Source organism: Arenimonas maotaiensis (assembly GCF_014638745.1).
GTDB lineage: Bacteria > Pseudomonadota > Gammaproteobacteria > Xanthomonadales > Xanthomonadaceae > Arenimonas > Arenimonas maotaiensis.
In genome coordinates, this window is the sequence record NZ_BMFO01000005.1 from 1 (window position 1) to 56709 (window position 56709).

At 66.8% G+C, this 56709-nt stretch carries 52 protein-coding genes, 1 tRNA gene, 1 pseudogene and 1 riboswitch (1 of these 55 only partly in view); of the genes and pseudogenes, 25 read left to right on the forward strand and 29 right to left on the reverse strand.

Going from position 1 to position 56709, the window contains the following annotated elements:
- Positions 1–166: 166 nt before the first annotated feature.
- Both IEV56_RS09805 and IEV56_RS09810 read right to left on the reverse strand, forming a co-directional pair.
- Positions 167–1387 carry a tyrosine-type recombinase/integrase gene (locus IEV56_RS09805; protein ID WP_188450187.1) on the reverse strand — a complete coding sequence of 407 codons (1221 nt, stop codon included), beginning with the start codon at positions 1385–1387 and terminating at the stop codon, positions 167–169.
- A 187-nt stretch (positions 1388–1574) separates the two neighbouring features.
- Positions 1575–1651, reverse strand: a tRNA-Met gene (locus tag IEV56_RS09810).
- A gap of 148 nt (positions 1652–1799) precedes the next feature.
- Here IEV56_RS09810 and ppk2 point away from each other — a divergent pair.
- Complete coding sequence (ppk2, locus tag IEV56_RS09815) at positions 1800–2849, forward strand: polyphosphate kinase 2 (RefSeq protein ID WP_188450188.1); 1050 nt, start codon at positions 1800–1802, stop codon at positions 2847–2849.
- An 80-nt stretch (positions 2850–2929) separates the two neighbouring features.
- Positions 2930–3460: pseudogene (locus IEV56_RS09820) on the forward strand (RNA pyrophosphohydrolase); the annotation flags it as partial.
- Between the two features lie 60 nt (positions 3461–3520).
- Here the strand turns inward: IEV56_RS09820 and IEV56_RS09825 are convergent.
- Positions 3521–5869 (reverse strand): ATP-binding protein, encoded by a 2349-nt coding sequence (locus IEV56_RS09825; RefSeq protein WP_188450190.1) that lies wholly within the window; start codon positions 5867–5869, stop codon positions 3521–3523.
- Entirely contained in the window at positions 5870–8425 is a 2556-nt protein-coding gene (locus IEV56_RS09830; RefSeq protein WP_188450191.1) for an EAL domain-containing protein, read from the reverse strand.
- A 178-nt stretch (positions 8426–8603) separates the two neighbouring features.
- Here IEV56_RS09830 and IEV56_RS09835 point away from each other — a divergent pair, with 178 nt between their 5' ends.
- From IEV56_RS09835 to IEV56_RS09860, 6 genes are read left to right on the forward strand one after another with little or no spacing between them, the layout of a single operon-like run.
- Positions 8604–9347 (forward strand): DUF6776 family protein, encoded by a 744-nt coding sequence (locus tag IEV56_RS09835; protein WP_188450192.1) that lies wholly within the window; start codon positions 8604–8606, stop codon positions 9345–9347.
- Positions 9348–9384: 37 nt separating this feature from the next.
- Positions 9385–9759 (forward strand): bactofilin family protein, encoded by a 375-nt coding sequence (locus tag IEV56_RS09840; protein WP_425488576.1) that lies wholly within the window; start codon positions 9385–9387, stop codon positions 9757–9759.
- Between the two features lie 20 nt (positions 9760–9779).
- Entirely contained in the window at positions 9780–10136 is a 357-nt protein-coding gene (gene erpA, locus IEV56_RS09845) for an iron-sulfur cluster insertion protein ErpA (RefSeq protein ID WP_188450194.1), read from the forward strand.
- A complete protein-coding gene (gene nudC, locus IEV56_RS09850) occupies positions 10136–11029 on the forward strand; it encodes an NAD(+) diphosphatase (protein ID WP_188450195.1) in 894 nt (297 codons plus the stop codon). The genes erpA and nudC overlap by 1 nt, the downstream gene beginning before the upstream one ends.
- 18 nt (positions 11030–11047) lie before the next feature.
- The gene (locus IEV56_RS09855; RefSeq protein WP_188450196.1) at positions 11048–11932 is read left to right on the forward strand and encodes a hypothetical protein; all 885 of its coding nucleotides are present in this window, start codon (positions 11048–11050) and stop codon (positions 11930–11932) included.
- Positions 11933–11936: 4 nt separating this feature from the next.
- Positions 11937–12560: a hypothetical protein gene (locus IEV56_RS09860; protein ID WP_188450197.1), complete on the forward strand. Its 624-nt coding sequence runs from the start codon at positions 11937–11939 to the stop codon at positions 12558–12560.
- Between the two features lie 4 nt (positions 12561–12564).
- Here IEV56_RS09860 and IEV56_RS09865 read toward each other — a convergent pair whose 3' ends face one another.
- From IEV56_RS09865 to IEV56_RS09915, 11 genes are all read right to left on the reverse strand, one after another.
- Positions 12565–14448, reverse strand: a complete 1884-nt coding sequence (locus tag IEV56_RS09865) for an MFS transporter (RefSeq protein ID WP_188450198.1) — start codon at positions 14446–14448, stop codon at positions 12565–12567.
- 39 nt (positions 14449–14487) lie between these two features.
- On the reverse strand, positions 14488–15774 hold the full coding sequence (purD, locus tag IEV56_RS09870) for a phosphoribosylamine--glycine ligase (RefSeq protein WP_188450199.1): 1287 nt from the start codon (positions 15772–15774) through the stop codon (positions 14488–14490).
- A 10-nt stretch (positions 15775–15784) separates the two neighbouring features.
- A complete protein-coding gene (purH, locus tag IEV56_RS09875) occupies positions 15785–17356 on the reverse strand; it encodes a bifunctional phosphoribosylaminoimidazolecarboxamide formyltransferase/IMP cyclohydrolase (RefSeq protein ID WP_188450200.1) in 1572 nt (523 codons plus the stop codon).
- A 56-nt stretch (positions 17357–17412) separates the two neighbouring features.
- Positions 17413–17691, reverse strand: coding sequence for a helix-turn-helix domain-containing protein (locus IEV56_RS10645; RefSeq protein WP_229730246.1), 279 nt, complete (start codon positions 17689–17691; stop codon positions 17413–17415).
- A 70-nt stretch (positions 17692–17761) separates the two neighbouring features.
- The gene (locus IEV56_RS09885; RefSeq protein WP_188450201.1) at positions 17762–18235 is read right to left on the reverse strand and encodes a DUF3426 domain-containing protein; all 474 of its coding nucleotides are present in this window, start codon (positions 18233–18235) and stop codon (positions 17762–17764) included.
- On the reverse strand, positions 18216–19115 hold the full coding sequence (prmA, locus tag IEV56_RS09890) for a 50S ribosomal protein L11 methyltransferase (RefSeq protein WP_188450202.1): 900 nt from the start codon (positions 19113–19115) through the stop codon (positions 18216–18218). Before prmA ends, IEV56_RS09885 begins: the two co-directional genes overlap by 20 nt.
- A complete protein-coding gene (accC, locus tag IEV56_RS09895) occupies positions 19115–20482 on the reverse strand; it encodes an acetyl-CoA carboxylase biotin carboxylase subunit (protein WP_188450203.1) in 1368 nt (455 codons plus the stop codon). The genes prmA and accC overlap by 1 nt, the downstream gene beginning before the upstream one ends.
- A gap of 13 nt (positions 20483–20495) precedes the next feature.
- The gene (gene accB / locus IEV56_RS09900; RefSeq protein WP_188450204.1) at positions 20496–20972 is read right to left on the reverse strand and encodes an acetyl-CoA carboxylase biotin carboxyl carrier protein; all 477 of its coding nucleotides are present in this window, start codon (positions 20970–20972) and stop codon (positions 20496–20498) included.
- Positions 20973–20991: 19 nt separating this feature from the next.
- The gene (gene aroQ, locus IEV56_RS09905; RefSeq protein WP_188450205.1) at positions 20992–21450 is read right to left on the reverse strand and encodes a type II 3-dehydroquinate dehydratase; all 459 of its coding nucleotides are present in this window, start codon (positions 21448–21450) and stop codon (positions 20992–20994) included.
- 114 nt (positions 21451–21564) lie between these two features.
- Positions 21565–22152, reverse strand: a complete 588-nt coding sequence (locus tag IEV56_RS09910; protein WP_188450206.1) for a TlpA family protein disulfide reductase — start codon at positions 22150–22152, stop codon at positions 21565–21567.
- On the reverse strand, positions 22149–24263 hold the full coding sequence (locus tag IEV56_RS09915) for a protein-disulfide reductase DsbD family protein (protein ID WP_188450207.1): 2115 nt from the start codon (positions 24261–24263) through the stop codon (positions 22149–22151). Before IEV56_RS09915 ends, IEV56_RS09910 begins: the two co-directional genes overlap by 4 nt.
- 272 nt (positions 24264–24535) lie before the next feature.
- Here IEV56_RS09915 and groES point away from each other — a divergent pair, with 272 nt between their 5' ends.
- Positions 24536–24823 carry a co-chaperone GroES gene (gene groES / locus IEV56_RS09920; RefSeq protein WP_188450208.1) on the forward strand — a complete coding sequence of 96 codons (288 nt, stop codon included), beginning with the start codon at positions 24536–24538 and terminating at the stop codon, positions 24821–24823.
- Between the two features lie 56 nt (positions 24824–24879).
- Positions 24880–26520 carry a chaperonin GroEL gene (groL, locus tag IEV56_RS09925; RefSeq protein WP_188450209.1) on the forward strand — a complete coding sequence of 547 codons (1641 nt, stop codon included), beginning with the start codon at positions 24880–24882 and terminating at the stop codon, positions 26518–26520.
- 64 nt (positions 26521–26584) lie between these two features.
- Here the strand turns inward: groL and scpC are convergent, their stop codons facing one another.
- A complete protein-coding gene (gene scpC, locus IEV56_RS09930; RefSeq protein WP_188450210.1) occupies positions 26585–28099 on the reverse strand; it encodes a succinyl-CoA:acetate CoA-transferase ScpC in 1515 nt (504 codons plus the stop codon).
- 155 nt (positions 28100–28254) lie between these two features.
- On the opposite strand from scpC, the gene IEV56_RS09935 reads away from it, so the two are divergent.
- From IEV56_RS09935 to IEV56_RS09960, 6 genes are all read left to right on the forward strand, one after another.
- Complete coding sequence (locus tag IEV56_RS09935; RefSeq protein ID WP_188450211.1) at positions 28255–29271, forward strand: TraB/GumN family protein; 1017 nt, start codon at positions 28255–28257, stop codon at positions 29269–29271.
- Positions 29272–29297: 26 nt separating this feature from the next.
- Complete coding sequence (locus IEV56_RS09940; RefSeq protein ID WP_188450212.1) at positions 29298–30521, forward strand: magnesium transporter; 1224 nt, start codon at positions 29298–29300, stop codon at positions 30519–30521.
- A 37-nt stretch (positions 30522–30558) separates the two neighbouring features.
- On the forward strand, positions 30559–33234 hold the full coding sequence (glnE, locus tag IEV56_RS09945; RefSeq protein ID WP_188450213.1) for a bifunctional [glutamate--ammonia ligase]-adenylyl-L-tyrosine phosphorylase/[glutamate--ammonia-ligase] adenylyltransferase: 2676 nt from the start codon (positions 30559–30561) through the stop codon (positions 33232–33234).
- Positions 33235–33354: 120 nt separating this feature from the next.
- Positions 33355–33945, forward strand: coding sequence for a malonic semialdehyde reductase (locus IEV56_RS09950; RefSeq protein WP_188450214.1), 591 nt, complete (start codon positions 33355–33357; stop codon positions 33943–33945).
- A gap of 31 nt (positions 33946–33976) precedes the next feature.
- Entirely contained in the window at positions 33977–34549 is a 573-nt protein-coding gene (locus IEV56_RS09955; protein ID WP_188450215.1) for a YceI family protein, read from the forward strand.
- 110 nt (positions 34550–34659) lie between these two features.
- Positions 34660–34848 carry a zinc-finger domain-containing protein gene (locus tag IEV56_RS09960; RefSeq protein WP_188450216.1) on the forward strand — a complete coding sequence of 63 codons (189 nt, stop codon included), beginning with the start codon at positions 34660–34662 and terminating at the stop codon, positions 34846–34848.
- A gap of 1 nt (position 34849) precedes the next feature.
- Here the strand turns inward: IEV56_RS09960 and IEV56_RS09965 are convergent, their stop codons facing one another.
- Entirely contained in the window at positions 34850–35752 is a 903-nt protein-coding gene (locus tag IEV56_RS09965) for an LpxL/LpxP family acyltransferase (RefSeq protein WP_188450217.1), read from the reverse strand.
- 31 nt (positions 35753–35783) lie between these two features.
- Between IEV56_RS09965 and IEV56_RS09970 the strand changes: the two genes are divergently transcribed.
- Positions 35784–37058, forward strand: coding sequence for a 3-deoxy-D-manno-octulosonic acid transferase (locus IEV56_RS09970; protein WP_188450218.1), 1275 nt, complete (start codon positions 35784–35786; stop codon positions 37056–37058).
- Positions 37059–37070: 12 nt separating this feature from the next.
- Here the strand turns inward: IEV56_RS09970 and IEV56_RS09975 are convergent, their stop codons facing one another.
- From IEV56_RS09975 to IEV56_RS09985, 3 genes are all read right to left on the reverse strand, one after another.
- Positions 37071–38423: a TolC family outer membrane protein gene (locus IEV56_RS09975; RefSeq protein WP_229730247.1), complete on the reverse strand. Its 1353-nt coding sequence runs from the start codon at positions 38421–38423 to the stop codon at positions 37071–37073.
- Between the two features lie 14 nt (positions 38424–38437).
- Entirely contained in the window at positions 38438–39091 is a 654-nt protein-coding gene (locus tag IEV56_RS09980) for a protein-L-isoaspartate O-methyltransferase family protein (protein WP_188450219.1), read from the reverse strand.
- 95 nt (positions 39092–39186) lie between these two features.
- On the reverse strand, positions 39187–39834 hold the full coding sequence (locus tag IEV56_RS09985; RefSeq protein ID WP_188450220.1) for a TetR/AcrR family transcriptional regulator: 648 nt from the start codon (positions 39832–39834) through the stop codon (positions 39187–39189).
- A gap of 91 nt (positions 39835–39925) precedes the next feature.
- Here IEV56_RS09985 and IEV56_RS09990 point away from each other — a divergent pair, with 91 nt between their 5' ends.
- The 6 genes from IEV56_RS09990 (at position 39926) to thiC (ending at position 48380) form a co-directional block, all read left to right on the forward strand.
- A complete protein-coding gene (locus IEV56_RS09990) occupies positions 39926–41026 on the forward strand; it encodes an efflux RND transporter periplasmic adaptor subunit (RefSeq protein WP_188450221.1) in 1101 nt (366 codons plus the stop codon).
- Between the two features lie 53 nt (positions 41027–41079).
- Positions 41080–44169 carry an efflux RND transporter permease subunit gene (locus IEV56_RS09995; RefSeq protein ID WP_425488577.1) on the forward strand — a complete coding sequence of 1030 codons (3090 nt, stop codon included), beginning with the start codon at positions 41080–41082 and terminating at the stop codon, positions 44167–44169.
- Positions 44170–44171: 2 nt separating this feature from the next.
- Positions 44172–45032 (forward strand): alpha/beta hydrolase family protein, encoded by an 861-nt coding sequence (locus IEV56_RS10000; RefSeq protein ID WP_188450223.1) that lies wholly within the window; start codon positions 44172–44174, stop codon positions 45030–45032.
- 91 nt (positions 45033–45123) lie between these two features.
- Positions 45124–45456, forward strand: coding sequence for a magnetosome magnetite crystal formation protein family (locus tag IEV56_RS10005; RefSeq protein WP_188450224.1), 333 nt, complete (start codon positions 45124–45126; stop codon positions 45454–45456).
- Positions 45457–45528: 72 nt separating this feature from the next.
- Positions 45529–46236 carry an SIMPL domain-containing protein gene (locus IEV56_RS10010; RefSeq protein ID WP_188450225.1) on the forward strand — a complete coding sequence of 236 codons (708 nt, stop codon included), beginning with the start codon at positions 45529–45531 and terminating at the stop codon, positions 46234–46236.
- A gap of 161 nt (positions 46237–46397) precedes the next feature.
- Positions 46398–46486, forward strand: a riboswitch (TPP riboswitch).
- 34 nt (positions 46487–46520) lie between these two features.
- Positions 46521–48380 carry a phosphomethylpyrimidine synthase ThiC gene (gene thiC / locus IEV56_RS10015; protein WP_188450226.1) on the forward strand — a complete coding sequence of 620 codons (1860 nt, stop codon included), beginning with the start codon at positions 46521–46523 and terminating at the stop codon, positions 48378–48380.
- 75 nt (positions 48381–48455) lie between these two features.
- Here thiC and IEV56_RS10020 read toward each other — a convergent pair whose 3' ends face one another.
- The 5 genes from IEV56_RS10020 to ppa form a co-directional block, all read right to left on the reverse strand.
- The gene (locus IEV56_RS10020; RefSeq protein WP_188450227.1) at positions 48456–48866 is read right to left on the reverse strand and encodes a bacteriohemerythrin; all 411 of its coding nucleotides are present in this window, start codon (positions 48864–48866) and stop codon (positions 48456–48458) included.
- Positions 48867–48876: 10 nt separating this feature from the next.
- On the reverse strand, positions 48877–49347 hold the full coding sequence (locus IEV56_RS10025; protein WP_188450228.1) for a bacteriohemerythrin: 471 nt from the start codon (positions 49345–49347) through the stop codon (positions 48877–48879).
- Between the two features lie 118 nt (positions 49348–49465).
- Positions 49466–49885 carry an NUDIX hydrolase gene (locus tag IEV56_RS10030; RefSeq protein ID WP_188450229.1) on the reverse strand — a complete coding sequence of 140 codons (420 nt, stop codon included), beginning with the start codon at positions 49883–49885 and terminating at the stop codon, positions 49466–49468.
- Between the two features lie 85 nt (positions 49886–49970).
- A complete protein-coding gene (locus IEV56_RS10035) occupies positions 49971–50309 on the reverse strand; it encodes a DUF4870 domain-containing protein (protein WP_229730248.1) in 339 nt (112 codons plus the stop codon).
- Positions 50310–50529: 220 nt separating this feature from the next.
- The gene (gene ppa, locus IEV56_RS10040) at positions 50530–51078 is read right to left on the reverse strand and encodes an inorganic diphosphatase (protein WP_188450231.1); all 549 of its coding nucleotides are present in this window, start codon (positions 51076–51078) and stop codon (positions 50530–50532) included.
- A gap of 209 nt (positions 51079–51287) precedes the next feature.
- Between ppa and IEV56_RS10045 the strand changes: the two genes are divergently transcribed.
- Positions 51288–51533 (forward strand): HP1242/YdcH family protein, encoded by a 246-nt coding sequence (locus IEV56_RS10045; protein WP_229730249.1) that lies wholly within the window; start codon positions 51288–51290, stop codon positions 51531–51533.
- 70 nt (positions 51534–51603) lie between these two features.
- On the opposite strand, the gene IEV56_RS10050 is transcribed toward IEV56_RS10045, so the two are convergent.
- From IEV56_RS10050 to IEV56_RS10065, 4 genes are all read right to left on the reverse strand, one after another.
- Positions 51604–51975: a VOC family protein gene (locus tag IEV56_RS10050; RefSeq protein ID WP_188450232.1), complete on the reverse strand. Its 372-nt coding sequence runs from the start codon at positions 51973–51975 to the stop codon at positions 51604–51606.
- A 55-nt stretch (positions 51976–52030) separates the two neighbouring features.
- Complete coding sequence (locus IEV56_RS10055) at positions 52031–52684, reverse strand: exopolysaccharide biosynthesis protein (protein WP_188450233.1); 654 nt, start codon at positions 52682–52684, stop codon at positions 52031–52033.
- Positions 52685–52778: 94 nt separating this feature from the next.
- A complete protein-coding gene (locus IEV56_RS10060; RefSeq protein WP_188450234.1) occupies positions 52779–54818 on the reverse strand; it encodes a sodium-translocating pyrophosphatase in 2040 nt (679 codons plus the stop codon).
- A gap of 144 nt (positions 54819–54962) precedes the next feature.
- Positions 54963–56219: a 6-phosphofructokinase gene (locus IEV56_RS10065; RefSeq protein WP_188450235.1), complete on the reverse strand. Its 1257-nt coding sequence runs from the start codon at positions 56217–56219 to the stop codon at positions 54963–54965.
- 128 nt (positions 56220–56347) lie between these two features.
- Between IEV56_RS10065 and IEV56_RS10070 the strand changes: the two genes are divergently transcribed.
- Positions 56348–56709, forward strand: partial view of an adenylate kinase gene (locus tag IEV56_RS10070; protein WP_188450236.1) — the 5' portion only. It continues 217 nt past the right edge of the window; the window shows 362 of its 579 coding nt (coding positions 1–362); its start codon is at positions 56348–56350; its stop codon lies off the right edge, out of view.

Genomic DNA, 56709 nt, shown 5'->3' on the forward strand with positions numbered 1-56709 from the left:
CTGACGTATCAAATTAACCGCTTCGCGTTTAAACTCTTCGCTGTACTTCTTTCGTTTTGCCATGACACTCCTCCTGCCCCATTTTGAGGCTTTTTTGAAGTGTCCGCATTAACGGGGTAGAACCCCGTCCATCAAAGGCCACTCAGTTTAAGTTATTGAATTTGAACTATTTGTTCACAAAGGTCATTGGGATTACATTCCCGCCGTCCTTGAGCGCATCGAGGTAGTCGGCCCAAGTTTGCAGCATATGATGACGCTCCTGAAGATGCGCCGTTCGATTGTATGCCCGTCCGTTTGTGTCTTTCACTGCATGGGATAATTGGTGATCGATGTAATCGACCCGAATGTGCAATACCTCATCGAGCACGGTCCTGGCCATCGCACGGAAGCCATGTCCACACATTTCGTCCTTGCCATAACCCATCCGCCTAAGCGCTGAGAGTACGGCGTTATTGCTCATAGGGCGGCTCCTGTCATGGGCTCCAGGGAATACATATTTGCCCCCTCCCGTTAATTGATGCAATTCGCTCAGGACTTCGATTGCCTGACTGCATAAGGGAACTATGTGCGGCTCACGGCTTTTCATTTTGGCGGCAGGGATTGTCCAGCGCTTTGTTTCAAAGTCGATGTCTTTCCATTCGGCTGACCTCAGTTCACCAGGGCGAACAAAGGTAAGGGGAGCAATCCTCAGCGCACATTTGGTTACAAAAGATCCTTGGTAACTGTCTATCGATCTCATCAGGCCGCCAATCTGCCTGATATCGGTAATAGCTGCCCTGTGCTTTGTTTCATGGCTCGGAAGGGCGCTTGAGATGTTCAGGGCGGGATTCCGATCCGCAATTTCTTCATTGATGGCAAAGTCGAAAACTTGCCTGATGTTGAAGCCGACCCGCCTAGCGGTTTCAATCGCATTGCGGTCAAGAATACGATTCAGGGTGGCTATCACTTCGGGGCGGGTGATGGTCTTAATGGGCTTCTTGCCTAGCCATGGGAAGACATCACGCTCAAGGCGACTCATGATCTTGGCAGTGTGGCTTTGCGCCCACTTGGTGGACTTCAGAGCCATCCATTTCCGAGCCACGGCCTCAAATGTATTGGCGCTCAAATCGAGCGCAGAGGCTTTCTGGGCCTTTTTATGCTCCCCAGGGTCAATTCCGTTCGCCAACAGCTTTCTGGCCTCATCACGGCGCTCCCTAGCGTCTTTTAGGCTGATTTCTGGGTATGCCCCTAGCGCTAGACGCTTTTCCTTGCCAGCAAAGCGGTATTTGAAGCGCCACAGTTTGCCTCCAGCCGGGGAGATCTCGATGTAAAGTCCTTGAGAGTCCGTGATTCTGTGAGGCTTTGCGCGGGGCTTTGCCCCCCGGATAGCTGAGTCGCTGAGTGCCATTTCCTTCCCCCATCCAAGGTAAATGGGGGCATAGAATCCTCCGGCATTCCCCCATGCCCCCAACTATGCCCCTTGGTAGGGGCAGATTGCAACTGACGAGATAGGATGATATCGGGCAAAGAAAAGGCCGAACCCTATGATTTGAATAGGTAATTCGGCCTGAATCGGATGATAAAAAACGGTATTTTGGTGGCTATGGGTGGACTCGAACCACCGACCCCGGCATTATGAGTGCCGTGCTCTAACCGGCTGAGCTACATAGCCGAAACGTGACAAGGGCGGTATTTTCGCGTTTTTCCGGCCGGGTGTCAATGAATGCGGGCCGCCGGCGATAGGTCAGGTGCTTGAGCCAAGTCAAAACCGGCGGCCGTAAAAGGCGCAAACTGGTCGGGTAGCCCTCCGGAGACCGCCGATGACCGCCCGCCGCCCCGCACCGAAAACCGCCGCCCGCAAGGCCGCCGTCGCCAAGAAAGCTGTGCGCGCCAAATCCGGCGCGCGCACCACCACGGCTCTGGCGGCCGCCTTGGCGCAGGCCGATGCCGAGAAACGGGCCGCCGGCAATGCGCCGGCGCCTTTGCCGCCACTGGGCGTGTCGCCGGGCGATCTGGGCGTGTCGGAGGATTCGGCGCGGCGCATGGCGCAGTTGCCGAAAACCGGCGAGGACAGCGCCGCCGCGCCCTTGCCGGACAGCTATCCGTACCGGATCCGGATGCAACGCAAGGAATACGAGGCCGAGAAGAAGAAGCTGCAGATCGAGCTGCTGAAGGTGCAGAGTTGGGTCAAGGATACCGGCCAACGCATCGTGCTGCTGTTCGAGGGCCGCGATGCGGCCGGCAAGGGCGGCGCCATCAAGCGCTTCACCGAACACCTGAATCCGCGCGGTGCGCGCGTGGTGGCGCTGGAGAAGCCGACCCAGCAGGAAGTGGGGCAGTGGTATCTGCAGCGCTACACCCAGCATCTGCCGACCTACGGCGAGCTGGTGTTCTTCGACCGCAGCTGGTACAACCGCGCCGGCGTCGAGCGGGTGATGGGCTTCTGTTCGTCCGCCGAGTACCTGGAATTCCTGCGCGAGGCGCCGGAGTTCGAGCGCATGCTGGTGCGCAGCGGCATCCGGCTGTACAAGTTCTGGTTCTCGGTCAGCCGCGACGAGCAGCTGCGACGCTTCAATTCGCGCCGCAGCGACCCGCTCAAGCACTGGAAGCTGTCGCCGATCGACATCCAGTCGCTCGACAAGTGGGACGCCTACACCGAAGCCAAGGAGGCGATGTTCTTCCACACCGACACCGCCGACTCGCCGTGGATCGTGGTCAAGTCCGACGACAAGAAGCGCGCCCGCATCAACGTGATGCGGCACTTCTTAAGCACGCTGTCGTATCCGGACAAGGATCCGGCAGTGGCCTGTCCGGCCGATCCGCGCATCGTCGGAACCGCCGCCGACGTGCTCGCCAACAGCGGCCAATAGCCCTTGTGCACGGCCGCGCTTGTGCGCGGCCGGTGCCTGTGGCAGTCTTATGGGCAGTAGAATTTTCTGGAGTTCCGGCCGTGATAGATCCGGACGGTTACCGCCCCAACGTCGGCATCATCCTGATGCGCGACGACGGCTCGGTGTTTTGGGCCCGCCGCATCAGCCGTGACGGTTGGCAGTTCCCGCAGGGCGGGATGAACACCGACGAAACGCCGATCGAGGCCATGTACCGCGAGCTGGCCGAGGAGACCGGCCTGCAGTCGCATCACGTCGAGGTGCTGGGCGCTACGCCCGGCTGGTTGCGCTACCGGTTGCCCGCGCGCAGCGTGCGCAGCCATACCAAGCCGGTGTGCATCGGCCAGAAGCAGGTCTGGTTCCTGCTGCAGCTCAAGACCGACGACAGCGCCGTACGCCTGGACGCCACCGATTCGCCCGAATTCGACGCGTTCCGCTGGGTCGATTTCTGGTATCCCGGCGAAAACGTGGTGCATTTCAAGCGCGAGGTGTATGTGCGCGCGCTGCAGCTGCTGTCGCCGATGGCGCGCAGCCTGGCCGGCGAGTCCAAGGTGCCGGCGCATGTCGGCGAACAGCTGGTGCGGCGCCTGGATGAACGCCGGCGCGAACAGGGCGGCCCGCGCCGGTCGCGTCAGGACCGCAAGCCGGCCTGATCAGGCCAGCAAGCCGGCGAGCGCCGCCTGCACGCGGTCGAACTCGGCCGTCAGGGCGTCGACTTCGGCAGCCGGTCCGGCCAGCTCGCCGGAGCGTGCGCTCTTCTCCATGCGCTTGGCGATGTCCGAGACCTGCAAGGCGCCCAGGTTGGCGCTCGAGGACTTCAGCGTGTGCGCCGGGGTGACCAGCGCCGCGCTGTCTTCCGCGGAAATCGCGGATCGGATCTGCGTGAGCAGTTTCGGGCTGTCTTCCAGATAGATGCGGATCAGCTCCCGGTAGCCGCTGCCCATCATTTCCTGCAGGTCCTGCACGATCTCCATGTCCAGCGCCGGCTTGCCGCGGTCGGCGCCATCCTGCCGCGCGGGCTCCGGGGCCGCCGCCGCGGCTGCCGGCAGGCGCGCTTCGGATACCTCCGCGCCGCCGCCGGCGTCGCGCGCGCGATCCAGCCACTTCAGCATGGTCTGCAGCAGCAGCTTGCGGTCGACCGGTTTCGAGAGGTAATCGTCCATGCCCGAATCGAGGCATTTCTGCCGGTCTTCGGCCATGGCGTTGGCGGTCATCGCGATGATCGGCAGGCGCGGCAGTCCGCGCTCGGCTTCGATCGCGCGCCAGGCCCGGGTGGCGAGGTAGCCGTCCATCACCGGCATCTGGCAGTCCATCAGCACCAGGTCGAAGCGTTGCTGGCGCAACAGCTCGAGCGCCGCCTCGCCGTTCTCGGCGCTGGTGCAGTCGAAGTTGGACAGTTGGATCAGGCGTTGCGCCACCAGCAGATTGACCGGATTGTCCTCGACCAGCAGCACCATGCCGTGCGATTTGCCGGCGGTGAACAGCCGGTCCGGCGCCAGGATGTTCACGCTCGGCTCCGACTCCCGTCCGGCCCCGCCGCGCAGCTCGCCGGCGGTGGCCGCCAGCAGTCTGTTGAACTCGCCGAGCAGGCTGGCGATGTCGGCGTTGCGCGCGATCACGCGCCGGCGCGGATCCTTGCCCAGCTCCAACGGCGCCGCCTCCGGGTTGTGCAGCATGGCCACGCGCAGACGCTCGAATTCCGGGTTGGCCAGCATCGCCTTCTGCAGCTGGATCGCGCTCTGCCGTCCGGAGTTGACGTCGACCACCAGCAGGTCGATGTCGGATTCGCCGCCGGGCGCCACCGATTCCTTCAGCAGGCGCTGGGCTTCGAACACCGTGCTGGCGACGGTCAGCACCGCGCCGCCGGCGCCGCCGGCCTTCTCGAAACGGTTGGCTAGGATCGGGTCGCTGGAGAACAGCAGGATGCGCGCGTTCTTCAGGTCGGATGCCATGCCGTGGCTGTCGCCGACCGCTTTCAGCATCGGCACCTCGAACCAGAAGGTCGAACCGTGGCCGGGCTGCGAATCGACCCCGATCTGGCCCGACATCAGGTCGATGATGCGCTTGCAGATCACCAGACCCAGGCCGGTGCCGCCGTACAGGCGCGTGGTCGAGGCGTCGGCCTGGCTGAAGGCCTTGAACAGGCCGCCGGCGTTCTCCGGTGCGATGCCGATGCCGGTGTCCTTGACCTCGAAACGCAGCACATGGTGCTGGCGGGTTTCCGATTTCGGCTTGACCGAAAGCGTCACCGAGCCTTTGGCGGTGAATTTTATGGCGTTGCCGAGCAGGTTGCTGAGCACCTGCCGCAACCGGACCGGATCGCCGCGCAGGGCCAGGCGCAGGCCCGGGTCAAGGTTGACGTGGATGGCGATGCGCTTGGCCTCGGCCTGGCTCTGGAACATCTGCACCACCGAGTTGACCACGTCGCGGATGTTCAGGCCGGTGGTCTCCAGTTGCAGCTTGTTGGCTTCCAGCTTGGAGTAATCGAGGATGTCGTCGACGATGCGCTTCATCTGGTCGGCCGAGCTGCGCGCGGTGGCCAGGATGTCGGCCTGGTCCTTTTCCAGCCGGGAGTTGGCCAACAGGTCGAGCATCGGGATGATGCCGTTCAGCGGCGTGCGGATTTCATGGCTCATGGTGGCCAGGAACTCGCTCTTGGCCATCGCCGCCGATTCCGCGGCCAGCTTCGACTTCTTCAGCTCGATTTCCAGGCTCTTCTGCTTCTCCAGCTCGGAGCGCAACCCGGACACTTCCTGGATGTGGCGCTGCACGCTGGCCTCGCTCTGCACCGGTTCGCGGTTGCGGTCGATGCGATGCCAGAGCGCGGCGATGCAGGATACGGCCAGCAGCGAGGACACGATCGAGACGTTCAGCCAGATCGCGTTGTTGAGCCACAGGCTGATGCCGGACGTGAGGGCGGCGCCGCTGGCGGAAGCCAGCGCCAGCCAGCGCACCAGCACGTTCTGTTTCGGCATCGCGCCGTCCTCCCCCTCGCGCAGCACTCAGAGCACCGACTGGTCGAAGCCGAATTCAAGGCTGGCACTGGCCGAGTGCACCAGATTGCCCTGGATGAAGTCGATGCCGCTCATCCACAGCGTGGCCGCGCTCTGCGCGTCTTCGATGCAGTGGCCGATGACCTCGACGCCGCGGCGGTGGGCGCCGTCGGCCAACGCCTTGATCTGGTCGCGGACTTCCTGGCGGGCCAGGTCCGAGGTCAGGCGGTCGGCCAGTTTGACGTAGCTGATCGGCAGGCTTTCGAGCAGGTCGGCATCGTCGTTGCGCGGGTTGTAGCGGCTCAGGCAGAACTGCACGCCGTCGTAGATCAGGCCCTGGCAGAACTCGCGGATCGACTGCTGGTTGAGCAGGGCGTCGTTGTGGTTGATCTCGATCACCAGGCTGTTCTGCGGGATGCTGTGCGCCTTCAGCAGGTTCTTCAGCCAGGCCGACTGGCCCTCGTCGAGCAGGGTGACGCTGGATTGGTTGACGAACAGCTTGATCGGATCGCCGCCGGCCTGGCGTTCGGCCAGGGTCGACACCGCTTTGGCCAGAGACCAGCGGTCGACGGTCACGATCAGGTCGCTGCGCTCGGCGATCGGAATGAATTCCGCCGCCGGCACCAGGTTGCCCTCGTCGTCGCGCATGCGCAGCAGGGTCTGAAACTGCTTCTCGGAACCGCCGGCCACGGCCACGATCGGCTGGTAGATGTGTGACAGGCAGTCGTTGTGGCCGGCATCGGCCATCAGCCGGATCAGCGCTTCCTCGCGCAGCACCTCGGAGCTCGACTGCGGGGTGAACACGGCCACGCCGGACGGCTCGCCGCGGGCCTGGCGCGCGATGCGCTCGCCGGCGTTGATCAGGATGCCGGTGCTGCCTTTGGCATGCGACAGGCGGCAGACGCCGATCTGCAGGCGGAACTCCACGCTCTGGCCCTTGATCTCGAACTTCTGCGCCATCACGCGCCGGCGCAGGTCCTCGGCGTAGGCGGTCAGCGCCGCGTCGCCGCAGTCGCCCTGGTACAGCAGGGTATAGGAGGCGTCGCCGAAGCGCGCCACCGGCCGCGGATCGCAGGCTTGGGCCAGGAACGCGGAGAACTCCTGCATCAGGCTCTCCAGCTCGCTCAGGCCGAGGCGGTCCTTCAGCAGGTTCATGCCGTTGATCTCGATGAACAGCAGGGCCTGGTCCTCGGCGCCGATGCGGGCCTCGAGCAGCTTCAGCATGTCGCTTCGGCGGATCAGGCCGCTGTCGTGCGGCGCCTGCTCGCCGCCGCCCTGCAGGGCGCGGTGGCGCTTGATGCGGTTCTGAACGGCCGCGATCAGGCGCCGCGGGCGGATCGGCTTCTCCAGGAAGTCGTCGCCGCCGGCCTCGAGCGCGTCCATCTGGCGGTCCTCGTCGGACTCGCCCGACAGGAACACGATCGGGATGTTGCGGAATTCACTGGATTGCCGCAGCAGTCCGGTCAGCTCGATGCCGCTGGCGCCCGGCATGTTCAGGTCCATCAGGATCAGGTCGGGTTTGAACGACTTGACGGTCGGCAGCAGGTTCACCGCGTCCAGCAGCACCTTGGTGCCGATTTCGGCGTTGCGCAGGATGCCTTCGGCGAACATCGCCTGCGAGCGGTCGTCCTCGACGATCAGCACGCGGTAGCGGTCGCTCTTGCCGAAACGCAGGATCTGGTCGATGCGGGCGATGATGCCGCGCGCGTCGGCGCTGCCGCTGATCAGCGCGTCCATCATCGCGAAGCGCTCGGTGGCGGTTCCGGCGTCGATGTCGGCCGGGAGGATCTGCACCGCGGTCAGGTATTTCGGATTCTGCCGCCGGTAGCCGGCGATCAGCGTGCCGATCTTGTCGATGCGGTCGGCGAATTCGGCGTCGACCAGCAGCAGGTCGGCCGGCAGCGCCTGCAACAGCTCGGCCAGGTCGTCCTCGTTGTCGAGCAACTCCAGGTTCAGGCCGGCTTGGTCCAGCAGTTGATCCACTTCCAGCGACAGCGGGCCGTTGCCGGTCAGGTGGTAGATGCGCTGGTATTGGAATCGGGCTTCGCCGTCGCCGTTGCCCGGCTTGCGGCTGGAGGTATCGTTCATGCGGGCCATCCTTGCTGGCGGTTCGTTCTGGATCGGGTCCGGCGCAGGGCCGGGTCCGGCGGGAAGTGCGGGGGCTTCGGCGCCGTCCGACCATCGACGCCAGTAGGCCAGTGGCGGGGTTTCGAAGCGTTGCTCGGCGCTGGCCTGCAACGGAGCGGCCTGTACCAGGCCGTCGACGGCATCGGGCGCCGCCGGCGCGTCGGCCGACCGGTGCAACACCACGCGTCCGGCCAGATCCTGCAGTTCGTCGCGCTCGTCCGGCCCGGGCAGCCGGTTGCCGGCCACGCAACCGTCGAGCACGGCCTCGATGGCGCCCAATGCGCCCAGGCCGGCGGCATCGGACGCGCCGGCCGCCATCGCCGCGCGCACGTCGTGGCGCAGCTGCCAGACCGCGTTGATGTCCCAGTGCGACCCGCAATAGCCGGTGATGCGCGCGGCAAGGCCGCGCATATCCGGATTGTCTCGGGCGGTGGGCACTGCATTCATCGGATGTTCGCCATGTCCTCGTGTTCCGTTCGGCGCCGTGTGTCCGATGCCGTTGCGGGCGCGTCCGGATTAGCGGCTATTATGCACCCAAGCCGTGGGCCTGTCAGCCGGCGGTGGCCGCGGCGAACCGGCTATAATGAGGCTCAAGCCTGCGCCCGGAGAACCTGCCATGGCTGTGCAGAACAGAGACCTGCCCCGCTTCGCGATCGTCAGCCACAAGCCCTACCTCAAGCGCGCGCTGTTGGCGGCGGCGGTGCTGTGGCTGGTGTTGGCGGCGGCCTGGGTCTGGCTGTTCTGGCGCGGGCAGCATACCGATGCCGGACGCCTGCGCACCGAGTTGGGCGCGGCGCGCGGCCAGCTCGCCGAGGCCCGAGACGACATCGAAACGCTGAAGCAGAGGCTGGCCAACGCCGAACGCGCCGAGTTCATCTCGCGCAGCGCCAATAACCAGGTGCAGGACAGCCTGGCCGAGAAGGAAGAGCAGATCGCCGGGCTGAAGGCCGATCTCGATTTCTACGAGCGCCTGGTCGGCGCCGGAGGCCGCCGACACGGCCTGAGCGTGCACAACGCCGAATTCGAGGCCACCGCCGCCGGTGCCTGGCGCTACACGGTCACCCTGACCCAGAACATCAACCGCGGCGGCATCACCAGCGGATTGATGCGCTTCAGCATCGAAGGCGTGCAGGCCGGCAAGCTCAAGCGCCTGGATTGGGGCGCCCTGGTCAACAGTCCGGGATCGACCGGGCAGAAATTCGCCTTCCGCTACTTCCAGCAGCTGGAAGGCACCATCCTGCTGCCGGCCGGCTTCACGCCGCAGCGGGTCAAGGTCAGCGTCAACGGCAGTGCCGGCGCGCGCGAGCAGGCCTTCGACTGGAATCCGGTCAAGCCGCCCGCCGCCCTGCCTGTGCAATGATCCACACGCAATCCATTCAGGGGAATACGACACGATGTTGGGAAGCAAGAAAAACAAACTCTCGGCCAACGGCACGGACCGGATCGAAACGCTGATCGGGCCGCAGGTGGTCATCCGCGGCGACCTGCAGTTTTCCGGCGGCCTGTACATCGAGGGCAAGGTGTACGGCAAGGTCATCGCCGGCGAAGGCGCCGATTCGCTGCTGACGCTGGCGCCCGGCGGCCTGATCGAGGGCGCCATCCAGGCCCCGAAGGCGGTCATCTCCGGCCAGCTGTTGGGCGATCTGCACAGTAGCGAACGGGTTGAATTGACCGAAACCGCCCGCATCCAGGGTAATGTGCACTACCGTCTGCTGGAGATCACCGCCGGCGCCGCCGTCAGCGGCCAGTTGATCCACGATCAGGCGGTCTGAACCCGACCCGAGACCATGCCATGAGCGAACCGACCTACCAGACCGTTGCCGCCCCGCTGAACCTGACCGCCGCCGCCGCGGCCAAGGTCGCCGGCTTGATCGCCGACGAAGGCAATCCGGCGCTGAAGCTGCGCGTGTACATCACCGGCGGCGGCTGCTCCGGCTTCCAGTACGGCTTCAGCTTCGACGAACAGCGCGAGGACGACGATCTGGCGGTCGAGCGCGACGGCGTCACGCTGATCGTCGATCCGCTCAGCCTGCAGTACCTGAACGGCGCCGAGGTCGACTACCGCGAGAGCCTGCAGGGCGCGCAGTTCGTCATCCGCAACCCGAACGCCAAGACCACCTGCGGCTGCGGCAGCAGTTTCTCGGCCTGATGGACCTGTTCGCCTTCCGCCACCCCGGCGTCGACCGCGCCGAGCCCGAACGCGGCGATCCGGCCGTGCTCGACCGGCGTTGGCAGGACGCGCGCGTGTTGGTGCTGAACGAGAAGGGCGAGGCCTGTCGGCATCTCGGCGACGACATCCTGTATCCGGCCGCGCGGGTGTCGTTGCGCCGGCCGGAAGCCGCCACCTATCTCGGCCATCACGAGCAGCAGGCGTATTTCGCGCTGCCGTTGGATCTGGCCGGCTTCACCCCGGCCGAAACGGTCAGCGTGCGCACCGCCGCGGTCGATTGGCCGGCTTGGCAGGCCAGCCTGTTCGCGCAGGCCAAGGCCCTGCTGCACTGGCAGTCGCAGGCCAAGTACTGCGGCCGCTGCGGCGGCTTCACCGACCTCAAGAACGGCGGCTACAGCGCCGCCTGCGGCGCCTGCGGGCTGATCGTGTATCCGCAGACGCACCCGGCCACCATCATGTGCGTCAGCGACGGCGAGCATCTGCTGCTCGGCCGCCAGGCGGCGTGGCCGGAGAAACGCTGGTCGCTGCTGGCCGGCTTCGTCGAGCCCGGCGAAAGCCCGGAGCAGACCGCGTTGCGCGAGGTCTGGGAGGAATCCGGCGTGCGCGGCGAACGCACCCGTTATGTGGCCTCGCAACCCTGGCCGATGCCGATGGCGCTGATGCTCGGTTACGACGTGTATGCGCCGATGCAGCCGATTCAAATCAGTGATGAGCTGCAGGCCGCGCGCTGGTTGTCGCGCGCCGAACTGCGCGCGCTGATCGACGCCGGCGAACTGCAGCTGCCGGATACGTTGTCGATTTCCCGCTACCTGATCGAGCGCTGGCTCGAGGCCGGGCCCGGGATACGGGATTTTTGGCATACTAAGCCCTGATTCCGGAGGGGACGACCCATGACCTGGACCGTGATGGCGGTGGTGGCGGCTTTGCTGATCGGCCACGCCGTGCCGCAGGTGAGCCGTTGGCGGGATTTCGGCTGGTTCGAGCGTTGGCTGGAGTTCGTCTGCCAGCAGGACGCGGTCAAGTCCGCCCGCAAGGGCTACCTCGGCCTGCTGCTCGGCATCGCGCTGCCGGCCCTGGTGCTCGGTCTTTCGGTATTTTTGCTATCGAAGGTGTCCGGCCTGTTCGCGTTCCTGATCGCGCTCGCCGCCCTGCTGTACACCTGGGGTCCGCGCGACCTCGATCTCGACGTCAACGCCGTGCTCGACGCCGCCGACCTGGATGCCAAGGAGCAGGCGGCCAAAGCCCTGTACGAAGAAGGCCAAGCGGTTTCGCTGGATGGTCCGGTGGCGGTGGCCGCGGTGTTCGAGAACGCGTTGACGCGCTGGTTCGCGGTGCTGTTCTGGTTCCTGCTGCTCGGCCCGGCCGGCGCGCTGGCGTACCGCCTGCTGTATCTGTTGGTGCACCACAAACACGAGATGCTGTTGCCCGACGCCGTGCGCGATGCGGCCGGCAAGACCCTGAACGCCGTGCATTGCCCGCCGGCGCATCTGATGGCGTTCTCGATGGCGCTGGCCGCCAACTTCGACAAGGTCGTGCAGGTCTGGCGCGAATGGTACGCCAACGGCGGCCTGCGCGCCGATTACGCGTTCCTGGCCGCCGCCGCCAACGCCAGCGTGGCCTCGGAATTGGCCGACGAGGAAGCCGATGCCGTCGACGGGCCGTCTTCCGGTCCGGCCTTGCTCGAGCTGCGCGACGCGGTGAGTCTGGCTTGGCGCATGCTGCTGCTATGGCTGGCGCTGCTGGCGGTGTTCGTGCTGGCCGGTTTGGTCAACTGAGCACATGGACCGGCGTCGGCTGAAGGAGGCACAACGCCGCTTCCTGCTGCGTTATCCCGCCGGCTTCCCCGATCCGGAGCTGCGCACGATCGGCATGAAGCATTCGGTGGCCAAACGCAGCGCGTTCGCGCAGGAGGCCTTCGCCGAAGCGCGGTTCGCCCGCCCGCAGCAGATCGTCGACAGCGCGGTCACCCTGATCGGCCAGTCGTCGGTGGTGTCGTTGTTCGAGAAACCGGCGTTCCGCAATTATCTGCGCGCGCTCGACAGCGACGGCCGGCAGGCCTTCGCCGATGCCCTGCACGCCTTGCTGCACGGCGACCAGGCCGCCGGCTTCGAAGACCTGGTGCGCCTGTTGGCGCGCGGCAAGATCGCGAAGTGGCCGATCATCACCGCGCTGCTGCTGTACTACCGTCCGCAGGACGAGGTGTTCATCAAGCCGACCACCGCCAAGCGCGTGATCGCCTATTTCGGACTGACCGGTTTGGATTACCGGCCGCGGCCGGATTTCGCGTTCTACGCCCGCTACCGCGACTGCCTACGTGAAATACGGGCGCTGCTGCCGCCTGAGCTGGCGCCGGACAACGCGGCGCTGTCCGGTTTCCTGATGATGAGCCTGCCGGAAGCCTGAGCGTTCAGGCCCACTCGCCGCGCATCGCCTTCACTTTCTCTTCCAGTTCCGTGGCCGTGGCCATGGCGCCGGCCACCGGCGGCTCGGCCAGGATGGTGACGTGCGCGCGCAGGCGGCTGGGCAGGCGCAGGGTGTTCAGCAGGCCGCTACGGCTGAAGATGCTGGCCCACATGCCGCGGATCGCCATCGGCACCACCGGTACCGGCCGCGCGGCCAGGATGCGCTCCATGCCGGGCTTGAACGGGCCGATCTCGCCGTCCGGCGTCAGCCGGCCTTCGGGGAATATGCAGACCAGCTCGCCGTCGGCCAGGGCTTGCTCGGCTTCAGCGAAGGCGCGCTCCATGATTTCCGGATCCTCGTGCCGGCCAGCGATGGGGATGGCTTTGGCGGCCTTGAACGCCCAGCGCGCGAACGGCGTGTTGAAGATGCGGTAGTACATCACGAAGCGGATCGGACGCGGCACCGCGCTCGACAGCAGCAGGGCGTCCATGTAGCTGACGTGGTTGCAGACCAGCAGCGCCGGGCCCTCGTCCGGCACGTGCCGTTCCACGCCGTGCACTTCCACGCGGTACATGACGCGGATGTAGATCCAGGCCAGGAAGCGCAGGAAGAACTCCGGCACCAGCACCAGCAGATAGGCCAGCGCGGCCAGGTTGAGAACGGCCAGCAGCAGGAAGATCTGCGGGATGTTGAAGCCGGCGAAGCGCTGCAGCGCGATGCCGGTGACCGCCGCGCAGACGATGAACGCGGCGTTCTGGATGTTCATGCCGGCAATCACGCGCGACAGGTGGTGCTTCTCGGTGCGGCTCTGGATCAACGCGAACAGCGGCACGATGAAGAAGCCGGCGAACAGGCCGATCAGGGTCAGGTCGGCCATGATGCGGAAGCTGCCGGCCTGCTGCCAGAACTGCGCCAGGGTGATGCCGGTCTCCGGCGCCAGACCCGGCCGCGCGAAGTACAGGTCGGCGCAGAACACGCTCATGCCGAGCGCGCCGAACGGCACCAGGCCGATTTCGACCGTGCGCTGCGAGAGCTTTTCGCACCAGAGCGAGCCCACGCCGGTGCCGACCGAGAACAGCGCCAGCGCCAGCAGGTTGAGCGACTCGGCGCCGCCCAGATGCAGCTTGGCGTAGTTCGGCAGCTGCGCGCTGAGCAGGGTGCCGACGAACCAGAACCAGCTGACGCCGAATACCGCGCGCCGCACGGTGTTGTCGTGGCGCACCATGCGCAGCACGTGCAGCGATTCGGCCAGGATGTTCGGATTGATCCGCAGTGTTGGCGCGATGGCCGGCGCCGCCGGGATGGCGCGGCTGACCAGATGGCCGGCGATCGCCAGGCCGATCATCGCCGCAGCCGCGGTCTGCGGGCCGTAACCGGGAATCATCAGCAGCGACATGCCGGCGATCATGCCGATCAAAATGGAAATCGACGTGCCCATCTCGACCAGGCCGTTGCCGCCGGTCAGCTCTTCCGGCGCCAGTACCTGCGGCAGGATGGCGTACTTCACCGGGCCGAACAGGGTCGACTGCACGCCGGTCAGGAACAGGCAGAACAGCAGCAGGTTCGGCAGGCCGTACACGAAGCCGAACGCCGCCAGGCTCATGATGCCGATCTCCATGGCGGTGGTGATGCGGATCAGCCTGGCCTTCTCGACCTTCTCGGCGATCTGCCCGGCGGTGGCCGAGAACAGGAAATACGGCAGGATGAACAGCGCCGGCGCCAGATTGGCGTACAGCGTCGACTGTTCGGTGCTCAGGCCCATCTGGTACACCATCAGCGCCAGCATGGCGTTGCGGAACACGTTGTCGTTGAACGCGCCCAGCGCCTGGGTCAGGAAGAACGGCAGGAAGCGGCGCTGCTTCAGCAGCTCGAATTGGGAGTGGGCCATGGGTGCGCGTGCGAGGTGCCAGCGCCCACTATAGCCGACTCAGCCGCGCTCGCGTTCGATGGCGCGCCAGCCGATGTCGGTGCGGTGGAACTCGCCCAGCCAGCTGATTTGATCGGCCAAGGTATAGGCGGCGTTCTGCGCCTCGGCCACGCTGGCGCCGAGCGCGGTGGCGCACAGCACGCGGCCGCCGGCGGTCAGCACTTGGCCGGCCTCCAGCGTGGTGCCGGCATGGAACAGCTTGCTGTCCGGCGGCGCGTCGATGTCCAGGCCGTGGATCACGTCGCCGGTGCGCGGCGTAGCCGGATAATGCTCGGCGGCCATCACCACGCCCAGCGCCGGGCGCGGATCCCAGTGCGCTTCGGTCTCGTGCAGGCGGCCGTCGATGGCGGCCTCGATCAGCTCGCTCAAGTCGGACTGCAGGCGCATCATCACCGGTTGGGTTTCCGGGTCGCCGAAACGCACGTTGAACTCGATCACCTTCGGCGCGCCGGTGGCATCGATCATCAGCCCGGCGTACAGGAAGCCGGTGAACGGCATGCCGTCCGCGATCATGCCGCGCACGGTCGGTTCGACCACCTCGCGCATCACCCGCGCGTGCACGTCCGGCGTCACCACCGGGGCCGGCGAGTACGCGCCCATGCCGCCGGTGTTCGGGCCGCTGTCGCCGTCGCCCACGCGCTTGTGGTCCTGGCTGGTGGCCATCGGCAGCGCGGTGCGGCCGTCCACCATCGAGATGAAGCTGGCCTCTTCGCCGGTCAGGAACTCCTCGATCACCACGCGCGCGCCGGCCTCGCCGAACTGGTTGTTGCCGAGCATGTCGGTGATCGCGGCCTTGGCTTCGGCCAGCGTCATCGCCACCACCACGCCCTTGCCGGCGGCCAGACCGTCGGCCTTGATCACGATCGGCGCGCCGACGTGCTCGACGTGCGCCAGCGCCTCGGCTTCGTCCTCGAACACCGCGTAATGCGCGGTCGGGATGCCGTGGCGGGCCAGGAAATCCTTGGCGAAGGCCTTGCTGCCTTCCAGTTGCGCGGCGGCGCGGCGCGGTCCGAAGATGCGCAGGCCGTGTTCCCGGAACAGGTCGACCACGCCCAGCACCAGCGGCGCCTCCGGACCGACCAGGGTGAACGCCACGCCTTCGTCGCGCGCCAACGCCAGCAGCCCGTCGATGTCGCTGGCGGATACGGCCGCGTTGCGGCATTTGTCCTCGCGCGCGGTGCCGGCATTGCCGGGCGCGACGATCACTTCGGTGACGCGCTTTGATTGCGCCAGGCGCCAGGCCAGGGCGTGCTCGCGGCCGCCGGATCCGATGACGAGGACTTTCATGGGCGTGACCTCAGTGCTTGAAATGGCGGCGGCCGGTGAACACCATGGCGATGCCGTGCTCGTTGGCGGCGTCGATCACCTCGCCGTCGCGCATCGAGCCGCCGGGTTGGATGATGGCGCTGATGCCGGACGCGGCGGCGGTGTCGATGCCGTCGCGGAACGGGAAGAATGCGTCGGAGGCCATCACCGCGCCGGGCACCGCCAGGCCGGCGTCGCCGGCCTTGATGCCGGCGATGCGGGCGCTGATCACCCGGCTCATCTGGCCGGCGCCGATGCCGACGGTGCGGCCGTCCTTGGCGAACACGATGGCGTTCGATTTCACGTACATCGCCACCTTCCAGGCGAACAGAAGATCCTCCAGCTGTTCCACGCTCGGCTGCACGTCGCTCACCGTCTTCAGGTCCTTGAGCGTCAGCGCGTCGGTGTCGACGTCCTGCGCCAGCAGGCCGCCGGCCACGCGTTTGTAGTCGCGCGTGCCGCGGTGGCCGTCGAGCGCGCCGCAGTCCAGCACGCGCACGTTCGGTTTCTTGGCGAAGGCGGCCAGCGCCTCGGCGCTGATGCCCGGGGCGATCACCACTTCCACGAACTGGCGGGCGGCGATGGTCTCCGCGGTCTTGCCGTCGAGCGGGCGGTTGAAGGCGATGATGCCGCCGAAGGCCGAGGTCGGGTCGGTGGCGAAGGCGCGGTCGTAGGCGTCGCCGATGTGGCCGGCCACGGCCACGCCGCAGGGATTGGCGTGCTTGACGATGACGCAGGCCGGGGCATCGAAGGCCTTGACGCATTCCAGCGCGGCGTCGGCGTCGGCGATGTTGTTGAACGACAGTTCCTTGCCCTGCATGAAGCGCGCGGTGGCGACGATGCCGCTGCCGGCGCCGGGCTCCACGAACAGCGCGCCGGCCTGGTGCGGATTCTCGCCGTAGCGCAGCGCGCTGCCGAGCGCGAACGCCGGATGCAGGGTGGCCGGCCAGGCTTTCGGCTCGTCCGCGCGTTCGGCGCGCTTGGACAGCCATTCGGCGATCTGGCCGTCGTAGGCGCTGGTGTGCGCGTAGGTCTTCGCCGCCCAGGCGCGGCGCTGCGCCGCATTGCTGCCGCCGGCCTGCAGTGCGGCCAGGAAGCCGTCGTAATCGGCCGGGTCGGTCAGCACGGCCACGCGCTCGTGGTTCTTGGCGGCGGCGCGCAGCATGGCCGGTCCGCCGATGTCGATGTTCTCCACCGCGTCATCGTAGGCGCAGTCGGGTTTGGCCACGGTGGCCGCGAACGGATACAGGTTGACCACCAGCAGGTCGATGGCTTCGATGCCGTGTTCGCGGCTGACCGCGTCGTCGGTGCCGGCGCGCGACAGCAGGCCGCCGTGGATCTTCGGATGCAGGGTCTTGACCCGGCCGTCCATGATTTCCGGAAAGCCGGTGACCTCGGACACGTCGGTCACCGCCAGGCCGGCTTCGCGCAGCGCCTTGGCGGTGCCGCCGGTGGACAGCAGTTGCGCGCCGTGCGCGATCAGTCCGCGGGCCAGGGGCAGCAGCCCGGATTTGTCGGACACCGACAGCAACGCGCGGCGGACGGGAAGGCGGGAATCGGGCATGGCGGCTCTCCAAAGCGAGCGCCAATTATAACCGGCGCGCACTCGAGCGCGCCGCCTCAATCCTCCAGCAGGCGGTATTGCTTGAGCTTTTTGCGCAGCGTGGCGCGGTTCAGGCCGAGAATGCCGGCCGCGCGGCTTTGGTTGCCGCGGCAATGCGCCAACACTTCCTGCAGCAGCGCCGGCTCCACTTCCGCCAGCACGGTGGCGTGCAGGTCGCTCTCGCTGGCGTGGCCCATATCATGCAGGTAACGGCGCACCACGCGCGCGACCACGTCTTTCAGCGGCGGGCTTTTGGCGTCGGGGGCGGCGTTGTGGATCAGGTGCAGCGTGTTCACGCGGAGCTCGTATATTTTTTCTTCCCGGCCGCACAGTCTAGCGCGATTGCGGCGCGGTTGCCTGAACGTCTCAGCGGAAATCGAAGCGGAAGCCGGCGGCCTTGGCCGAGGTCTCCTGCAGCGCGATTTCGACCGAAACCGTCTGGCCGGGCTGGATTTCGGCGGCTTGGCCGGCGTTGAGGTATTCGGCCGGCGCGAAACGGCGCAGACCGACGGTTTCGCCGTCGATGCCGGTCAACGCGATTTCGATCTGCGGCCAGGGTTGCGGTCGGGCGGCGTCATTGCGGAAAGCCAGCTGCACCCGCAGCACGCCGGCCTGGCGCGGATCGGCGGCGACCGCCTGCTGCACCGGGGTGAACGCGTCCGGTTGCCGCCAGGCCGACAGCCGGCAGGACGCCAGCAGGCACAGGTGCTCGACCGCCGGCCGCCAGAACGCGCTACGTGCCAGACGCTCGCGTTCGGCGACGGCGATCTGCAACAGCAGGGCAAGCGCCAGAATGGCCGTGACGGCCGGCAGTCCGAACTTACGCGCGCCGGCGGCCATCGATGCGGACCCAATCCTCGCGCGCGGTCACCGTCAGGCCCTCGAAGTAGGGTTCGTAGGCGGCCAACACGTCGTCGGCCTGGCTTTGCAGGATGCCCGAAAGCGCGATCACGCCGGCGGCTTCGGTGCGCGCGGCCAGGGTATCGACCAAGGCGACCAGTGCCGTGGCCAGGATGTTGGCGACCACCACCGGATAGCGCCGCACCGGTTCGTCGGCCGGCAGGTAGACCTGCAGGCGGTCGCCGATGCCGTTGCGTTCGGCGTTGTCATGGCTGGCGGTCAGCGCCTGCGGGTCGTTGTCGACGCCGACCGCCGAGGCCGCGCCGAGCTTGAGCGCGGCCAAGGCCAGGATGCCGGAGCCGCAGCCGAAGTCGAGCACGTCCTTGCCACGCAGGTCGAGGCCGTCCAGCCAGTCCAGGCACAGCGCGGTGGTGGCGTGCGTGCCGGAGCCGAAGGCCAGACCCGGATCGAGCCGGATGATGACGCCGCCTTCTGCTTCGGCCGGCGCTTCGCTGTGCCAGGGCACGATCCACGTACGCGCACCGAAGCGCATCGGCCGGAACTGGTCGAGCCATGCGCGTTCCCAGTCCTGGTCCTCGACGGTGCGGAAGCTTGCCGTGCTCCAGTCGATGCCGCCGTCGTAGGCGTCCAGAGCGTGCAGCAGCAGGCCTTCGTGCGTGCCGTGCTCGAATAGCGCCAGCAGGATGATGTCGTTCCACAGCGGCGTCTCGCCGACGCCCGGTTCCAGGATGGCGCGTTCGTTTTCGGCGTCGGCGGCGTCCAGCAGGGACACGCTGAGCGCACCGAGTTCGGTCAGCGCGGTTTCCACCCGCGCTTCCTCGCTGGCCTTGCAGGCGATGGACAGTTCCAGGTACGGCATCAGCTCAGTCCGAGGCTCTTTTCCTTGCGTTCGGCCAGGCGCTTCTCCAGGTAGTGGATGTTGGTGCCGCCTTGGAAGAAGCCGGCGTCGGCCAGGATGCGCTGCTGCAGCGGCACGTTGGTCTTGATGCCGTCCACGATCATCTCCGACAGCGCGCAGCGCATGCGGTGGATGGCCTGCTCGCGGTCGTTGCCGTGCACGATCAGCTTGCCGATCATCGAATCGTAGTTCGGCGGCACCTTGTAGCCTTCGTAGATGTGCGAATCGACGCGCACGCCCGGGCCGCCCGGCGAATGGAAATGCTTGATCAGGCCGGGGCTGGGCAGGAAGCTGTCCGGGTCCTCGGCGTTGATGCGGCATTCGATGGCGTGGCCGCGGATGACGATGTCCTCCTGGCGCAGGCTGAGCTTATGGCCGGACGCGATCAACAGCTGCTCGCGCACCAGGTCGACGCCGGTGACCATTTCGGTGACCGGATGCTCGACCTGGATGCGGGTGTTCATCTCGATGAAGTAGAAGCGGCCGTTCTCGTACAGGAACTCGAAGGTGCCGGCGCCGCGGTAGCCGATGCGGATGCAGGCCTCGACGCAGACGCGGCCGATCTCGGCGCGCTGCTCGGGCGTGATGCCCGGCGCCGGGGCTTCCTCGACCACTTTCTGGTGCCGGCGTTGCATCGAGCAGTCGCGTTCGCCCAGATGGATGGCGTTGCCTTGGCCGTCGGACAGCACCTGGATCTCGATGTGGCGCGGGTTCTCCAGGAATTTCTCCATGTAGACCATGTCGTTGTTGAACGCGGCCTTGGCTTCCTGCTGGGTGGTGGTGATGGCGGTGACCAGCTGCTCGGCCTCGCGCACCACGCGCATGCCGCGGCCGCCGCCGCCGCCGGCGGCCTTGATGATGACCGGATAGCCGATTTCCTCGGCCATCTTCAGGTTGGCCAACGCGTCGTCGCCGAGCGGGCCGCCGGAGCCGGGCACGCACGGCACGCCGGCGTCCTTCATGGCGCGGATGGCTTCGACCTTGTCGCCCATCATGCGGATGACGTCGGCGGTCGGGCCGATGAACACGAAGCCGGAGGCCTCGGCGCGCTCGCAGAACGCGGCGTTCTCAGACAGGAAGCCGTAGCCGGGGTGGATGCCGTCGGCGTCGGTCACTTCCGCGGCGGCGATGATCGCCGGCACGTTCAGGTAGCTTTCGATCGACGGCGCCGGACCGATGCAGACCGACTCGTCGGCCATGGCCACGTGCTTGAGGTTGCGGTCGACCGTGGAGTGCACGGCCACCGTCTTGATGCCGAGCGCGCGGCAGGCGCGCAGGATGCGCAGCGCGATTTCCCCGCGGTTGGCGATGACGACTTTCTTCAGCATGACGGGCTTCCGGTCAGGAGATGATGAACATCACTTCGTCGAACTCGACCGCCTGGCCGGCCTCGACCAGGATGGCGGTGACGGTGCCGGAGACGTCGGCTTCGATCGGGTTGAACATCTTCATCGCCTCGATGATGCCGAGGGTGTCGCCGGCCTTCACGGTCTGGCCGACTTTCACGTACGGCGCGGCGTCCGGGCTCGGTGCGGCATAGAAGGTGCCGACCATCGGCGAGCGCACGGCGTGGCCGTCGACCGCGGATTTGGTCGACTTGCCGACCGATTCGGCCGACGGGCCCGGCACCGGCGCGGCGGCGCGCGGCGCGTCGGCCGCCGGGGCGGGCGCAGGCACATGATGCACCACCGGCGCGGGCGCGACCGACGTGCTGTGGCGGGCCAGGCGCACGGTCTCCTCGCCTTCCTTGATTTCCAGTTCGGACAGGCTGGATTTCTCCAGCAGTTCGATCAGGGCTTTGATTTTACGCAGATCCATAATGACCTCGGTTCGGGGCTCAGGGGGTGTCGGCGGCCGTGACGGGTAATTCCCGCATCAGCCGCGCCAGGCCGTAGCGGTAGCTGTCGGCGCCGAAGCCGCAGATGACCGCCAAGGCCAGATCGGAAAAATACGAGTGCCGGCGGAACGGTTCGCGCCGGTACGGGTTGGACAGGTGCGCCTCGACGAACGGCAGGCCGGTGGCGGCGAAGGCGTCGCGCAGCGCCACCGAGGTGTGGGTGAAGGCGGCCGGATTGATCAGGATGGCGTCGACGCCGGCGATCGGCGCCTGCTGCACTTTCTCCACCAGTTCGTGCTCGGCGTTGCTTTGGAAGCACTCCAATCGGTGGCCGGCGGCTTCGGCTTGGGTTTTCAGGCTATGATTGATGTCGGCCAGAGTCTCGCGGCCATAGATATCCGGCTCGCGCTGCCCCAGTAGATTCAAATTCGGTCCGTGCAAAACCCAAAACGTCGCCACAGCGCTCTCCCTCATCGGACGCGCAGTTTCGCAAACTTGGGTTGTTTTGTCCAGAAATTGCCGGAAAATGTCCGAAAATGAACGCTGTTTGATTTTTGTTAACAGCGCTCGGCCTTATTCCATGCCCTCGGCCAGCCAAGCGCGTAACTGGTCTTCACCGGCGAATACGCCGATATGCCGTTTCACCAAGCGGCCCTGCGGGTCGATCAATACCGTGAACGGCAATACGCCCCAGCCGTTGCCGAGCAGCACCGAGCTGTCGGCCGGGCCGGCCGGCTCGTGGTGCTGGCTGAAACGCACCGGGATGTCGGCCAGCAGGGTCTGCGCCGCCTCCGGCGACTCCAGCGCGATGCCGACCACCTCGAAACGGCCTTGGCTGCCGGCATGCACCGCATCCAGCCAGGGCATTTCCAGCCGGCACGGACCGCACCAGCTGGCCCAGTAGTTGATCACCTGCCAGCGGCCGGGCGTCGGCAAGCTGCGCGGCCGGCCGTCGAAGTCGTGTACGGTGAACGGCCGCACGGCATCGCCGGGCTGGGCGGCACCGCCCGGCGCCGGGTATTTCGGCGGCACGAAACGCGCGAACAGCGCCTGGCCGAGATCGGTGCGCAACAGCACGCCGGGGCCGGCGATGAACATGCCGAGCGCCAAGCCCAGCACGGCGGCGCCCAAGGCCGCCGCCAGCACCTTCAGCGGCTTCACGGCGTCAGCGCCTCGCGCATGATCTCGAAGGTCAGCAGCTGCGGCAGCTGCCGGCCGGGGCCGGGGCCTTTCGGATACACCACGTACAGCGGCACGCCAGGCGTCCGGTATTGGTCGAGGTAGGCGGTGATTTCCGGATCCTGGTTGGTCCAGTCGCCGACCAGATACACGGTGCCGGTGTCCTTCAGCAATTGCGTGAAGGCGTCGGTGTGCAGCACGGCCTTTTCGTTGACCTTGCAGGTGATGCACCAGTCGGCGGTCATGTCGACGAACACCGGCGTGCCGGCGGCGCGCAGTTCATCCAGTCGCTTGCGGCTGAAGGCCTCGTAGTTCGCGCCCTGCGCCGTCACGGCGCCGGCGCGCGGCGTTTCCTGCCGCAGCGCGAACGCGAAGCCGGCGGCGGCGATCAGGCCCAGCAGCAGCGCCACCGCCTTGGCTTTCGCGCTCGGTTGCAGCTTCTGGCGTTCGAACCACCACAGCGCGGCGCTCAGCGCGATGGCGGCGATCAACAGCAGCGCCAAGCCGTTCACGCCCTTCTGGTTGCCGAACACCCAAGCCAGCCAGACCGCGGTCAGGTACATCGGATAGGCCAGCCAGTGCTTGAGCGTATCCATCCACGCGCCGGGCTTGGGCAGGCGCGTGGCCAGTGCCGGCACGAAGCCGATCAGCAGGAACGGCAACGCCAGGCCCAGGCCGAGCGCCAGGAACACCGACAGCGCCAGCAGCCAGTGCGCGGTGAACGCGAACGCCAGCGCGCTGCCCATGAACGGCGCGGTGCAGGGGCTGGCCACCACCACCGCCAGCACGCCGGTGAAGAAATCCCCGGCCGGACCGGATTTCTCGGTCAACGACTGGCCCATGCCGGCGAAGCCCGAGCCCCAGTTGTACAGGCCCGACATCATCAGGCCGATGGCGAACATCAGCAGTGCCAGCGCGCCGACCACCACCGGCTGCTGCAGCTGGAAGCCCCAGCCCAGCGCCTCACCGGCGCTGCGCAGCGCCAATACCCCGGCGCCGAGCGCGGCGAAGCTGACCATCACGCCGGCGGTGTACCACAGCGCGTGGCTGCGGGCGTGCCCGGGCGTATTGGCCTTGGCCAGCGCCATGGCCTTGAACGACAGCACCGGCAACACGCAGGGCATCAGGTTCAGGATCAGCCCGCCGAGCAAGGCCAACAGCAGGGCCGGCAGCCAGCCCGTCAATCCAATCGATGCGGCCTCGGCGGTATCATCGCCGGCATCCGCCACCTGGCCGCCGGCGGGCACCGTCACCTCGATTTGGCGTTGCATCGGCGGATAGCACAGGCCGTTTTCCTTGCAGCCTTGGAAATCGGCGCGCACGGCGAGCGTGGCGGCGGCGGTATCGCGGCGTTGCAGCGGAAGGTCGAATTCGATTTGGCCGAAATACACCGGCACGGTGCCGAATTCGGGGTCGGGATACCACACCGGTTCCGGTAGCCGCGGTTTGCCGAGCGCGAGGGCGCCGGCGGCCGGCAGCGTGAACGCCAGCTTGTCGCGGTACAGGTAATAGCCTTCGGCCGGGGTCAGGCGCGCCATCAGGGTATCGGGCGCGCGCGCGGCCAACTCCACCTGGAACGCTTGGTCTTCCGGCAGCGCATCCGCGCCGGCGGGCTTCAGGCCGAGCGGGTCGGACGCGCCGGCCGCGGCGGCATCGGTCAGCGGCACGCGCACGCGTTTTTTCTGCGGCGGATAGCAGATGCCGATATCGGCGCAGCCTTGGTATTTCAGGGTGAATTCGACGTGATTCAAGCCTTGTGGATTGTCCAGCGCCAGCACGGCGGCCACTTCCTGGCGGTAGGTTTCGACATCGCCGAAGAATTCGTCGCGGTAAGCCTTGCCCGGCGGCAACTGCAGCGGCTGCAGGGTGATGCCGGCATTCGGCGCATCGGCGCCCATCCGGTGTTTGTACAGGTAATAGCCGTCGGCGATGCGCCAGCGCACCTCGATACGGCTTTCCGACAGCCGGGTCACCGATAGCGGGTAGGCGACGTCGATCGGCAGCAGGTCGTCGGGGCCGGCCGGCTGTGCCCGAACAGGGGCGGCGGCCAGCAACAGGAGGGCGAGCAGGGGCGCGAACAGGGAATTTTTCATCGGCAATCGGGCGGGTGATCGGTTCGCCGCGGGCCGCGGCCAAGGACAGCAGTCTAACCCAGCGCCGGTCCGTGCCGGGTGAATCCCGGTTCAGGCCGCCCGGCCGGCGCGCGCCGGCGGTGCCCCCTTGAAATCGGAAACGCCGGCCCTTAAATGGGAAAACAGCCCGAGCGGTCGGTTTTCGCGTAGAATTTGGCACTCTCTGCGGGTGAGTGCTAACCGCCCCGCTGGGTATTGACCTAACCCATTGTTTTAAAACACAAAGGTAACTTATGAACATCAAGCCTCTGTTTGACCGCGTTGTCATCAAACGCATGGAAGAAGAAAAAGTGTCCGCTGGCGGCATCGTCATTCCGGATTCGGCCACCGAAAAGCCGGTGAAAGGCGAAGTGTTGGCCGTGGGTGAAGGCAAGTCGCTGGACAACGGCAGCGTGCGCGCGCCGAAAGTCAAAGTGGGCGACAAGGTCCTGTTCGGCAAATACGCCGGCACCGAATTCAAGCTCGACGGCACCGAAATCCTGGTGGTCAAGGAAGACGACATCCTCGCCGTCCTCGGCTGATCCGCCGCCGCAATCCCGATCCGTACCACACAATAATTTTTTTGAGGAACTGAAACATGGCAGCTAAAGACATCCGCTTCGGCGAAGACGCCCGCGCCCGCATGGTGAAAGGCGTCAACATCCTGGCCAACGCCGTCAAGGCCACCCTCGGTCCGAAAGGCCGCAACGTCGTGCTCGACAAGAGCTTCGGCGCCCCGACCATCACCAAGGACGGCGTGTCCGTCGCCAAGGAAATCGAACTGGCCGACAAGTTCGAGAACATGGGCGCGCAGATGGTGAAGGAAGTCGCCAGCAAGACCGCCGACATCGCCGGCGACGGCACCACCACCGCCACCGTGCTGGCCCAGGCCATGATCCGCGAAGGCATGAAGGCCGTGGCCGCCGGCATGAACCCGATGGACCTGAAGCGCGGCATGGACAAGTCCGTGACCGCCGTGGTCGAGGAGCTGAAGAAGCTGTCCAAGCCCTGCGCCACCAGCAAGGAAATCGCCCAGGTCGGTTCGATCTCGGCCAACTCCGACCACAACATCGGCGAGCTGATCGCCAAGGCCATGGACAAGGTCGGCAAGGAAGGCGTGATCACCGTGGAAGAAGGTTCGGGCCTGGAGAACGAACTGGACGTGGTCGAAGGCATGCAGTTCGACCGCGGCTACCTGTCGCCGTACTTCGTCAACAACCAGCAGTCGATGTCGGCCGAACTGGATGATCCGTTCATCCTGCTGTTCGACAAGAAGATCTCCAACGTGCGCGACCTGCTGCCGGTGCTGGAAGCCGTGGCCAAGGCCGGCAAACCGCTGCTGATCGTGGCCGAGGAAGTGGAAGGCGAAGCCCTGGCCACGCTGGTGGTCAACACCATCCGCGGCATCGTCAAGGTCTGCGCCGTCAAGGCCCCGGGCTTCGGCGACCGCCGCAAGGCGATGCTGGAGGACATGGCCATCCTGACCGGCGGCACCGTGATCTCCGAGGAAGTCGGCCTGTCGCTCGACAAGGCCACCATCAAGGACCTCGGCCGCGCCAAGAAGGTGCAGGTCTCGAAGGAAAACACCACCATCATCGACGGCGCCGGCGAAGCCGACGGCATCCAGGCCCGCATCAAGCAGATCAAGGCCCAGATCGAGGAGACCTCGTCCGACTACGACCGCGAGAAGCTGCAGGAACGCGTGGCCAAGCTGGCCGGCGGCGTTGCGGTGATCAAGGTCGGCGCCGCCACCGAGGTCGAGATGAAGGAGAAGAAGGCCCGCGTCGAGGACGCGCTGCACGCCACCCGCGCTGCCGTTGAAGAAGGCATCGTGCCGGGCGGCGGCGTCGCGCTGATCCGCGCGCTGTCCACCGTCGGCAAGCTGAAAGGCGACAACGACGACCAGAACGTCGGCATCGCCCTGGCCCTGCGCGCCATGGAAGCCCCGCTGCGCGAAATCGTCACCAACGCCGGCGAAGAGCCGTCGGTGGTGCTGAACAAGGTCAAGGAAGGCACCGGCAATTTCGGCTACAACGCCGCCACCGGCGTGTACGGCGACATGGTTGAGATGGGCATCCTGGACCCGACCAAGGTCACCCGCACCGCGCTGCAGAACGCCAGCTCGATCGCCGGCCTGATGATCACCACCGAAGCGATGGTGACCGACGCGCCGAAGAAAGACGAGCCGATGATGCCGCCGGGCGGTGGCATGGGCGGCATGGGCGGCATGGATTTCTGATCCATCCCTTCCGCGTCACGCAAACGAAAACCCCGCCGAAAGGCGGGGTTTTTTTGCGGCCGGCTCAGGCCTTCATGGTGCCGGTGTCGAGCCAGCGCTGGTGCCAAGACAGCGCCTCCGGCAGCAGGTGCGGCGTGTGCTTGCCGTAGCTGTCGCGGCAGGCGCGCTCGAAGTAGTCCTGCAGCGCATCGCGGTAGTCCGGGTGCGCGCAGTGCGCGATGACCTGGCGCGCGCGCTGCTTGGGCGACAGTCCGCGCAGGTCGGCCAGGCCCTGTTCGGTGACGATCACCGCCACGTCGTGTTCGGTGTGGTCGACGTGGCTTACCATCGGCACGATCGAGGAGATGCTGCCGCCCTTGGCGGTGGAATTGCTGAGGAACGCCGACAGGAAACCGTTGCGCGCGAAGTCGCCGGAGCCGCCGATGCCGTTCATGATGCTGCTGCCCATCACGTGCGTGGAGTTGATGTTGCCGTACAGGTCGGCCTCGATCATGCCGTTCATGCCGATGCAACCGAGCCGCCGCACCATCTCCGGGTGGTTGGAGATCTCCTGCGTGCGCAGGATGATGCGCGAGCGGTAGAAATCCAGGTTCCGGCGGAATTCCTCGTTGGCGTCCGGGCTGAGCGCGAAACCGGTGCACGAGGCGTAACGCAGCACGCCGGACTGGAGCAGGTCGAGCATGCCGTCCTGGATCACCTCGGTGTAGGCTTCCAGACCGCGGAAGCCGCTGTCGGCCAGGCCGGCCAGCACCGCGTTCGGGATGTTGCCGACGCCCGACTGCAGCGGCAGCAGGTTGGCCGGCAGCCGGCCGCGCGCCACCTCGTGTTTGAGGAACTCGATCAGGTGTCCGGCGATGCGGCGGCTGTCGTCGTCGATCGGATTGAACGGGCTGTTGCGGTCGGGCGCGTCGGTCAGCACCACCGCCGCCACCTTGGCCGGATCGCAGCGCAGCGTGGTCTGGCCGATGCGCTCGTCGCCGCGCACCATCGGAATCGGCTTGCGCTCCGGCGGTAGCGCGGTGCCGTAGTAGATGTCGTGCATGCCGAGCATCTCGGGCAGCTGCCAGCGGTTGACTTCGATGACGACTTTCTTGGCCAGATCCAGCCAGGTCTTGTTGTTGCCGACCGAGGTGGTCGGCACCAGCGAGCCGTCCTCGAGGATCGCCGAAACCTCCACCACCGCGGTGTCGATGGCGTTGTAGAAGCCGAACCACACGTGCTGGGCCACATGCGAGAGATGGATGTCGAGGTAATCCAGCTTGCCGGCGTTGATGCGCTTGCGGGCGTTCGGATCGCTTTGGAACGGCATGCGCATGGCCAGCCCGTCCACCTGCGCCAGGGCGCCGTCCAGTTCGGGCGCGGTCGATGCGCCGGTCAGCAGGTTGATGCGGAAATCCTCGCCGCGCGCGTGCGCCCGATCGATATGCGCGGCCAACGCCTGCGGCACCGCTTTCGGATAGCCCGAGCCGGTGAAGCCGCTCATCGCCACGGTCTCGCCCGGCTGGATCAGGGCGGCGGCCTGTTCGGCCGACATCAGGCGGGCGCGCAGGCCGGGATGGAGGATGCGGTCTTCGGACATGGCGGTTCGTACTCAGAGCGAAAGCCCCATTATCCGGCGCACATCGCCCGCATTCAACGCCGGATGTGCGGAAACGCCAAACAATCGTCACTTTTCCGCAACCTGCCGTGCCTGCGGCTGTCATACAATGCCGTTATCGAAACCGGACCTTCCCGATGCGCTCCGTTCCCCTGCTGTTTGCCGTTTCCGCTTTGCTGGCGCCGACGCTTTCCGCGCAGGATGCGCCGCCGCCCGCACCCGTTGCTGCCGTGCCGTCCGCCAATGCGGTCGAAGTCAAGGGCATCTTGCCCGGTCCGGGTTTCTGGAAAGTCACCCGCGGCGGCAACACCGTGTGGATCCTGGCCTCGATCCGTCCGGTGCCGCGTGGCATGGAATGGGAAACCATCAAGCTCGAACGCAAGCTGGCCGATGCGCAGCTGTTGATCGGCGGCACCTCGGTCAAGCTCGACGCCGACATCGGCTTCTTCGGCAAGCTCGGCCTGGTGCCGTCGCTGTTGAAGGCGCGCCGCAACCCCGACGGCAAGACCCTGCAGCAGGTGCTGCCGCCGGAGACCTACGCGCGCTGGCTGACGCTGAAGGCGCGTTACATCGGCAACGACCGCGACATCGAACAGTGGCGTCCGATCTTCGCGGCGCAGGAACTGTACGAAAAAGCCATCCGCAAGGCCGGTCTGCGCAACGAAGGCATCGTCTGGCCGGAAGCCAAGGAATTGGCCGAGGACGCCGGCGTGCCGATCCGCCGTCCGGAAGTCCGGATCCGCATCAATGATCCGAAGCGCTTCATCAAGGAATTCAACCAGCGCGCGCTGAGCGACGTGGCCTGTTTCGAGAAGACCTTGGACAGCATCGAACGCGATGTGCGCTTCATGGCCGCGCGCGGCCGGGCCTGGGCCGAAGGCGACATGGCCGGCCTGCGCGCCATCCCGCTGACCGACACTTCCGGCGCCTGCATCGACGCCCTGGTCGGCTCCGGCATCGGCCAGAGCGCCGGCTTGGGTGATGCCCAGCGGCGCGCCCAAGAGGCTTGGCTGCAGGCCGTGGGCGGCGCCTTGGCAGAGCACCGCAACAGCGTGGCGGTGGCCAACATCGACGAATTGATGCGCCCCGGCGGCCTGTTGCAGCAGCTGCGCGCCCGCGGTTACGTCATCACCGAGCCCGACGCCCTGCCATAGGCAGCCATCGGCATCTGCGCTACCCTATGGCAAACCGCCTGATGGATTCCGCAGTGCCGCGCAACGACCGCCACCTCAGTACCCGTCTGCTCGCCCTGGATGCCCACAGCGCCGCCGGTCTGCTCGATCTCGAGCATCCGAACCTGGCCGCGCAGCAGCTGCTGGATTTGCCGCCGGCGCGCGCGATGGCGATCCTGCTGGCGCTGCCCGAAGACGTGCGCGAATCGGTGATGACCGCCTGTCCGACCGGTTCGGCCTGGCTACGCGCCGAGGCCTACGCGCCCGGCACCGTCGGCCACCAGCTGGAAGAGCCGGTGGCGGCGTTCCGCAAAGGCACCTCGGTGCAGATGGCGGTCGATCTGCTGCGCGAGCTGATGCCGCAGCGCGAACTGAACCAGGTCTATGTGGTCGATTCCGACAACCGCCTGCTCGGCACCGTGGCGTTCCGCGAACTGCTGTTCGCCGAGCGCGGCCAGACCCTCGACCAGATCATGCAACGCGACCCCTGCAGCCTGCGCCCGGAGTGGCCTCTGAGCGAAGCCATCGCGTCGCTGACGGTGCAGCCGGCGCTGACCTATCCGGTCTGCGACGCCGCCGGCATCCTGCTCGGCCAGGTGCACACGCACCGCCTGCACGAGCAGCTGGCGTTCGAGCTGTCCGGCCAACCCGGCTATCTGGTCGGCGTCGACCAGGACGAGCAGTGGGCCTCGTCCTGGCTGCGCAAGTTCCAGTTCCGCCAGCCCTGGCTGCAGATCCATCTGTTCATGCTGTTCGTGGTCGGCGCCATCGTCGCCAAGTTCCAGGTCAGCCTCGCGCAGGCCACGGTGCTGGCGCTGTTCCTGCCGGTACTGGCCGGCCTGTGCCGCAACATCGGCTCGCAATCCACGGCCTGCACGCTGCGTGGATTGAGCCTGTCCAACACCGCCCGGCACGTGCGCCGGCAGGTGCTGAAGGAAACCTGGCTCGGCCTGCTCAACGGTCTGCTGACCGGCGTGCTGGCCGGCACCGGCATGTTCATCGTGGCCTCGCGCCATCCCGAACAAGGCGATGCCTCGGGTCTCGCGGTCGTCACTGCCGCCGCCATGGCGCTCAGCTGCATGCTCGCCGGTTTTCTCGGCGCCGCCATGCCACTGCTGCTGCGCAAGCTCGGCTTCAATCCGGCGATGGCGGCCAGCCTGATGGTCTCGGCCCTGTCGGACATGATCAGCCTCGGCCTGTTCCTGTCGCTGGCGGTGGCGTTTGTCCTATAAGGTCTGTCCCGGTCCTTTGGCCGGCGCGCTTGCCGAATTGCCCGCCGACGATCCGCGCCATGCCGTCGTGGCGCGCTTGGCGCAGGTGTCCGATTTCGCCATCGAGGTCCTGGCGCAGCAACCGGAATTGCTGGCCGCGCTCGACCAGCCGTTGACGCCCCTGCAGCTACCCGAAGACCGCGAGCCGGAATGGCCGGCGCTGTTGCGCCGCTGGCGGCGCGCGCAGTCGTTGAAGTTGATCTGGCGCGACATCGCCGGCCTGGATACGGTCGAGCAGACCCTGGCCGGCAGCAGCTGGATCGCCGAGCAGGCGCTCGGCACCGGTTTTAACGCGCTGCTCAACGCCATGCGCCGCGTGCACGGCACCGTGCGTAGCGAGGACGGCGGCGAACAGCATATGGTGGTGCTCGGCTTAGGCAAGCTCGGCGGCGGCGAGCTGAACTTCTCCTCCGACGTCGATCTGGTGTACGCCTTCACCGACCACGGCCACAGCGACGGCGAGCGGCCGTTGCCTGCCGAGACCTACTTCACGCGCCTGGGCCAACGCCTGGCCAATCTGCTGGACGAGGTCACCGCCGACGGCTTCTGCCACCGCGTCGACCTGCGCCTACGGCCGTTCGGCGCCAGCGGCCGCCTGCTGTTGTCGTTCAACGGCATGGAGCAGTATTTCCAGAGCGCCGGCCGCGATTGGGAGCGCTACGCCTGGCTGAAGGCGCGCCCGGTCGCCGGCGATGTGGCCGCAGGCGAGCGCCTGCTGGCGTTGCTGCGGCCGTTCGTGTTCCGGCGCTATCTCGACTTCACCGCCATCGACGGCCTGCGCGAGATGAAGGCCAAGATCGCGGCCGAGGTCCGCCGGCGCGAAATCGCCGACGACCTCAAGCTCGGCCGCGGCGGCATCCGCGAAATCGAATTTTACGTGCAGGCGCTGCAGATCATCTATGGCGGCCGCAATCCGGCACTGCAACGCAAGGGTCTGTTGGAAAGCCTGGCGGCGTTGGTCGAGGCGCGGTTGCTGCCGGCCGACGACGCCAGCCGTCTACGCGCGGCCTATCTGTTCCTGCGCCGGTTGGAAAACCGGGTGCAGATGCTGCGCGACGCCCAGGTGCATGCCTTGCCGGAGGATCCGGATGCGCGCGCGCGCATCGCCGCCGGTTTGGGCTATGCCGTGGTCCCGGCGCTGTCGGCCGAGCTCGAGGTGCACCGCGACGCGGTCGAGCGCCTGTTCGCCGGTCTGCTCGGCGATTCCGACGGCGCGGATGACGGCGGCGACCTCCCGTCGTCGTCGGCCGCCGATCTGGCGGCACTCGGCTACGCGGACGCCACGCAGCATGCCGAGCGCCTGCAGGCCCTGCTCGATGCCGGCGCCGAGGCCATGGCCGACCGCTCCCGGCAGCGACTGCAGCGCGTTACCGGCGCGTTCGTGCGCGCCTGCGCCGCCGCCGCCGATCCCGACGCCTGCCTCGGCCATGCCGTGGCCTTCCTGCAGGCCACGCTGAAGCGCAGCAGCTACATCGCCCTGCTCGACGAGCAGCCCAGCTCCCTGCAGCGCATGGTGCAGGTGTTCGAGCGCAGCCCGTGGATGGCGCGGCGCATGATCGAACACCCGATGCTGCTCGACGAACTGCTGGACGCGCGCGTCATCGGCCGCCGGCTCGACGCCGACGCCTTGCCGGGCCAGGTCGCGGCGGTGCTGGCGGCGCATGCCGGCGACGCCGAGGCGGCGATGCTGGCCTTGAACGAGTTCAAGCTCAGCACCGGGTTCCGCATCGCCTACCATTTCCTGTTCCTCGATCTCGGCGCGGTCGCCGCCAGCCGCCTGCTGACCCGTCTGGCCGAATGCGTGCTGGACGCCTGCAACCGGGTGGCGGCCGAGGAACTGCGGCGCCAGCACGGCATCATCCCCGGTGCCGCATTCGCGGCGATCGGGTACGGCAGCCTCGGTGCCGGCGGTCTGGCGTTCAACTCCGATCTCGATCTGGTGTTCCTGAACCGCGGTGGCGACGCCGCCGCCAGCGACGGCGCGCGTCCGCTCGACGCCGGCCGCTTCTTCATGCGTCAGGCGCAGAAACTGATCGCGCTGCTCGGCCTGAACACGCCGGCCGGCAGCCTGTACGAGGTCGACATCCGCCTGCGTCCGGACGGCGCCAAGGGCCTGCTGGTGAGTACGCTCGACAGTTTCGCGCAGTACCAGCGCGAGCGCGCCTGGATCTGGGAGCTGCAGGCCCTGGTGCGGGCGCGCGCCGTGGCCGGCGATGCCGGACTGTGCGCCGGCTTCGAGACCTTGCGGCACGAGCTATTGTGCCGGTCGCGTCCGGCCGATGGTCTGCGCGCCGAAATCATCGCCATGCGCCGGCGCATGCGCGCCGAGCTCGACCGCAGCGGCGAGGACCGCATCGACCTCAAGCACGGCCGCGGCGCGCAGACCGATATCGAGTTCTTCCTGCAGTATGCGGTGCTGGCGCATGCATCCGCGTATCCGGTGCTGGCCGATGCGCGTGACAGCCTCGACATCCTGCAGGCACTGGCGCAGGCCGGCCTGTTGCCTGCGGAGGACGCCGGCGCCTTGGCCGAAGCGGTCGAGCGCCTGCAGCATGTCGGCCTCTGCTGCCATCTGGCCGAGCGCGCGCGGGTGGTGGCGGCCGATGCCGCGCTGTCGGCGTTGTGCGCACGCACCGCGCGGATCCTGGCATCACGGGGCCTTGACTTCGATTGATGCATCATCCCGCTCGTGGAACGATATTTTCTATTGTTCCGCTTACTCCCGATGCCGGCCTCCGCTACCATGTCTTCCATCGCGGACCGTCCCGCGCACCCGATTCCACAGGAGAACGTCATGTCCCACGCCCTGAACGCCGCCGCGCTCGACCAGCTGTTCGGCGCCGCCCGCACCCACAACGTCTGGCTCGACAAGCCGGTGTCCGATGAACTGCTGCACGCCATCTACGAGCAGGTGAAGTGGGGCCCGACCGCGGCCAACACCACGCCGGCCCGCTTCGTGTTCGTCAAATCGCCGGAAGCCAAGGCCAAGCTGGCCCCGGCCCTGGACGAAGGCAACCGCGCCAAGACCCTGCAGGCGCCGGTCAACGTCATCGTCGCCACCGATTTCGCGTTCTACGAGCAACTGCCCAAGCTGTTTCCGCACACCGACGCGCGCAGCTGGTTCGCCGGCAACCAGCCGCTGATCGAAACCGCCGCCGTGCGCAACGGCAACCTGCAGGGCGGCTATTTCATCCTGGCCGCGCGCGCCATGGGCCTGGACTGCGGTCCGATGTCCGGCTTCAACAACGCCATGGTCGACGAGGCCTTCTTCCAGGGCACCACCTGGAAGTCGAACTTCCTGATCAACCTGGGCTACGGCGACGCCGAGAAGCTGTTCCCGCGCAATCCGCGGCTGGACTTCGACGAAGCCTGCCGTATCCTGTAATCCATCCCGCCATTCCGAGGAATCCATCATCATGAAACGTCTCGTCCTGATCGCCCTGGCCGCCGCCGCCTTCGCGTCGCCGGCATTCGCCGCCAAATACGAAATCGACCCGACCCACACCCAGGTGCAGTTCGGCTACAACCACTTCGGCTTCTCCAACATCACCGGCCGCTTCGACCAGGTCACCGGCCAGTTCGAGCTCGACACCGCCAATCTGGGCAAATCCAGCATCGCGATCGAGATCCCGGTGTCCTCGATCACCACCGGCGTCGACAAGCTCGACCAGCATCTGCTGGGCGCCGACTTCTTCGACGCCGCCAAGTACCCGACCGCGACCTTCAAGAGCAAGATGGTGCACGTGGCCGGTCCGAAGGACCTGCATCTGATGGGCGACCTGACCATCCACGGCGTGACCAAGCCGGTCACCTTCGCGGTCAAGGTCAACGGTATCGGCGAGCACCCGATGCGCAAGGTGCCGGCCGCCGGCTTCGACGCCACCACGGTGATCAAGCGTTCCGACTTCGGCCTGGGTGCCTACGTGCCGGCGGTCAGCGACGAAGTGACCCTGCGCATCACGCTCGAGGCGTTCCAGCCCAAGCCGTAAGCGCCGCGCAACGCCCGGTGAAACCGCAAAACCCGCTCCGGCGGGTTTTGTTTTGCTGATTTTCCGGCCCGTGCGCGGTAAAATGGCGGCTCGAACCATCGGAGCCCGCCATGACCGCCAATGCCGCCAATACGCCGAAAGACACCGTGATCGAAGTGCGTCGCGCGCAGCTGCCGCTGACCTGCCCGACTCCGGACATGGCGCTGTGGAACCAGCATCCGAAAGTGTCCATTCCGATCGAGGCCAACGGCCAGGCCACCTGCCCGTATTGCGGCGCGCGCTACCGTCTGGCGGATTGACTCAGTACGGGCTGCGCCCGTCCGGCTGGCGCTTGAAGCGCGCGTGCAGCCACAGATACTGTTCCGGACAACGCCGGATGAAGCCCTCGAACAGCGCCATGAGGCGCGCCGTGTCGGCCGTGGCGTCTTGCCCCGGGAAATCCGTCAGCGCCTCGCCGATCTCCAGTTCGTAACCGCCGTCCGCGCGGCGCCGGTGGAAGAACGGCAGCACCGCGGCGCCGCTGAGCTTGGCCAATTGATGCGTCGAGGTCAGGCTCCAGGCCGGCCGGCCGAAGAACGGCACGAACACGCTGTCGCCACGCCGGGTTTCCTGGTCGGGCGCGAACCACAGGATGCCGCCGGCTTTCAGATGCCGCAGCACCGCCCGCAGTTCCTCGCGCGGGAACATGGCATGCGTGTAGCGGCTGCGGCCGGCGCGCACGCTCCACTCCAGCGCGGCGTCCTCGAACGGCCGGTAGGTGCCCGCCACCGGCGCGTGCCGGCCGAGAATCTTGACGCAGTACTCCAGCGTCATCAGATGCGCCGACACCAGCAGCACGCCCTTGCCGCGCGCCTGCGCGGCCTGCAGATGATCCAGGCCGACGATCGGCGTGTCGCGGTCGGTCGGACGCAGCTCGCCCCACCAGCCGCGCGCGAATTCGAACAGCGAGAACGCCAGCGAGTCGAAACTGGCGCGCCACAGCGCGCGTTGCGCGCGCGCGTCCAGCTCGGGAAAGCACAGCCGGATGTTGACGCGCGCGATGTGGCCGCGTTCGCGCATCAGCAGCCGCATCAACGGCGAGAGCAGGCGCGACAGCGGCCGGTAGCAGGCCCAGGGCAGTTGCGCCACGGCGCGGCCGGCGGCAATCAGCAGCCAGGACGGCAGATGCCGTAGCAGGGCGGGGCGGGCGGATTCGGGCGGCAAGGGCGGTGTCCGGTGCGGTATGCTGTGGCCAATGGCTTCCTTATCTTATCCCATCGTTCCGCGCCTGTTGTACGGCGCGCTGCTGTTGCCGGCTCTGCCGCTGTTGACGCTGCATCTGCTGTGGCGTTCGCTGCGGCAGCCGGCGTACCGGAATTTCTTCGACGAGCGCCTGGGCCGCCACCGTCGCTCGGCCGCGCGGCCGATCTGGCTGCACGCCGCTTCGCTCGGTGAGGTGCAGGCGGCTGCGCCGTTGTTGGCCGCGTTGCGCGCGGAGCATGCCGGCGTGCCGATCTGGGTCACCTGCCAGACACCGGCCGGCAGACAGGCGGCCGAGGCGTTGGCCTTGGCCGATTGCACGGTCGCCTATCTGCCGTTCGATGCCGGATTCTGCGTGCGCGCGTTCCTGCGTCGCGTGCGGCCGCGCGTCGCGCTGGTGCTGGAAACCGAAATCTGGCCGACGCTGTTCCTGCAGGTGCGCCGCGCCGGCATTCCGTTGCTGATGCTGAACGCGCGCATCACCGAGCGCTCGTTGCGGCGCTACCGGCGGCTCGCCATCTTCCGCCATGCCCTGGCGTTGCCGGAGGCCATCGCCTGCCAAAGCGCGGCCGATGCCGAACGCTTCCGTGCCGCTGGCGCCTTGGATGCCGCGCTGTCGGTCACCGGCAACCTGAAATGGGATCGGCCGGCGCCGCCGGCCGTGGCGGCGCGCGCCGATTGGCCGCAGACGCCGGTGTGGATGGCGGCCAGCACCCATCCCGACGAGGAGCCGGTGGTGCTGGCGGCGCATCGTCGCCTGTTGCGCGAGTTCCCTGAGGCTCTGCTGCTATGGGCGCCACGCCACGTCGAACGTTTCGAACCGGTGGCGCAGACGGTGCAGAACGCCGGACTGGCCCTGCGACGACGTTCGCGGGACGCGTTGCCGGACGCCGATACGCGCGTGTTCCTGATCGATACCCACGGCGAATTGGCCGGTTTCATGCCCGGCAGCGACCTGGTGTTCGTCGGCGGCAGCCTGCAGGCCATCGGCGGCCATAACGTATTGGAGCCGGCCGGCTTCGGTCTGCCGGTGCTGGTCGGGCCGCATACCGCGCATTTCAGCGACAGCGTGGCCGCGCTGCAGGCCGTCGGTGGCCTGTTGCAGGTGCCGGACGCCGAGGCCCTGGCGGTCCAGATCGCCGCGCTACTGCGCGATCCGACACGGCGTGCGGCCATGGGCCGCGCGAACGCGGACTGCGTCGCCGCCAGCCGCGGCGCGCTGGAAAAAACAAAGGCGCTGGTTGCCCAGCGCCTTGTCGGAGGCGGTTGAAACCGGAGCCGGTTACTGGATCTTGCTTTCGGCGTCGAAACTCAGCAGCGCGTTGATCGATTCCATGTCGCCGAGTTCCAGCGAGCCGGCGGCCTGCTTCAGCTTCAGGGTGTTGACCAGATAATTGTGGCGCGCACGCGAGTACTCGCGAGTGGCGGTGAACAGCTGCTGCTGCGCCAACAGCACGTCGACGATGGTGCGGGTACCCACTTCCAGACCGACTTCGCCGGCTTCCAGCGCCGACTTGGCCGAGACCACGGCCAGACGCCGGGCTTCGACTTCGGCCAGACCGGCGACCAAGGTACGTTCGGCATTGCGCACCTGACGGGTCACGGCGCGCTTGGTCTGCTCCAGCTGCTCGGCCGCGATGTCGCGCGAGGCCACGGCCTGCTTGACCCGCGATTGGGTGGCGAAACCGCTGAAGATCGGCACGCGCAGCTGCACGCCGTAGGTGGTCGAATTCGAATCGGTGGTCGAGAACGGACCGGCGGCGCCGCTGATCAGGGTGCTGTCGCCTTTGCTGATGGTGGCGCCCAGCGTCGGCAGATGGGCGGCGCGGGCCGAGGCGATGTCGTCCTCGGCGGCGGCCAAGGCCAGTTCGCGCGCCTTCACCGTCGGGTTGGTGCGCAGGGCTTCCTGCACCCATTCTTCGGTGCCGCGCAGGGCTTCACCCTTCGGCTGGAAATTGTCCGGCAGGCCTTTCAGGCCCTCTGCTGGCTGGCCGGTGATTTCCGCCAGCGCTTCGCGCGCGTCGTTCAGCGCGTTGCCGGCCAGGATGGTGTTGGCGCGCGAGGAATCGTAGCGCGCGCGGGCCTCATGCACGTCGGTGATCGGCGCCAGGCCGACTTCCAGGCGCTTCTCGGCCTGGTCCAGCTGGCGCTTGACGGCGCGCTCCTCGGCGCGCGAGGCGGCCAGCGCGTCGATCGCGGTCAACACGTTGAAGTAGGCTTCGGCGACGCGGGTGATCAGCGCGTCGTTGGCCGAGTCCAGCTCGGCGTCGGACTGCAGCGCGCGGGCCTTGCTGCCGGACAGCCGGGTGTACACGCTCCAGTCGAACAGGTTCTGGCTGAGGCTGAGGTTGGTGTTGCGCGAGCTGCTGCTGCTGTCGAAGGTGTCGCCGTTGTTCAGCGTGCCGCCGTTCTCGTTGCGGTTGACGCTGACGGTGCCGCTCAGTTGCGGCAGCAGGTTGGCGCGCGACTGCACCACGTTTTCCTTGGCGATGCTGTTCTGCGACTCGCTGATCGACAGGGTCGGGTCGCTCTGGCGCGCCTGCGTGTACGACTGCATCAGGTCGGCGGCGAAGGCCGACGGGCAGGACAGGGCCAGGGCGGTGGCCAACGCCAACGGGGTCGCTTTCATACGCATGCGGAATTCCTTCATCAGAGGGCGAACTTTTCGACGGGTTCAGCGCCCGCCAGGTAGGGTATGTCGGTTTCGAAGATGCTGTCGGTGCGGAAAGCGTCGCGCTCGCGGGTGATGCGCACCGTTTCCTGCACCGGCGACAGGCCGCGGACCAGCACCAGTCGGCCGCCGTCGCGTAGCCAATGGCCGAACGCGTCCGGCGCTTCGGCCACCGCGCCGGTGACCAGGATCGCGTCGAACTGCTGGTTGGGCCGGAAAGCCATGGCGTCGGCCTGCTCGAAGCGCACGTTGTTGAGGTCGAGCGCGGCCAGCTTGGCTTTCGCCGCGTCCAGGAAATCGGCATGGCGGTCGATGCTGGTGACCGCGCGCGCCAGGGTGGCGACGCAGGCGGTCAGGAAGCCCGAGCCGGTGCCGATCACCAGCACCTCGTCGTTCGGCTGCAATTCCAGGGCCTGCAGCAGGCGGCCTTCCAGCACCGGCTTGAGCATGCGCTCGCCGTGGCCGATCGGCAGGGCGGTGTCGGCGAAGGCCAAGGCCTTGTGCAGCTCGGGCACGAAGCGCTCACGCGGCACCGCGGCCAGCGCGCCCAGCACCCGCATGTCGGTCACGTCCCAGGGACGGATCTGCTGTTCGATCATGGCGTGGCGGGCGGTTTCGATGTTCAGGGTCATGGCGGGGTCCTCGGCAGAACGCTTATTGTAAGCCGTTTGCCTGTATGCGGTAAGTGATTATGCGGTCCGGCGCCGGCCGCGCCACGTGCCGGAAGTCATTGCGCGCGCCCGCTGCCCGGCCGATAGGCGGCGATGAACAGGGCGACCACCTCGCGCACGTGGGCCTCGCGCGCCGCCCGGTCCGGCGGCGGACACAGGCCCATCAGCACGCGCATGTAGATCAGGCCCTTGAGCAGGCAGAAGAAATGCTCCGCGGCCAGGTCCGGCTTCGGGATGTCAAGCGCGCCGCTACGGCCGGCATGTTCGAGGAAATGGCGCATTTCGGCCAACATGCGCGCCGGACCGACCTTGAAATACAGCTCGGCGTTGCCGGTGTCCATGCCGCTCTGGCGCACGATCATGCGGTGCAGGCTGATGGCTTTTTCGTCCAGCGCCAGCTCCAGGAAGCCGATGCCGATGGCGCCCAGCGCCTGCTCGATGTCCAGGCCCGGCGCCGGCTGGAAGCTGCTGGCCGGCAGCTGCTGTTCGCAGCAGTCGATCACCGCCTGGGTGAACAGGTCCTCTTTGTCGGTGAAGTGGCTGTACAGCGTGAGTTTCGAGACCTTCGCGCGCTCGGCGATTTCCATCATGCTGACCCCGGCGAAGCCCTTGGACGGGAACAGCTCGGCGGCGGCCTGCAGGATGGCCTGGCGTTTTTCCGGGTCTTTCGGTCGGCCCAATGCGGGCTTTTGGCGGGGCGTCATGCGGGTATTCCGGTAGCGGTCGAATTTAGTGTACCGATGGGTACACTATGATGATACCATACCGGCCAGTTCATTAATTACAGGCCATCCCATGCGTCCCGTCCGCCCGCTGCGTTCCGTCCTCGGCTTTCTGCTGTTATCGGCCCTGGTGGCGTGTTCGCCCAAGCCCGAGCCGGACGCCCGGCGCTTGGTACTGGTGACCCAGCCGCAGGCCGATGGCGCCGGCGCGCAGGTGTTCGCCGGCGAAGTGCGCGCCCGCGAAGAGGTCAATCTGTCGTTCCGCGTGTCCGGCAAGATCGCCGAGCGCCTGGTGGATGCCGGCGCCCGCGTCCGCGCCGGACAGCTACTCGCCCGCCTGGACGCCGCCGACCTGGAGCTGCAGCGCCAAGGCGCTGATGCCGCCCTGCAGGCCTTGAAGGCCGACCGTGATCTGGCCGCCGCCGAACTGACGCGTTACCGCGACCTGGCGGCCCAGCAGCTGGTGTCGAAATCCTTGTACGACAGCAAGAAGGCGCAGGCCGACGCCGCCCAGTCGCGTTACCGGCAGGCCGCGGCGCAGGCCGGGTTGAACGCCAACCAGGCCGGGTATGCGAGCATCCGGGCGCCGGGCGCCGGCGTCGTCAGCCAGCAATTGGCCGAAGCCGGACAGGTGGTGTCCGCCGGCCAGCCGGTGTTCACCTTCGCCCGTGACGGCGCCCGCGAGATCGCCATCCATGTCGCCGAGCGCCATCTGCCGGCCTTGCGTGTCGGCCGTCCAGCCAGCATCGAGCTCTGGACCCGGCCGGGCGTCCGTTACCCGGGCACGGTGCGTGAAATCGCCGGCGCCGCCGATCCGCTGACCCGCACCTACGCCGTGCGCGTCGCGCTCGACGATTCCGCCGCCGACGTGCATCTGGGCCAAAGCGCGCGCGTGCTGATGGCCGATGCCGAGGGCGCGGCGCTGACCGTACCGCTGTCGGCGCTGACCGAAAACGCCGGCAAGCCCGCGGTCTGGGTGCTGTCGACGGACGGCCGTCTGCGCAAGCGCGGCGTGCAGGTGCTGCGCTACGGCGCGCGCACGGCCGACATCGGTAGCGGCCTCGGCCAGAACGAATGGGTCGTGCAGGCCGGCGTGCATCTGCTGCGCGAGGGCGAAGCGGTGCGCGCGGTCGACGCCGACAACCGGCCGGTACGCATGGGAGCCGCGCGGTGAGCGTCAATCTGTCCGCTTGGGCTATCCGCAACCGGACGCTGGTCCGCTACGCCATGCTGGTGCTGGCGCTGGTCGGCATCTTCAGCTACCAGAAGCTCGGCCAATCCGAAGATCCGCCGTTCACCTTCAAGGTGATGGTGGTGCGCACCTTCTGGCCCGGCGCCACCGCCGAGGAAGTCAGCAAGCAGGTCACCGACCGCATCGAGAAGAAGCTGCTGGAGACCGGCCAGTACGAATACGTGCGTTCGTATTCCAAGGCCGGCGAATCGATGATCATGTTCATGGCGCGCGATTCGCTGACCTCCGACAAGGTGCCCGAGCTCTGGTACCAGATCCGCAAGAAAGTCGGCGACATCCGCGCCACGCTGCCGCAGGGCGTGCAGGGTCCGTTCTTCAACGACGAGTTCGGCGACACCTACGGCAACATCTACGCGCTCAGCGGCGACGGTTTCGATTACGCCACGCTCAAGGATTACGCCGAGCGCATCGAGCTCGAACTGCACCGGGTGCCGGACGTGGCCAAGGTCGAGCTGGTCGGTCTGCAGGACGAGAAGATCTGGATCGAGCTGTCGAACACCAAGCTGGCCACGCTCGGGCTGTCGCTGAACCAGGTACAGCAGGCCATCGAGGCGCAGAACTCGGTGAACTCCAGCAGCTTCTTCGAGACCGAGACCGACCGCGTGCAGCTGCGCGTCAGCGGCGCGTTCGGTTCGGTCGAGGACATCCGCGATTTCCCGGTGCGCGCCGGCGGCCGTAGCTTCCGTCTGGGCGACATCGCCGAGATCCAGCGCGGATTCGCCGACCCGGCCGCGCCGCGCATGCGTTTCATGGGCAAGGACGGCATCGGCATCGCGGTCTCGATGCGCAAGGGCGGCGATATCATCGCGCTCGGCCAGCGCCTGGAGACCGAATTCCAGCGCCTGCAGGGCACCCTGCCGGCCGGCATCCGGTTGGAGAAGGTGTCCGACCAGCCGGCGGCGGTGAAGTTCTCGGTGCGCGAGTTCGTGCGCGTGCTGGCCGAGGCCGTCATCATCGTGCTGTTGGTCAGCTTCTTCTCGCTTGGCAAGCGCCCGGGCCTGGTGGTGGCGCTGTCCATTCCGCTGGTGCTGGCGATGACCTTCGCCGCCATGTATTTCTTCGGCATCGGCCTGCATAAGATCTCGCTCGGCGCGCTGATCCTGGCGCTCGGCCTGCTGGTCGACGACGCCATCATCGCGGTCGAGATGATGGCGATCAAGATGGAGCAGGGCTTCGACCGGCTGTCGGCCGCGTCCTTCGCCTACACCAGTACCGCGTTCCCGATGCTGACCGGTACTCTGATCACCGCGGCCGGCTTTTTGCCGATCGCCACCGCCAACTCCAACACCGGCGAATACACGCGCTCCATCTTCCAGGTGGTGACCATCGCGCTGCTGCTGAGCTGGATCGCGGCGGTGATCTTCATTCCGTTCCTGGGTTACCGGCTGCTTCCCGAATCGCATGCCGCCGGCCATGGGCCGCGCATGGCGCGCTTGAAGCAGCGGTTGGCCGCGCGCCTGCCGGCGCGCATGCAGGACTGGTTGGCCGATGGCCCGCCACCGGCCGATCCCTATGCCACGCCGTTCTACCGCCAGCTCCGGCAGTGGGTCGATTGGTGCCTGCAACACCGGCGCACGGTGCTGCTGGCGACCGCCGGCGCGTTCGTGGTCTCGGTGCTGCTGTTCCGTTTCGTGCCGCAGCAGTTCTTTCCGGCCTCCACGCGTCTGGAATTGATGGTCGACCTCGAGCTGGCCGAGGGCGCCTCGCTGAAGGACACCCAACGCGTGGCCGAACGGTTGGAGGCCGAACTGGCCAAGCGCGCCGACCTGGTCAATTACGTCGGCCACGTCGGCGCCGGCTCGCCGCGCTTCTACCTGCCGCTCGACCAGAAGCTGCCGCAGGCCAACTTCGCCCAGTTCGTCATCCTGACCAAGGACATCGAATCGCGCGAGGCGGTCCGCCGCTGGCTGATCGGGCTGATGGAGCATAAGTTCCCGGACGTGCAGTCGCGCGTGGCGCGTCTGGAGAACGGACCGCCGGTGGGCTATCCGGTGCAGTTCCGGGTATCCGGCGAGCACATCGACGAGGTCAAGCGTCTGGCCCGCGAGATCGCCGACCGGGTGCGCGCCAACCCGCACATCGCCAACGTCAATCTGGATTGGGACGAGCCCAGCAAGATCGTGCGCTTGAACGTCGATCAGGACCGCGCCCGCGCGCTCGGCGTCACCTCGGCGCATCTGACGGCGTTTTTGCGCGGATCGCTGTCCGGCACCACGGTCAGCACCTACCGCGAGGGCAACGAGCTGATCGAGATCCTGCTGCGCGGCCCGGCCGAAGAGCGCGTCGCCCTCGACCGCCTCGACAGCCTGTCGGTGCCGGTCGACTCCGGCGCCAGCGTACCGCTCTCGCAGATCGCCACGCTCGAGTACACGCTGGAGGACGGCATCATCTGGCACCGCAACCGGCTGCCGACCATCACCGTGCGCGCCGACATCTACGACGAGACCACGCCGCCGACGGTGACCGCCCAGATCCTGCCGACCCTGGAGCCGATCCGGGCCGCGTTGCCGCCCGGCTATCTGCTGGAAACCGGCGGTACGGTGGAGGATTCCGCACGCGGCTCGAAATCGGTCGCCGCCGGCATGCCGCTGTTCCTGCTGGTGGTGATGACCCTGCTGATGCTGCAGCTCAAGAGCTTCCGCCGTGCATTCATGGTGCTGCTCACCGCGCCGCTCGGCCTGATCGGCGTGACCGCGTTCCTGCTGGTGTTCCGCGTGCCGTTCGGCTTCGTGGCCATGCTCGGCACCATCGCGCTGTCCGGCATGATCATGCGCAACTCGGTGATCCTGGTCGACCAGATCGACCACGACATCGCGCATGGCAGCGCGCCATACGACGCCATCCTGGACGCCACCGTGCGCCGCTTCCGGCCGATCGTGCTGACCGCGCTGGCGGCGGTGCTGGCGATGATCCCGCTGTCGCGCAGCGCCTTCTTCGGGCCGATGGCGACCGCCATCATGGGCGGCCTGATCGTGGCCACCTTGCTGACCGTGTTCTTCCTGCCGGCGCTTTATGCGGCCTGGTTCAAGATCCGCCCGGACAGTCCGGCCAAGGCGATGGCTTGAACATGGAGCCGCTGCGGCTGGCATTGCCCGGCGGCGACGCGCTCATCGCGCATCTGTTCCGCGCCGCGCCTGAACGCCGGCGCGCCCGCAGCGTGGTGGTGGCGCCGGCCACCGCCGCGCCGCAGACCTATTACGCGCCGTTCTGCCGGTATCTGGCCGAGCAGGGTTTCGATATCATCGGTTTCGATTTCCGCGGCGTGGCGCAATCGCGGCTGAGGCCGATACGGGACTACGCCGATGTCGGTTTCTCCGATTGGGCCATGCAGGATTATCCGGCGGTGATCGCGCATCTGCACGGACTGTTTCCCGATCAGCCGCTGTACATCGTCGGCCACAGCGTCGGCGGCTGGATGCCGGGCGTGACGCCGGCCAGCGCCGACATCGATGGCATCCTCGGCGTCGCCGCGTTGTCGGCGTATTGGCCGCTGATGGCGCGTCCGCACCGCTACGGCCATTGGCTGGCCTGGCATGTACTGGTGCCCGCGAGTACCGCGCTGTTCGACCGCTGGCCGGGCTGGGCCGGCCTGAAGCACGACCTGCCGGCCAAGCTCGGCCGCGAATTCTCCGAATGGGCCAAAGATCCGGAATTCGTGTTCGGCGCCCGCCAGTTCGATGCCCGCGGCAATGCGCGCGCGTTCCGCGGCCATATGCACCTGCTGCAGATCGCCGACGACCCGTGGGGCACGCCGGCGGCGGTGCGCGCTTTGCTGGAACACTATCCGAACGCGCGTAGCCGGATGATGGAAACGCTGCGCCCGGCCGATTTCGGCACCGGCGCCATCGGCCATCTCGGCTTTTTCCACAGTCGGCACCGCGAAACCCTGTGGCCGCACGCCCTGGCCTGTCTCGACGCTTTCGGCTGATCCGTGACATGGTATTACGCGCCGTCTGTGGCGCGATCGATGCCGCGTGACGCATCCTATGCAGTCATTTTCAACGCTCCGAATTGCCGTTATGGCGAAAGCACGCCTGCACACCCCGAAAGACACCGTCACGGCCTCGCTGATGTGGTGGTTTTCCATCCTGCTGCCTTTGGTCGCGCCGATCGTTTTCGGCTTCCGCTCCGGCGATGCCTTCGTGCGTGACGCAAGCAAGGCGTCCCTGAACGGCCAGCTGGTGCTGTCCGCCATCGCGTTGGCCGCCGCCCCGTTCGCGGCCACGTCCGTCGCGCCCTGGCTTTGGTCGGCGCTTCTGGCCGCGCATGCGCTGATCGCCGGCCGGGGCGCACTGGCAGCCCGCATCGGGCTCCTGTACAGGGCGCCGCTGATACCGCGTCTGCTGAAGTAGGATTGCCGCCGGAAACTGGCGGAGCGGCCATCGCCGTGCTGTAATGGCCGCACCATCCCGCCGGAGTCCGCCATGTCCGAATCGTCCCCGAAAAGCGCAATGATCCTCGGCGGCAGCATCGCCGTCGGCCTCGTCGCGCTCGGCCTCACCCTGGGCCAGAGCCTTATCCGCTTCAAGGAGTACGAGCGCACGGTCAGCGTCAAAGGCCTGTCCCAGCGCGAGGTGCCGGCCGATACCGCGCTGTGGCCGGTGACCTTCGCCGCCAGCGGCAACGAGCTGTCGGCGGTGTACACCCGGCTGGAAAACGACGGCGCCAAGGTGCGCCAGTTCCTGCTCGACAAGGGCTTCAAGCCGGAGGAAATCAGCTTGTCGGCGCCGAACGTCAACGACAAGGGCCAATACGGCGACGAGAACCGCGTCGGTTCGCGCTTCTATGCGACCCAGACCTATACCGTATACACCCGCAACATCGCCCTGGTGCGCCAGATGAGCACGCAGATCGCCGAGCTCGGCAAGCAGGGCGTCGGCGTCGGTGGCGGCTACCAGCCCACCGAATACCTGTTCTCCGGCCTGAACGAGCTCAAGCCGAAGATGATCGAGGAAGCCACCCGCAACGCGCGCCAGGTGGCGCAGAAGTTCGCGGCCGACTCCGACAGCCGCTTGGGCAAGATCAAATCCGCCAACCAGGGCCAGTTCAGCCTGGAGCCGCGCGATGCCAACACGCCGCACATCAAGACCGTGCGGGTGGTGTCCACGGTGGAGTATTACCTGTCGGATTGAGTGGTTCAGGCGCGGACCCGCGGTTTGTGGGACAATGGCCGTCAATTCACCTGAGAGTACGCCGTCATGAGAAAAGCCCGCGCCCGTCGCCGCGCTGCCCGCCTGAAAGGCCGGTAAGCCGAAAAAACCCGCCGAATGGCGGGTTTTTTGTGCTTTAATACGCGCTCAAGCAGGGGTGCCGGACGGCTGAGACATACCCTTAGAACCTGATGCGGTTAGCACCGCCGGAGGGAGCTTAAGACTCGATGCGTTCGGGCCGCCTGCGTTCATTCCAAAGGATTCCCATGAACGCGCAACTCAATCCGCTGCAGCAGCAGGCCCAGACCCTCTCCGAATCGGTGACCACGCCGATTCCCGGTTCGACCAAGATTTACCTCGAAGGCTCGCGCCCGGACCTGCGCGTGCCGATGCGCGAAATCGCGCTGTCGCCGACACCCAAGCTGTTCGGCGAGGACGTCAACCACCCGTTCGCGGTGTATGACACCTCCGGCCCGTACACCGACGGCGCGGTATCGATCGACCTGCTGAAAGGTCTGCCCGCCGTGCGCGCCGCCTGGATCGCCGAACGCGGCGACACCGAAGTGCTGCCCGGCCTGAGCTCGGCCTTCGGCCGTACCCGCGAAGCCGATCCGGCGCTGGACGGCGTGCGTTTCGCGCACCGCTTGCCGCCGCGCCGCGCGCTGGCCGGCGGCAACGTCAGCCAGATGCATTACGCCCGCCGCGGCATCATCACGCCGGAGATGGAATACATCGCCATCCGCGAGAACCAGCGCATCGACGCCATCACCGAGGCGCACCTGCTGCGCCAGCACCGCGGCCAGAACTTCGGCGCCAGCATCCCGGCGCGCATCACGCCCGAGTTCGTGCGCAGCGAAGTGGCGCGCGGGCGCGCGGTGATTCCGGCCAACATCAATCACCCCGAGCTGGAGCCGATGATCATCGGCCGCAACTTCCTGACCAAGGTCAACGCCAATATCGGCAATTCGGCGGTGTCCTCCGGCATCGCCGAGGAAGTGGAGAAGCTGGTCTGGTCGATCCGCTGGGGCGCCGACACGGTGATGGACCTGTCGACCGGCAAGAACATCCACGAGACCCGCGAGTGGATCCTGCGCAATTCGCCGGTGCCGATCGGCACCGTGCCGATCTACCAGGCGCTGGAGAAGGTCGACGGCCGCGCCGAGGAACTGACCTGGGACATCTTCCGCGACACCTTGATCGAACAGGCCGAGCAGGGCGTGGACTACTTCACCATCCACGCCGGCGTGCTGCTGCGCTATGTGCCGCTGACCGCGAAACGCGTCACCGGCATCGTCAGCCGCGGCGGTTCGATCATGGCCAAGTGGTGCCTGGCGCATCACAAAGAGAATTTCCTGTACACGCACTTCGAAGAGATCTGCGAGATCATGAAAGCCTACGACGTCAGCTTCTCGCTCGGCGACGGCCTGCGCCCGGGCTCGATTGCCGACGCCAACGACGAGGCCCAGTTCGGCGAACTGGAGACGCTGGGCGAGCTGACCCAAATCGCCTGGAAGCACGACGTGCAGACCATCATCGAAGGCCCCGGTCACGTGCCCATGCACCTGATCAAGGAGAACATGGATAAGCAGTTGCGCGAATGCGGCGAGGCGCCGTTCTACACGCTCGGCCCGCTGACCACCGACATCGCGCCGGGCTACGACCATATCACCAGCGCCATCGGCGCGGCGATGATCGGCTGGTACGGCACCGCCATGCTCTGCTACGTGACGCCGAAGGAGCACCTGGGGCTGCCCAACAAGCAGGACGTGCGCGAGGGCCTGATGGCCTACAAGATCGCCGCGCACGCCGCCGACCTGGCCAAGGGCCACCCGGGCGCGCAGGCGCGCGACAACGCGTTGAGCAAGGCGCGCTTCGAGTTCCGCTGGGAGGACCAGTTCAACCTCGGCCTGGATCCGGAGCGCGCGCGCGAATACCACGACGAGACCATGCCCAAGCAGGCGCACAAGGTCGCGCATTTCTGCTCGATGTGCGGTCCGCATTTCTGCTCGATGAAAATCACCCAGGACGTGCGCGAGTACGCCGACCGGCAGGAGGTCGAGCAGGGCATGGCCGAGAAGTCGAAGGAATTCCTGGCCCAGGGCGCCGAGGTCTACCGGCCGGAGTGAGGCTTACCGGTGGGCGGGCAAAAAAAGTCCGCCGGTCGGCGGACAAGTCGGAGAGTCGGTCGGCGCGCCGCGGGATCAGTTGCGGGTTGCGCCCATGTAGGCCCGGACCGCGTCGACATAGGCGCGGTCTTCGTGGCGGATATGGTTGAACAGCCAGTCGGCCAACAGGGCGTGCAGGGCTTCGCTGGTGTCCTCGCCGGCGCGGAAGCGGTCCTGCAGGGCGCGTACCCGGTCGATGAACACCGCATGCGCGCGGCGGTGGCTGTCGAGCAGCTCGTAGCCGGCTTCCTCCAGCAGCGATTCCTCGAAGCCGAAGTGGAAGAGGGCGTAGTCGGCGGTCTGTTCGAACACCTGCGCGACTTCATCGGATCCGCCCCCGTGGCGCGCGCGCGCCAACCGGTTCAGGTTGTCGGCGATGGTGCGGTGCTGGCCGTCGATCACGTCGATGCCGATGTCGAGTCCGTCGTTCCAGACCAGGATCTGCATGGCGTGCCCCTCAGCGTCCTGCGCCGAAGAAGCGGCCCAGCGAACGCGACAGCCAGCCGCCTTCATGCGTTTCGGCCGCCAGCCGGTTCATGCTGCGCTTGACCGATTCGACGTAGTCGTGGTCGTCGTTGCGGATGTGGTTGACCAGCCAGCGCGACAGCAGACCGTGCAGTTCGGCCGAGATGTCCTCGCCGGCGCGGAAGCGCATGCGCAGGTCGGCCACGCGCTTGACGAACAGCTCGTGCACTTTCTTGTGCGGCTTGGACAGCGGATAGCCGGCGTCCTCCATCAGCGACTCCTCGAACGCGAAGTGCGACAGCGTGTATTCCACGGTCGACTCGATGACCTCGCCGACGGCCGCGGCGTCGCCGTGTTCGCGCGCCTCGTGCAGCTGGTTGACGTAATCGACGATGCGGCGGTGCTGGCCATCGATCACGTCGATGCCGGTGTCCAGTTCCGCGTTCCATTTCAGTATGGCCATGTGCATTCCCCCGTCCGGCGTAGCCCGGAAGTCGGGCTTGACACGCCATCGCACAGGCATAGCCTAGTGCCGGCGGCGGCAGGCCGTTTTGATCCGGATCAAGCCGGCGCCGGGGCGTTCAACCGCGCTCGCGGCCGATGGACAGGAACGCCGGCAGGATGTGCCCGGCGCTGAGCGGCGCCACGGGCACCGGATACGGCGGGCGCGGATCGATCCAGGCCAACGCCTCGATTTCGGCGCCGGCCGCCGGCTCGCCCGAGACCGCCACGTGGAACGCTTCGCCACGCACCCGTCGGCCCGGTTCGTTGACCGCATCGGCCTCGAACTCGCCCAGCCGCACCGCGCTTTCCGGCCGCAGCCGGACGCCCAACTCCTCCCGCAGCTCGCGCGCCAGCGTGGTCAGCGCGTCTTCGCCGGGCTCGCGCTTGCCGCCGGGTTGGATGAAGGTGCCCGAGCCGCGTTTGCGCACCAGCAGCACCCGTCCTCGCGCGTCGACGATGACGGCAGCCACGGTACGGATCGGGAGGTTATCGTTCATCGACTCGTCGGGCGTGCGGCGCCTGCCGGCAAAAGGAAAGACCGCCTTGCGGCGGTCTTTCCGGAACGGCCTTGGCGGGCCGGTGTCACTTGATCAGGCGCAGCGCGAACGGGACACGGAATTCCTTGCCCGAGGTCGCGGCGATGGCGCCCATGATGCAGAACGCCAACTGGCAGATGCCGACCGCGATGAGCACCAGGAAGCCGATCAGGATCAGGCTCAGGATGGTGCCGGCGATGTAGCCGATGATCGCCGTGATCGACCAGTTCAGCGCTTCCTTGGCCTGGTCCATGGCGTAGGCGTCGTCTTTCTTGGTCAGGTACACGATCAGGCCGGGGATGAAGCCGAAGAACAGCGTGCCGATCCAGACGATCAGCGCCAGGTTCTTGGAGTCCTGCGATACGGTTTGGGTGTTGTTGTCCAACGTGAATCTCCCTGAGAGGTTGTGATGGTTATGTATGGTGCGGCGGTCAAACAGCATAAACCGGCCGCATGACGGAACGATGACGGTCCCCACGCCGGGCATCCATTGCGTCTATTCCCGATTAAACGTCAGTTCGCGGCCCGCGTCAATCCGTGCCATGGTGCCATGCCCGGCCTTGCCGGATATGGAAAAGCCGCCTTGCGGCGGCTTTTCCGGCGGATCAGAAGTTGGGCTTCTCCGGCGCGTCGTTGAAGCGCGCCACCGATTCGAGGATGATGTCCTTGGCTTCCGCGGCGCCGCCCCAGCCGTCGAGCTTGACCCACTTGCCCTTTTCCAGGTCCTTGTAGTGCTCGAAGAAGTGGCCGATGCGGTCCAGCCAGTGCTGCGAGACCTGGCCGATGTCCTCGATGTGGGCATAGCCGCTGAACACCTTGTCGATCGGCACCGCGACCAGCTTCTCGTCGGAACCGGCTTCGTCCTGCATGCGCAGCACGCCGACCGGGCGGCAGCGGATGACCGAGCCCGGCACCAGCGGCAGCGGCAGGATCACCAGCACGTCGGCCGGGTCGCCGTCGCCGCACAGGGTGTGCGGGATGTAGCCGTAGTTGCACGGGTAGCGCATCGGGGTCGACAGGATGCGGTCGACGAAGATGGCGCCGGTGGCCTTGTCGACCTCGTACTTCACCGGTTCGGCGTCTTTCGGGATTTCGATGATGACGTTGACTTCGTTCGGCACGTCTTTGCCGGTCGGGACCAGGTCCAGGGCCATGGGATGCTCCTTACAAAACAAGGCGTGCATGATACCGCAAGCCCGTCGAATGTTCATCCGGAATTTCCATGCCGTTGCGCCATCGCCTTGATTTGCAAGGCCGGTCAGGGGCGGGGCGGGAGCGCAGGCTTGACCCGGATCAATTCCCGCCGGAGTTTATGCGGTAAACTACGCCCATAGCACAACCACTCTACCAAAGGATCATCCCAATGCAATCGTCCATGCTGTCGCACGCCCTCGCCGTCGAATTCCCGGAACTGCTCGAGCGCATCCATTTCCTGAAAGCCAGCGACCACCACTTCGCCCGTTTGCTGGAAGAACACGATGCCGTCGACCAGCGCATCACCCGCGATGAAGAGAAGATCGAACCGCTGAGCGACGAGACCCTGCACGAACTCAAGCAGCAGCGCCTGAAGCTGAAGGACGAACTGTACCAGATCGCCACCTCGGCCTGATTGCGGCCTGTGGCTTGAACGGAAACGGCGCCCTCGGGCGCCGTTTCGCGTTTCGGCGGGATGTGCCGGATCAGCCGTAGCAGTACACCGCCAGCTTGTTGCCGTCCAGGTCGCGGAAGTAGCCGGCATAGAAGCCGGAATCGCCGCGCGGACCGGCCGGACCTTCGTCCTGGCCGCCCAACGCGAGCGCCTTGGCGTGCAGGCGGTCGACCTTTTCGGTGCTGTCCACCGCCAGGGCGGTCATGCCGCCGTTGCCGATCGTGGCCGCCTGGCCGTCGTAGGGCAGGATCACGGCCAGCGCCGGCTGGCCCGGCGCGGTGCCCCACATCACGAAGCGCTCCATTTCCATGGCCCGGGCCGCGCCGATGTCGGCCAGCAGGGTGTCGTAAAAAGCGGCGGCGCGCGCCAGGTCGTTGGTGCCGAGGGTGACGTAACCGATCATGGGGTTCTCCGGATTGAAAGCCGAAAGGATAGCAGGCCGAGGCAGTCAGCCGCCATCAAATCAAGGGCGTCAGGTCGATCTGCCCGATCCAGGACCAGACCAGCAGGGCGGTGGCGATCAGCGCCGACAGCCCGACCACAAAGCCCAGCACGCCGGTCACGAATGAAATCGCCATCAGCAGGCCGTCGCGTTCGGCCATGGCGAAACCGAACAGCGCGATGGCGATGCCCGGCGGCACGTTGGTGAACGGGCCGGGCGCCAGGATCACCAGCGCCAGCAGCAGGCAGAACAGCGCCGCCACGCGGTTGACCGGCGCCGAAGTCATCGGCGCCCAACGCGGTTTGGCGAAGCGCTCCAGGCGCCGGATCCAGTGCTGCCGGCGCTGCAGGCCGGACTGGATGGCCTGCGCCGGGAAGCGCTTGCCGTCGAACCGCGCCGGCATGTACGGCCGCGCGTGGCCGGCCGCCTGTTGCGCCGAGAACAGCAGCACCGGCACCGCCATCAGCGAGCACAGGCCGGTCGGCAGCACCGCCGCCAGCATGCCGAACAGGATGTACACGAAACCGAAACCGCGGTGGCCCATGGCGTCGAGCAGGTCGCTGAGGCGGATGTCGCGGCCTTGGAAACGGTCGAGCAGGTGCAGCAGGGCCTCGTGCAGCGGAGCGTCCGTGGCGGGTTGGCGGCGTTGGCCGGAGTCTTCGTCGGTCATGGCCGCAGTATCGCCCATCCGTCCGCCGGCCGGGTGAACCGGCCATGAAAAACCCCGCCGAGGCGGGGTTTTCCGGTATTGCGGCAGACCATCATCAGGCCAGGAACGGAATCAACAGCAGGGCCACGATGTTGATGATCTTGATCAGCGGGTTGATGGCCGGGCCGGCGGTGTCCTTGTACGGGTCGCCGACGGTGTCGCCGGTGACCGCGGCTTTGTGCGCCTCGGAACCCTTGCCGCCGTGATGGCCTTCCTCGATGTACTTCTTGGCGTTGTCCCAGGCACCGCCGCCGGTGCACATCGAGACCGCCACGAACAGGCCGGTGACGATGGTGCCCATCAACAGACCGCCGAGGGCGTCCGCGCCCAAGGTGAAGCCGACCGCGACCGGAATCAGCAACGGCAGCAGCGAGGGCACGATCATCTCGCGGATGGCGGATTTGGTCAGCAGGTCGACGGCTTTGTCGTACTGCGGCTTGCCGGTGCCTTCCATGATGCCCGCGATCTCGCGGAACTGGCGGCGCACTTCCTCGACCACCGCGCCGGCGGCGCGGCCCACGGCCTGCATGGCCATGGCGCCGAACAGGTACGGAATCATGCCGCCGATCAGCAGGCCGATGACCACCTGCGGGTTGTCGATGGAGAAGTTCACCGGGGCGAAGCCGTCGCCGCGCTCGGCCAGTTTGTGCGAGTAGTCGGCGAACAGCACCAACGCGGCCAGACCGGCCGAACCGATGGCGTAGCCTTTGGTGACCGCCTTGGTGGTGTTGCCGACGGCGTCCAGGGCGTCGGTGGTGACGCGGATCTCCTTGTCCATGCCCGACATCTCGGCGATGCCGCCGGCGTTGTCGGTGATCGGACCGTAGGCGTCCAGCGCCACGATCATGCCCGCCATCGACAGCATGGCGGTGGCGGCCACGGCCACGCCGTACAGGCCTGCCAGGTGGTAGCAGCCGTAGATCGAGGCGGCCACCGCCAGCACCGGCGCGGCGGTCGACTTCATCGACACCGCCAGACCGGCGATGACGTTGGTGCCGTGGCCGGTTTCCGAGGCCTTGGCCACGTCCTGCACCGGCGCGAATTCGGTCGCGGTGTAGTATTCGGTGATGACCACCAGCGCGGCGGTCAGGCCGAGGCCGATCAGCGCGCACCAGAAGATGCCGTTGACGTATTCCGGCGCGAACATGGCGTCGGTGACGAACCAGAACGCGATGGCGGCCAGCACGCCGGAGACGCCCAGGCCGCGGTACAGCGCGTTCATGATCTTGCCGCCGTCGCGCGCCTTGACGAAGAACGTGCCGATGATCGAGGCCACGATCGAGACCGCGCCCAACACCAGCGGATACATCGCGCCGGCCATGCCGAACTGGCTGTAGGAGATGCCGGCGATCAGCATCGCCGCGATCACGGTCACCGCATAGGTCTCGAACAGGTCGGCGGCCATGCCGGCGCAGTCGCCGACGTTGTCGCCGACGTTGTCGGCGATCACCGCCGGATTGCGCGGGTCGTCTTCCGGGATGCCGGCTTCGACCTTGCCGACCAGGTCGGCGCCGACGTCGGCGCCCTTGGTGAAGATGCCGCCGCCCAGACGGGCGAAGATGGAGATCAGCGAGCTGCCGAAGGCCAAGCCGATCATCGGCTGCAGCACCTGCTTCAGGTCGGCCTCATCGGAGGCCGCGCCGCCGGTGAGGAACAGGAAGTAGCCGGCGACGCCGAGCAGGCCCAGGCCGACCACCAGCATGCCGGTGATCGCGCCGCCCTTGAAGCTGACGTTCAGCGCGGCGTTCAGGCCCTGGGTGGCCGCTTGCGCGGTGCGTACGTTGGCGCGCACCGAGACGAACATGCCGATGAAGCCGGCCACGCCCGAGAGCACCGCGCCGACGGCGAAGCCGATGGCGGTGTTCCAATCCAGCGCGAAGCCGATCAGCGCGAACAGCGCCACGCCGACCACGGCGATGGTGGTGTATTGACGGCGCAGGTAGGCGCCGGCGCCTTCCTGCACGGCGGCCGCGATGGCCTGCATCTTGTCGTTGCCGGCATCCTGTTTCAGGATCCAGCCGGTGGTGATGAGTCCGTAAACGATGGCCAACGCCGCACAGGCGAGCGCCAATTCCAGAGCATATTGCGTGAACATTCCGTACTCCCTCGGTCATGGTGAAGTGGGACGGTCTGTGCCGTCTTGCCATGAGTATGTCAGAGCTTTCGAAACTTAACTAGGGCTGAACGGAAAAAGCGGAAACAGCCCGCCGCCGGCACCCGGCGACAGGCTCGGAGTTGTTTATTTATCCCATGCTTTCAGACGCTTACGTACCATGGGCAAGTCCAGCTTGAGGTGCGACGGCAGGCCGTTCTTGGCCAGCGGCACCGGCGCTGCGCCCTGCACCAACGGCGACAGATAGCGGCGGCAGGCGGCGGTGATGCCGAAGCCGTCCTTGCGGATGAAGCCGTCCGGCATCTTCTTCTCGGCATTGGCCACCCGGCTCAGCGGCACCGGGTCGATGTGCCAGCGGTAGGGTTCATCGGAGGTCCGGACGATGGCCGGCATCACGCCGTTGTTGCCGGCCAAGGCCAGTTCGACCGCGGCCTTGCCCACCGCCAGCGCGTGGTCGAGATCGACCTGAGAGGCCAGGTGGCGGCCGGAACGCTGCAGGTAATCCGGCACCGCCCAGTGCACCTTCAGGCCGAGTTCGTCCTTCACCATACCGGCCAGCAGCGGCCCCACGCCGCCGAGCTGGCTGTGGCCGAAAGCGTCCACGCTGCCTTCGGCCTGGGCCAGAAAGTTGCCGTCCGGAGTCTTCACGCCTTCGGACACCACCACCACGCAGTAGCCGACTTTGGCCACGGTGTCCTGCACCTTGGCCAGGAACGCCGCCTTGTCGAACGCGCGCTCGGGGAACAGGATGATGTGCGGCGCGTCCTTGGCGCCTTCGCCGGCGAGGCCTGCGGCGGCGGCCAACCAACCGGCGTGGCGGCCCATCACCTCGTACACGAACACCTTGGTCGAGGTCTCGGCCATGGCGGCCACGTCGATCGCGGCTTCCATCACGGAGACCGCGGTGTAGCGGGCGGCCGAGCCGAAGCCCGGGCAGCAGTCGGTCAGCACCAGGTCGTTGTCGACGGTTTTCGGCACCGCCACGCAGGTCAGTTCATACCCGGATTGCTGCGCCAGCTGCGAGATCTTCAGCGCGGTGTCGGCCGAGTCGTTGCCGCCGTTGTACAGGAAATAGCGGATGTCGTGCGCCTTGAACACCTCGAGCAGGCGCTGGTATTTGGCGGCATCCTGTTCCAGCGACTTCAGTTTGTAACGGCAGGAGCCGAATGCGCCGCCGGGTGTGTGGGCCAAGGCCTTGATTTCACTGGCGCTGATCGATGAAGTGTCGAGCAGTTGTTCGCGCAGCACGCCCAGAATGCCGTTTTTGCCGGCCAACACCGGCACACGGCGGGCACGGGCCTGCGCCAAGACGGCGCTGGCGCTGGCGTTGATCACGGCGGTGACGCCGCCGGATTGGGCATAAAGTAATCTGCCTTTCGACATGAACATCCTTTAAAATTGACTAAACAGACGGCAACGGTTACGGTGTCATTATGGCAAATTTCCGCCGCCGAGGCGCCCGCTAGCAGGCTGCCCATAACCAGAATTTCCATCAGACTTTTCGAGGTGTTATGCGTTTGGTTCTTCTCGGTGCCCCCGGTTCGGGCAAAGGCACGCAAGCGGCGCGGTTGAAGGAATTCCTCAACGTCCCGCACATCTCCACCGGCGAACTGCTGCGCGCCGCGGTGGCCGCCGGCACTCCGCTGGGCCTGCAGGCCAAGGAAGTGATGGAAGCCGGCAATCTGGTGTCCGACGACATCGTGCTCGGCATGCTGGAAGAACGCCTGCTCAAACCCGATACCGGCAACGGTTTCATCCTCGACGGCTACCCGCGCAATCTGGCCCAGGCCAACGCCTTGGGCGCGCTGTTGGCCAAGCTGCAGCAGCCGATCGACATCGCCGTGCAGCTGGACGTCGACACCGAGCTGCTGGT

Excerpts from the sequence above, each read along its gene's own strand:
- IEV56_RS09805 (WP_188450187.1), bottom strand. The coding sequence starts at position 1,387 with ATGGCACTCAGCGACTCAGCTATCCGGGGGGCAAAGCCCCGCGCAAAG.
- ppk2 (WP_188450188.1), top strand. The coding sequence starts at position 1,800 with ATGACCGCCCGCCGCCCCGCACCGAAAACCGCCGCCCGCAAGGCCGCC.
- IEV56_RS09835 (WP_188450192.1), top strand. The coding sequence starts at position 8,604 with ATGGCTGTGCAGAACAGAGACCTGCCCCGCTTCGCGATCGTCAGCCAC.
- erpA (WP_188450194.1), top strand. The coding sequence starts at position 9,780 with ATGAGCGAACCGACCTACCAGACCGTTGCCGCCCCGCTGAACCTGACC.
- nudC (WP_188450195.1), top strand. The coding sequence starts at position 10,136 with ATGGACCTGTTCGCCTTCCGCCACCCCGGCGTCGACCGCGCCGAGCCC.
- IEV56_RS09855 (WP_188450196.1), top strand. The coding sequence starts at position 11,048 with ATGACCTGGACCGTGATGGCGGTGGTGGCGGCTTTGCTGATCGGCCAC.
- IEV56_RS09860 (WP_188450197.1), top strand. The coding sequence starts at position 11,937 with ATGGACCGGCGTCGGCTGAAGGAGGCACAACGCCGCTTCCTGCTGCGT.
- IEV56_RS09865 (WP_188450198.1), bottom strand. The coding sequence starts at position 14,448 with ATGGCCCACTCCCAATTCGAGCTGCTGAAGCAGCGCCGCTTCCTGCCG.
- purD (WP_188450199.1), bottom strand. The coding sequence starts at position 15,774 with ATGAAAGTCCTCGTCATCGGATCCGGCGGCCGCGAGCACGCCCTGGCC.
- purH (WP_188450200.1), bottom strand. The coding sequence starts at position 17,356 with ATGCCCGATTCCCGCCTTCCCGTCCGCCGCGCGTTGCTGTCGGTGTCC.
- IEV56_RS09885 (WP_188450201.1), bottom strand. The coding sequence starts at position 18,235 with ATGGCCGCCGGCGCGCGTAAGTTCGGACTGCCGGCCGTCACGGCCATT.
- prmA (WP_188450202.1), bottom strand. The coding sequence starts at position 19,115 with ATGCCGTACCTGGAACTGTCCATCGCCTGCAAGGCCAGCGAGGAAGCG.
- accC (WP_188450203.1), bottom strand. The coding sequence starts at position 20,482 with ATGCTGAAGAAAGTCGTCATCGCCAACCGCGGGGAAATCGCGCTGCGC.
- accB (WP_188450204.1), bottom strand. The coding sequence starts at position 20,972 with ATGGATCTGCGTAAAATCAAAGCCCTGATCGAACTGCTGGAGAAATCC.
- IEV56_RS09915 (WP_188450207.1), bottom strand. The coding sequence starts at position 24,263 with ATGAAAAATTCCCTGTTCGCGCCCCTGCTCGCCCTCCTGTTGCTGGCC.
- groES (WP_188450208.1), top strand. The coding sequence starts at position 24,536 with ATGAACATCAAGCCTCTGTTTGACCGCGTTGTCATCAAACGCATGGAA.
- groL (WP_188450209.1), top strand. The coding sequence starts at position 24,880 with ATGGCAGCTAAAGACATCCGCTTCGGCGAAGACGCCCGCGCCCGCATG.
- scpC (WP_188450210.1), bottom strand. The coding sequence starts at position 28,099 with ATGTCCGAAGACCGCATCCTCCATCCCGGCCTGCGCGCCCGCCTGATG.
- IEV56_RS09935 (WP_188450211.1), top strand. The coding sequence starts at position 28,255 with ATGCGCTCCGTTCCCCTGCTGTTTGCCGTTTCCGCTTTGCTGGCGCCG.
- IEV56_RS09940 (WP_188450212.1), top strand. The coding sequence starts at position 29,298 with ATGGCAAACCGCCTGATGGATTCCGCAGTGCCGCGCAACGACCGCCAC.
- IEV56_RS09950 (WP_188450214.1), top strand. The coding sequence starts at position 33,355 with ATGTCCCACGCCCTGAACGCCGCCGCGCTCGACCAGCTGTTCGGCGCC.
- IEV56_RS09955 (WP_188450215.1), top strand. The coding sequence starts at position 33,977 with ATGAAACGTCTCGTCCTGATCGCCCTGGCCGCCGCCGCCTTCGCGTCG.
- IEV56_RS09960 (WP_188450216.1), top strand. The coding sequence starts at position 34,660 with ATGACCGCCAATGCCGCCAATACGCCGAAAGACACCGTGATCGAAGTG.
- IEV56_RS09970 (WP_188450218.1), top strand. The coding sequence starts at position 35,784 with ATGGCTTCCTTATCTTATCCCATCGTTCCGCGCCTGTTGTACGGCGCG.
- IEV56_RS09975 (WP_229730247.1), bottom strand. The coding sequence starts at position 38,423 with ATGCGTATGAAAGCGACCCCGTTGGCGTTGGCCACCGCCCTGGCCCTG.
- IEV56_RS09980 (WP_188450219.1), bottom strand. The coding sequence starts at position 39,091 with ATGACCCTGAACATCGAAACCGCCCGCCACGCCATGATCGAACAGCAG.
- IEV56_RS09985 (WP_188450220.1), bottom strand. The coding sequence starts at position 39,834 with ATGACGCCCCGCCAAAAGCCCGCATTGGGCCGACCGAAAGACCCGGAA.
- IEV56_RS09990 (WP_188450221.1), top strand. The coding sequence starts at position 39,926 with ATGCGTCCCGTCCGCCCGCTGCGTTCCGTCCTCGGCTTTCTGCTGTTA.
- IEV56_RS09995 (WP_425488577.1), top strand. The coding sequence starts at position 41,080 with ATGCTGGTGCTGGCGCTGGTCGGCATCTTCAGCTACCAGAAGCTCGGC.
- IEV56_RS10000 (WP_188450223.1), top strand. The coding sequence starts at position 44,172 with ATGGAGCCGCTGCGGCTGGCATTGCCCGGCGGCGACGCGCTCATCGCG.
- IEV56_RS10005 (WP_188450224.1), top strand. The coding sequence starts at position 45,124 with ATGGCGAAAGCACGCCTGCACACCCCGAAAGACACCGTCACGGCCTCG.
- IEV56_RS10010 (WP_188450225.1), top strand. The coding sequence starts at position 45,529 with ATGTCCGAATCGTCCCCGAAAAGCGCAATGATCCTCGGCGGCAGCATC.
- thiC (WP_188450226.1), top strand. The coding sequence starts at position 46,521 with ATGAACGCGCAACTCAATCCGCTGCAGCAGCAGGCCCAGACCCTCTCC.
- IEV56_RS10020 (WP_188450227.1), bottom strand. The coding sequence starts at position 48,866 with ATGCAGATCCTGGTCTGGAACGACGGACTCGACATCGGCATCGACGTG.
- IEV56_RS10025 (WP_188450228.1), bottom strand. The coding sequence starts at position 49,347 with ATGGCCATACTGAAATGGAACGCGGAACTGGACACCGGCATCGACGTG.
- IEV56_RS10030 (WP_188450229.1), bottom strand. The coding sequence starts at position 49,885 with ATGAACGATAACCTCCCGATCCGTACCGTGGCTGCCGTCATCGTCGAC.
- ppa (WP_188450231.1), bottom strand. The coding sequence starts at position 51,078 with ATGGCCCTGGACCTGGTCCCGACCGGCAAAGACGTGCCGAACGAAGTC.
- IEV56_RS10045 (WP_229730249.1), top strand. The coding sequence starts at position 51,288 with ATGCAATCGTCCATGCTGTCGCACGCCCTCGCCGTCGAATTCCCGGAA.
- IEV56_RS10050 (WP_188450232.1), bottom strand. The coding sequence starts at position 51,975 with ATGATCGGTTACGTCACCCTCGGCACCAACGACCTGGCGCGCGCCGCC.
- IEV56_RS10055 (WP_188450233.1), bottom strand. The coding sequence starts at position 52,684 with ATGACCGACGAAGACTCCGGCCAACGCCGCCAACCCGCCACGGACGCT.
- IEV56_RS10060 (WP_188450234.1), bottom strand. The coding sequence starts at position 54,818 with ATGTTCACGCAATATGCTCTGGAATTGGCGCTCGCCTGTGCGGCGTTG.
- IEV56_RS10065 (WP_188450235.1), bottom strand. The coding sequence starts at position 56,219 with ATGTCGAAAGGCAGATTACTTTATGCCCAATCCGGCGGCGTCACCGCC.